This is a genomic window from Actinomycetospora sp. C-140 (genome assembly GCF_054796175.1).
In genome coordinates, this window is the sequence record NZ_JBTWNF010000005.1 from 109,675 (window position 1) to 166,997 (window position 57,323).

The window sequence follows — 57,323 nt, forward strand, 5'->3', positions numbered from 1 at the left end:
AGGCTGACACGCCCACCCCGGACCACGACGTCAGGCCGTCTGGAGGGCCGGGCGGTCGGGGTGGTCGGCGCGGACCACGAGGTCGGCGACGGCGACGGGGTCGACCTCGTCCTCGTAGCGGGCGTAGGCGGGCAGGGTCCAGGCCTCGTCGGCCGGGGTGCGCCGCTGCAGCACGGTGGCCGACAGGGCGAGGTGCACGGTCAGGTCGGCCGGCAGGCCCCGCCCGAGGAGCAGGGGGCCGTCGACCACCACGACACCGGACTCGGGCAGCGCGACCCGCTCCGCGCGCACGGCCCGGTCGACGTCGACGTCCCAGAAGCGGGGCAGCACCTGCCCGCTGCCGCCGGGCTCGACCGGTGCGAGGACCTCGCGCACGAGCGCGCCGGCGTCGAGCCAGTCGTCGTAGAACGCGTCCGGGTCGGTGCGCCCGCGTTCGAGGCGCACCGACGCCGGGCGCAGGTAGTCCCACGCGGAGACCCGCACGACGGGCCGCGAGCGCACCCGCAGCGGATCGACCAGCGCGTCGGCGAGCACGTCGGGACGCGCGGGCGGCGCGCCGTCGACGAGCACCCGGACGCGGCCCGGCGCGGCACGGTCGATCGCCGCGACGAGCTCGGCGGCGAGGGCCTCGGGGGTCAGCGGACGGATGGGCACCCGTCCCAGGGTGCCCTCAGGCCTGGGCGGCGTTGCGGATGGTGTCCTGGCCCGCGTGGTCCTCGGACGCCTCGTCGGCCTCGTCGGCCTCGGGCGGCCGCGGGTGCATGGTCAGCAGCGCGATGAACGAGACGACCGCACAGCCGATGATGTAGATCGAGATCCAGAAGCTGGACTTCGTCGCGCCGAGGATCGCCGCCGCGATGAGCGGCGCCGGGCCGCCCGCGGTGATCGAGGCCAGCTGGTAGCCGAGGCCGGCGCCGGTGTAGCGGATGCCGGTGCCGAAGCTCTCGGAGATCAGCGCCGCCTGCGGCCCGTACATCATGTCGTGGAAGATCAGGCCGAGGATCATGCCCAGCAGCACCAGCGGGGCCACCTTGGTGTCCAGCAGCGCGAAGTACGGGAACGCGTAGAGCCCGGTGAGCACGACGCCCACCCCGTAGACGAGCCGTCGGCCGATCCGGTCGGAGAGCCAGCCGAAGAACGGGACGCTGATGATCCCGATGCAGGCGGCGACGATGAGGTAGAGCAGCAGGTCGCTGCGCTCGAGCTTGAGCTGCTGGGTGCCGTAGACCAGCACGAACGACGTGAACAGGTAGAACGGCCCCTGCTCGGCGGTGCGCACGAACATCGCCTTGAGCACGTCGCGCCACTGGGTGCGCAGGGTGTCGGCCAGCGGCAGCTTGACGGTCTTGCCCGCGGTCTTGATCTGGGCGAACGCCGGCGACTCGAGCACCGAGAGCCGCACCCACAGGCCGATCCCGACGAGCACGATGCTCGCGATGAACGGCACCCGCCAGCCCCACTCGAGGAACTCGGGGCCGGAGAAGAAGTAGACGACCGCGGTGCCGAGCGCGAGCCCGATCGGCACGCCGGCCTGCGGCCACGACGCCATGAGGCCGCGCTGCTTGCGCGTCCCCCACTCCATCGACATGAGCACCGAGCCGCCCCACTCACCGCCGACGCCGATGCCCTGCAGCACGCGCAGCAGGGTCAGCAGGACCGGGGCGAGCACCCCGATCGAGGCGTAGGTGGGCAGGCAGCCGATCAGCACCGTCGCGCCACCCATGAGCAGCAACGTCGCCACCAGGCTGTACTTGCGCCCGATCCGGTCGCCGTAGTGGCCGAAGATCGCGGCGCCGATGGGGCGCGCCGCGAACCCGACGAACTGCGTCGAGAACGCGAGCAGGACGCCGCCGGTCTCCGAGTTGGCGAAGAACAGCGGACCGAACACCAGCGCGGCGGCGGTGTTGTACAGGAAGAAGTCGTACCACTCGATCGTGGTGCCGACGGTGCTCGCGACGACCGCGCGGCGCTTGAGCGCCCGACGGTCGGCTCCGGCCGGGAGTGTGCTCATGCCGGACCATGTTCGCGATCACACTCACGCAGGGCAATACCTCAGGTGCCCCGAGTGACTGGTCCGTTCAGGTCAGATCACCGAGAAGCGGTCCGTCAGTTGCTCTCCGTCATCACGCGAGATGACGCAACTGACCTGCCGTCCTCCGGACGTGCCACCGGCCGACCGCGGGTCGGCGAACGCGGCCCGGCTCGGGACGACGGCCATCATGTGGAGGTCCTCGCGGTCGACACCGCTGGCGTTGGGCACCAGCAGGTCGGAGTCCTGGTAGAGCGCGCAGTAGGCGCGCCCGAAGTCGGCCAGCGCGGCCTCGCCCGGGTAGGACACCGGGCGACCCTCGCCGACCGGGGAGGTCGCCGCGACCACCTCGACGTCGTGCGGGTTGCCGCACTGCGCGTCGGCGTCCGCACCGAACCCGGGGCCGGCCGCGAGCCGGCCGCGCGCGCACTGGCCCTCGAACAGGGTGAACTGCCCGAGGTCGCCGTCCGGCCCGTAGGTCAGGACGTCCGGCTCGGCGACGAACGGGCGCCAGCCGCCGAGCAACGCGCCGACGAGCAGCACCACCAGGACGGCCACCACCGCCCCGGCGACCAGCGCCCCCTGCTGCGACGCGACCCGGCGCGCCGCCTCCCGGACGCTCAGTTCTCCTGCTCCACGCGCAGCGCCTCCTCCTCGGCGGTCCCCGGCTCGCGGTCGATGGCGGCGACCTCGCCGATCGCGTCGTCGGCCGGCAGACCCGTGGGCTCGGCGTCGCCGTTCGCCGAGGACAGCCCGAGCTCGACCTCGCGGCCGGCCTCGGCGAGCTGCTCGTCCGCGGCGACCCCGTCGCCGCCCTGCGCGTCCAGGACCGCGCCGCCCCCGACGCCGTCCACGGCGTTGGCCGGGTCGTCGATCGACTCGTCGAGGTCGTCGATGGGCGTGGCGGCCACCGGCTGCGCGGGCGGCTCCTCCTCGCCGACGTCCGGCTCCTCCTGCGGGAGCCGCTCGTCGATCGTCGCGTCCTCGGTCTCCCACTCCTGCGTGCCGCCGAGGCGGACGTCGCGGCTGTAGCCCTCGGGGGCGTCCATGCCGTCCTCGAGCGGGTCGGCGTCCAGACGGTCCTCGTCCAGGATGACCGCCGGCTCGTCGCCCAGGTCCGTCGTGTCGTTCTCGACGGCGGCCTCGGTCGGGTCCACGAACTGCTCGCTCACGCGTCCTCGCTCCTCGTCACGGCAGCGGCGGACATCCTCCGCCGTCGGGGAGCGGTTCCCGTCACCGGGTCCCCTCAAGCGCGCACCGCGACCGCGTGACGGGCCCGCGCGACGAGCGGCGGTGATCGAAGTACCGATACGGACGCTGAGTGTCAGTGAAGGCACTTCGCTGACACACCTCAGCCGCGGATGCGCGTGGTGCCCTCGCCCCACTCCTTGGCGCGGAGCTCGAACTTCTGGATCTTCCCGGTCGACGTCTTGGGGAGCTCGTCGACGATCTCGACGTCGCGGGGCGCCTTGTAGCGGGCGATGGCGCCCTTGACGTGCTCGATGATCGCGTCGGGTTCCGCGGACTGCCCGGAGCGCAGGATGACGAAGGCCTTGGGGCGCTCGCCCCACGTCTCGTCGGGCACGCCGACCACGGCGGCCTCGAGGACCGCGGGGTGGGAGAGCACAGCCTGCTCGACCTCGACGGTGGAGATGTTCTCGCCGCCGGAGATGACGACGTCCTTGGCGCGGTCGCGCAGCTCGACGTAGCCGTCGGGGTGCATCACGCCGAGGTCGCCGGAGTGGTACCAGCCGCCGGCGAACGCCTTGGCCGTCGCGTCCGGGTCACGGAAGTAGCCGGACATGACGTTGTTGCCCTGCATGACGATCTCGCCCATCGTCGCGCCGTCGCGGGGCACGTCGACCAGCCGGACCGACGCCCAGTCGGTCACGTCCTCGCCGAGGGGTTCGACGACGCGCAACGGCTCGGTCTGCAGCATCCCGACGCCCTGGCGCGCCTGCAGCTTCGCCCGCTCGTGCTCCTCCAGCCCGCGCCAGTCCTCCTGCCACTGGCACACCGAGTACGGCCCGTAGGTCTCGGTGAGCCCGTAGACGTGCACGATCCGGAAGCCCATCTTCTCCATCTCGAGGATGGTCGTCGGGCTCGGCGGGGCGCCGGCGGTGGTGACGACGAGCGCGTAGTCCAGGGTGCGCGCCTCGGCCGCGTTCATGATCGTCGTGACGACGGTCGGGGCGCCGTTGAGGTGGGTGACCCGGTGCTCGCCGATCAGCTCCCAGATGCGGTCACCGCGCACCTCGCGCAGGCACACGTGCGTGCCGCCGATCGCCGTGACGGCCCACGGGGTGCACCAGCCGTTGCAGTGGAACATCGGCAGCGTCCACAGGTAGACGCTCGACGGGTCGTGGTACGAGTGCACGATCTCGCCGAAGGAGTTCAGGTACGCGCCGCGGTGGTGGTACTGCACGCCCTTCGGGCGCCCGGTGGTGCCCGACGTGTAGTTGATGCTGATCGTCGAGCGCTCGTCGTCCACCGCCCACGGCAGGTCCTCGCCCTCGTCGCCGCGCGCCAGCAGGTCGTCCCACGTCGCGCCGGCCACGGACGTCCCGGCGTCCGGGCCCTGCGGGTCGACGAGGGTGACGATCTCGCGCACCGTCTCCAGCGAGTCGGCGATCGGCTCGACCGTGCCGCGCAGCGCCGAGTCGACCACGAGCACGGTCGCCTGCGCGTGGTCGAGGATGTAGCGCACCTCCTCGCTCGACAGGCGGGTGTTGACCGCGACGAGCACCGCGCCCGCCAGCGGCACCCCGAAGTGCGCGACCAGCATCGGCGGCACGTTGGGCAGCAGGCACGCGACGCGGTCCCCGGGCCCGACACCGCTCGCCCGCAGCCCGCGCGCGAGGCGCTGGGCCGCTGCGGCGAACTGCGCGTAGGAGATCCGCTCGCCGCCGTGGACGATCGCCGTCTTGTCCGGGTAGACGTCCGCCGAGCGGCGCAGGAACGACAGCGGCGTCAGTTCGGTGATCCACGTCTGCGAGGAGTCCGCCATGCCCCGATCCTGGCAGCACTCACCCTGGTTCGGCACCGGATGCGCGCGCCCGGCCCGGGTGGTCGCGTGGTCGGGACGGGGACCTCAGTGCCCGCGGGCGGACACCGCGTAGTCCGGGGGCGCGTCGGAGCCCGGCGCGGTCGGGAGCCCGACCGCGGCCCATGCCCGGAAGCCGCCGACGACGTCGGTGGCGCGGTGCAGGCCGATCTCCTGCAGGGCGGCCGCGGCCAGGGAGGACGTGTAGCCCTCGGAACAGAGCACGATCCACCGCCGGTCGTGGTCGGTCGCCTCGGCGATGCGGGCCTCGCAGGTCGGGTCGAGGCGCCACTCCAGGTGGTTGCGCTCGATGACCAGCGCGCCGGGCACCGTGCCCTCGTCGAGGCGCTGCCAGCCCGGCCGGATGTCGACGAGCAGCGCGCCGTCGTCGACGGCCGCGGCGGCCTCGCTCGGGCCGAGCCGCGCCAGGCGCTCCCGGGCCCGGGCGAGCAGCGTGTCGACGGCGCTCATGCGGAGATCATCTCACTCCGGCGACTGTCCGGGCGCGACCAGCTCGGAGCGCACGCGGCGCAGCACCCCGCCCTCGACGCCGTAGTACGACATCGCCGACAGCGGCGGCGAGTACGCGTGGACGCTGACCGCGGTCCCGGCCGCGCGGTTGCTGACGTCGTGCACGTGCCCGAGGCCGAAGGCGACGCTGCGGCCCGGGTCGAGCACCCGGCGGCGCAGGCCGGGGCCGCGGGCGGGCACCTCCTCGGCGGGGCAGGTGCCGTCGTCCTCGCTGCCCGCACTCCAGCGCCACTCGGTCAGCGCGCCGCGCACGACGGTCAGCGCGCCGAGCGACCCGCCGTGGTCGTGCAGCTCGGCGGCCTGGTCGGTGGCCCAGGAGATGAGCCAGACGTCGAGGTGCTCGTCGGCGTGCAGGCGCCGGGACCAGCGGTGCACGGGGTCGACCTCGACGGTGTGGCCGCCGGCGTCGACCTCGGCGGCGACCTCGCGGGTGAGGGCGACGAGGTCGGCGAGGCTCGCGGGCGTCGGGCCGTCCTGCCAGCGGCGGCGGTCGGCGCGGTGGGACCGCGGGCGGGTGAAGGGGGACCGCGGCGCTGACTCGTGGGCGCGGTCGGGGGTGGCGCGGTCGTGGGTGAGGTGGTCGACCAGGGCGGTCACGGGGTTCGTCCTCCGGTGCGGGCGTCCGCGCACGCACGCCGCCGGCCTCGGGGCCGGTTCCTGCGGAGGGGGTGCGGTGCGCGGGCGAGGGGACGTCACGGCCGGGCGGCCGCGACGGTCGTCTCGTCAGGCCCGGCGACACCACTGGTCGAACACGTGCGCACGACGGCTCTCCCAGAGGGGGCCGAGGAAGAAGTGCCGCACGCCGACATCTCACCACGACCGCGCGGGGACGTCACGCCCGGGCCCGGCGACATGTCGATCACCACCTCCGGCGTGATCCGGCGGGCTGTCGGGGAGCCGTCCTAGATTGGAGTGGACGGGCCCCGGCTCACGGCGCCGTCACCCCCACCACCACACCCCGGAGGGCACCACGGAGCGCGATCAGCCCGACCGCACCGGCCGCACCGACCCGTCCCGCACCGACCCGTCCCGCACCGACCCCGCCCGTCGCTGGATGCGCCGCCTGGCGCGCGACTGCTGGCGCCACCGCGCGCTCACCGTCGCGGCGCTCACGGCCTCCGTGCTCGGCGTCAGCCTCGAGGCCGTCGGCCCGCTGCTCATCGGCACGGCGGTGGACCGTGCCGTCGCCGGGTCCACCGCGGGGCTCACCGGCCTCGTCGCCGCCATGGCCGCGATCGCGGTGGTCCGGTTCGGCGCCGCGTTCCTGCGCCGCTACCTCGGCGGGCGGCTCTCGCTCGGGGTCCAGCACGACCTGCGCCGGCGCGTGTTCGGCTCGGTCTCGCGCCTGGACGGGCCGAAGCAGGACGCGCTGCGCACCGGCCAGGTGGTCTCGCGCGCGAACTCCGACCTGCAGCAGGTCCAGGGCCTGCTCGGCATGGTGCCGCTGGTGGCGGGCACGCTCGGGCAGCTCGTGGTGTCGGTGGCGATCATGCTGTGGCTCTCGCCGCTGCTCACGGTCGTCGCGATGATCGTGCTCCCGGTCGGCGTCGTCTTCACCGGGCGGATGCGCCGGCGGCTGTTCCCCGCGACGTGGTCGGCCAGCCAGCGGGCCGCCGAGGTCGCCCAGCACGTCGAGGAGACCGTCACCGGCGTCCGGGTGGTCAAGGGCTTCGGGCAGGAGACCCGGGAGGTCTCCCGGCTGCGCGAGGCGGCGGGGCGGCTCTACGCGGAGCGCCTGCGCGCGGCGTGGCTCAACGCCCGCCTCACCCCGACGCTCTCGGCGCTGCCCACGCTCGGGCAGCTCGGGGTGTTCGCGCTCGGCGGGGCGATGGCGCTGAGCGGGCAGATCTCGCTCGGCACGTTCATCGCGTTCACCTCCTACATCGCCGCCCTCGTCGGCCCGGCGCGCCTCGTCGCCGGTCTCGTCGTCATGGGCCAGCTCGCCCGCGCCGGCGTCGAGCGCGTCTACGAGCTCATCGACTCCCAGCCCGAGATCGTCGACGCGCCCGGGGCCCGCGCCGTCCCCGAGGGCCCGCTGGGCGTCGAGCTCGACAACGTGCGCTTCGGCTACGCGCGCAGCGAGCCGGTGCTCGACGGGCTCTCGCTGACCATCGCGCCCGGCGAGACGGTCGCGCTCGTGGGCACGGCGGGGTCGGGCAAGTCGACCGTGGCGCTGCTCGCCCCGCGGTTCTACGACGTGCAGGGCGGCGCGCTGCGCCTCGGCCCGCCCGGCGAGGCGGTCGACGTGCGCGACGTGCGGCTGGAGTCGCTGCGGCACGCGGTCGGGGTCGTGTTCGAGGAGGCGTTCCTCTTCTCCGACACCGTCCGGGCCAACATCGCCTACGGCTGCCCCGACGCAGGAGAGGAGCAGATCCGCGCCGCCGCCGCCGCCGCGCAGGCCGACGGCTTCATCGCCGAGCTGCCCGACGGCTACGACACCCGCGTCGGCGAGCGCGGGCTGACGCTGTCCGGCGGCCAGCGCCAGCGCGTCGCCCTGGCCCGGGCCCTGCTCTACGACCCCCGGGTGCTCGTCCTCGACGACGCCACCTCCGCGGTCGACGCCACCACCGAGGCCGCGATCGGCGAGACGCTGCGCGCGGTCACGGCCGTGCGCACGACGCTGGTCATCGCCCACCGGCGCTCCACGCTGACGCTCGCGGACCGGATCGCCGTGCTCGACGGCGGCCGCGTCGTCGACGTCGGCACGCGCGCGGAGCTCGAGGACCGCTGCCGGCTGTTCAACGAGCTCCTCGCCGGGCCGAGCGAGCAGATCGACGAGCAGGGCCGGGTGCCCGAGCCGGACGACGAGGCGCGTCACGAGGACGGCATCACGACCGCGCTCTGGCCCGACGCCCCCGATCCGGACCGGCCCGCTCCCCCGCCCGCGCCCGTCACGGTCGCCCCGGGCTCGGCGGCGCTCGGCGGCGGGCTCGACGGCACGGCGCCCGCCGACATGCGCGAGGCGCTCGACCGGCTGCCGCCCGCGACCGAGGAGCCCGACCTCCACGGCGAGGACCCGACCGCCCCCGACCCGCGCTTCCGCCTCGCGGGCCTGCTGCGCCCCGTGCGCTGGGCGCTCGCGCTGGTGGTGCTGTTCGTCGCGCTCGACGCGGCCGCCACCGTCGCGTTCCCCTCGCTCGCGCGCCTGGCCGTCGACGGCGGCATCCAGGGCGGTTCGCTCGACGTCCTGTGGCTCGCCGTCGGGCTCGGCCTCGTCGTCGTGGCCGTCGACTGGCTGGTGGTCGCCGCGCAGACGGTGCTCACCGCGCGGGTCGGCGAGGGCCGGCTCTTCCTGCTGCGCACGCGCAGCTTCGCCCACCTCCAGCGCCTCGGGCTCGACTTCTACGAGCGCGAGCTGGGCGGCCGGATCATGACCCGGATGACCACGGACGTCGACGCGCTGTCGTCGTTCCTGCAGACCGGGCTCGCGCAGGCCGTGGTCGCGGTCCTGACGATCGTCGGCGTCGCCGTGGCGCTGCTGGTCACCGACCTCGAGCTGGCGCTGGTCTCGCTGGCCGTGATGCCCGTGCTCATCGTGGCGACGGTGATCTTCCGGCGGATGTCGTCGATCGCCTACGCGGAGGCCCGCGAGCGCGTCAGCGTCGTCAACGCCGACCTGCAGGAGAACGTCGCGGGGCTGCGGGTCGCGCAGGCCCACACCCACGAGGCGATCTCGGCCGCGACGTTCGCCGACAACAGCGACGCCTACCGCCGCGCCCGGCTCCGCGCCCAGCGCATGATCGCGACGTACTTCCCGTTCGCCGCGATGCTCTCCGACCTCGCGCAGGCCGCGGTGCTCGGCGTCGGCGCCGCGCGGGTCGCCACGGGCGGCCTGTCCCCCGGCGTCCTCGCCGCCTTCCTGCTCTACCTGGCGATGTTCTTCGGCCCGGTGCAGCAGCTCTCGCAGGTGTTCGACGGCTACCAGCAGGCGCGCATCGGGCTCACCCGCATCGGCGAGCTGCTGCGCACGCCGACGTCGGTGCCGGCCCCGGAGCACCCGGTGGTGCTCGGCGACCTGCGCGGCGAGGTCGAGCTGCGCGACGTCGGCTTCTCCTACGCGGGCGCCACCACCCCGGCGCTGTCGGACTTCTCCCTGAAGGTCCCGGCCGGGCGCACGGTCGCGCTGGTCGGCGCGACCGGCGCGGGCAAGTCGACGGTCGTCAAGCTCGTCGCCCGGTTCTACGACGCCACCGAGGGCAGCGTCCTGATCGACGGCGTGGACATCCGCGAGCACGACCTCCCCACGCTGCACCGGCGCCTCGGCGTCGTGCCGCAGGAGGCGCACCTGTTCGTGGGCGACGTCGCCTCGAACATCGCGTACGGCGCCCCCGACGCCACCCCGGCGCGGATCGAGCAGGCGGCGCGCGACGTCGGCGCGCTGGAGATGATCGCGTCCCTGCCGGCGGCGTTCCGCCAGCCGATCGGCGAGCGCGGCGGCGGCCTGTCCGCGGGGCAGCGCCAGCTCGTCGCCCTCGCCCGCGCCGAGCTCGTCGACCCGCGCCTGCTGCTGCTCGACGAGGCCACCGCCGCGCTCGACCCGTCCACGGAGAGCGCGGTCCTCGCGGCCGGGGAGAAGCTCGCCGCGCCCCGCACGACGTTCGTCGTCGCCCACCGCCTGGCCACCGCGGCGCGCGCCGACCACATCGTCGTCATCGACGGCGGGCGGATCCTCGAGGAAGGCAGCCACGGCGAGCTGATGGCGCGCGACGGGGCGTACGCGCGGCTCTGGCGCGCCGGCACGGGCACGGTCGACGACGCCGTGGGCGACGGCGGCCTCGCCGACCCGGATTCGGACTCCGACTCGGACTCCGACTCGGACGACGACCTCGCCCGCGCCGGCTGACTCGGACGTCGACCTCGCCCGCGCCGGCTGACCCGCGCCGGCTGACCCGCGCCGCCGAGCCGCCGACCGCGCCTCAGCACCGCCGACCGCGCGGTCCGGGCCGTCGGCACCGCGCGTTCCCGGCGCCACACCGCCGACCGCGCCAGGGCCCGCCCTCGTCGCCGCGCCGTCCCGGGTTACTGGCTGGTGTCGCTCGCCCGGCGAGCGATACCAGCCAGTAACCACCACGCCCGTCCGGTCCCGTGGCGGCGGCCGAGCGGCGGAGGCGGCGCCGCGGCGACGTCCACGTGACGCACCGCGCACCCCTGAATGCCGTAGGTCACAGCACTCCGGGCGGACCTGGGTCATGGACCGGTGCAGTACGCGACACGGCATCAACCCTGCGCCCTGTCAAGCGCTAATCTGGACACGCTTCCGACGCCACCGCGACGACTGATTGAGGCGATTTCGAGTCGTGTCGAGTAGTAGCCCGACCGCCCAGTTCGGACCCAACGAGTGGCTGGTCGACGAGATGTACCAGCGCTACCTCGCCGATCCCTCCTCCGTCGACACGGCGTGGCACGACTTCTTCGCCGACTACAGCCCGGACACCGCGGCGCCCGACGAGGCCGGTGCGCACGCGAGCGCCGGCAACGCCGTCAACGGCACCGCCGGGCTCTCGGCCGAGGCCGCGACGCCGCGCAGCCAGGGCACGTCCGCCGGCAACGGCGAGGCGCCGGCCGCGCGCGCCACCACCGACGCGCCCGCCGAGAAGGCCCCGGAGAAGCCCGCGCCGACCGGGTCGACGCCGAGCACCTCCACGAGCACGTCGGCCCCCGCCGGCACGCCCTCGTCGGCGGCGTCCGGGCAGCCCGGCGACAGCGCCGGCAAGCCCGCCGCGGGCACCACGAGCCCGGCGAAGTCCGCGCAGCCCGGGTCGGGCGCCGACAGCGCCGAGACCACGAAGCCGTTGCGCGGGGCGCAGAACGCGATCGCCAAGAACATGACGGCGTCGCTGCAGCTGCCGACGGCGACCAGCGTGCGCGCGGTGCCGGCCAAGCTCCTCGCCGACAACCGCATCGTGATCAACAACCACCTGCGGCGCACGCGCGGCGGGAAGGTGTCGTTCACCCACCTGCTCGGCTACGCGATGGTGCGCGCCCTCGCGGACTTCCCGAACATGAACCGGCACTTCGGGGAGGACGAGAAGGGCAAGCCGGCCGTCGTCGACCCCGGTCACGTCAACCTCGGCCTGGCGATGGACCTGCCGGGCAAGGACGGCTCGCGCTCGCTCGTGGTCGTGGCCCTCAAGGGCACCGAGAACATGAGCTTCGCGCAGTTCTGGGCCGCCTACGAGGACATGGTGCGCAAGGCCCGCACGGGCTCGCTGACCAGCGAGGACTTCGCCGGCGTCACGATCTCGCTGACCAACCCCGGCACGATCGGCACCAACCACTCGGTGCCGCGCCTGACCGTGGGCCAGGGCACGATCGTGGGCGTCGGGGCCATGGAGTACCCCGCGGAGTTCCAGGGGGCGAGCGAGGAGAAGCTCGCCGACATGGGCATCAGCAAGATCATCACGCTGACGTCCACCTACGACCACCGGATCATCCAGGGCGCCGAGTCCGGCGACTTCCTGCGCCGCATCCACCACCTGGTGCTCGGCGAGGACGGCTTCTACGACGACATCTTCGCGTCGCTGCGGATCCCCTACGAGCCGATCCGCTGGCGCCAGGACCTGCCGTCGTCGACGATCGACCGCACCGCCCGGATCATCGAGCTGATCGACGCGTACCGCACACGCGGCCACCTCATGGCCGACACCGACCCGCTGTCGCACCCCCAGCGCAAGCACCCCGACCTCGACATCGCGTCGCACGGGCTCACGCTGTGGGACCTCGACCGCGAGTTCCCGGTCGACGGGTTCGCCGGGTCCCAGTGCATGAAGCTGCGCGACGTCCTCGGCGTCCTGCGCGACTCGTACTGCCGCACGGTCGGCGTCGAGTACATGCACATCCTCGACCCGGACAAGCGCGACTGGCTCCAGGAGCGCATCGAGCGCCCGCACGAGAAGGTGCCGGTCGCCGAGCAGAAGTACATCCTGTCCAAGCTCAACGCGGCCGAGGCGTTCGAGGCGTTCCTGCAGACCAAGTACGTCGGGCAGAAGCGCTTCTCGCTCGAGGGCGCCGAGACCGTCATCCCGCTGCTCGACGCGGTGCTCGACACCGCGGCGGCGCACGAGATGGACGAGGTCGTCATCGGCATGCCCCACCGCGGGCGGCTGAACGTCCTCGCGAACATCGTCGGCAAGCCCGTCTCGCAGATCTTCCGCGAGTTCGAGGGCAACCTCGACCCGGGCCAGGCGCACGGCTCCGGCGACGTGAAGTACCACCTCGGCGCCGAGGGCAAGTTCTTCCGGATGTTCGGCGACGGCGAGACGACGGTGTCGCTGACCAGCAACCCGTCGCACCTCGAGGCCGTCAACCCGGTGCTGCAGGGCATCGTGCGCGCCAAGCAGGACATCCTCGACAAGGGCCCGGACGGCTTCACCGTCCTGCCGGTGACGATGCACGGCGACGCCGCGTTCGCGGGCCAGGGCGTGGTCGCCGAGACGCTGAACCTCGCGCTGCTGCGCGGCTACCGCACGGGCGGCACGGTGCACGTCGTCGTCAACAACCAGGTCGGCTTCACCACCGCCCCGGAGCACACACGCTCGTCGCAGTACTGCACCGACGTCGCGAAGATGATCGACGCGCCGGTCTTCCACGTGAACGGCGACGACCCCGAGGCCTGCGTCTGGGTCGCGCGGCTGGCGGTGGAGTTCCGCGAGCGCTGGAACTCCGACGTCGTGATCGACATGATCTGCTACCGCCGCCGGGGCCACAACGAGGGCGACGACCCCTCGATGACCCAGCCCGAGATGTACGACGTCATCGACGCCAAGCGCTCGGTGCGCAAGACCTACACCGAGTCGCTCATCGGGCGCGGCGACATCTCGCTCGAGGAGGCCGAGCACGCGCTGCGCGACTACGGCAGCCAGCTCGAGCACGTCTTCAACGAGGTCCGCGAGCTCGAGAAGGCCGATCCCGAGCCGAGCCCGTCGGTCGAGTACGAGCAGGCCCTGCCGAGCTCGCTGCAGACCGCGGTGCCGCTCGACGTCATCCAGCGCATCGCCCACGCCTACAGCGAGCTCCCCGAGGGCTTCGCGGTGCACCCGCGCGTCAAGCCGGTGCTCGAGCGCCGCGGCAAGGCCGCGGCGATCGAGACCGAGGAGGGCATCGACTGGGCGTACGCCGAGCTGCTGGCCTGGGGGTCGCTGCTCATCGACGGCAAGCTCGTGCGGCTGTCGGGCCAGGACTCCCGGCGCGGCACGTTCGTCCAGCGCCACTCGGTGATCATCGACCGGCACGACGGCACCGAGTACGTCCCGCTGCGCCACCTCACGGCCGACCAGGGCAAGTTCATGCCCTACGACTCGGCGCTCTCGGAGTTCGCCGCGGTGGGCTTCGAGTACGGCTACTCGGTGGCCAACCAGAACGCGCTGGTGATGTGGGAGGCGCAGTTCGGCGACTTCGTCAACGGCGCCCAGTCGATCATCGACGAGTTCATCTCGTCCGGTGAGGCGAAATGGGGTCAGACCTCGGACGTCGTGCTGATGCTGCCGCACGGCCACGAGGGCCAGGGGCCCGACCACACCTCGGGGCGCATCGAGCGCTTCCTGCAGCTGTGCGCCGAGGGGTCGATGACGGTGGCGCTGCCGTCGAGCCCGTCGAACTACTTCCACCTGCTGCGCCGGCACGCCACCGACGGCGTGCGCCGCCCGCTGGTCGTCTTCACCCCGAAGTCGATGCTGCGCAACAAGGCCGCGGTCAGCCCGGTGGAGGAGTTCACGACGGGCGGCTACCGGCCGATCCTCGACGACCCGACGTTCGCCGAGCACGGCAGCGACGGCGTCCGCCGCGTGCTGCTCTGCGCCGGGAAGATCTACTACGAGCTGGTCGCCGCGCGCGACAAGGCCGGGCGCACCCACGACACCGCGATCGTGCGGATGGAGCAGCTCTACCCGCTGGCCACCGACGAGCTCACGGCCGTCCTCGACCGGTACCCGAACGCCGGCGACGTCCGGTGGGTGCAGGAGGAGCCGGCCAACCAGGGCGCCTGGCCGTTCCTGGGTCTGTGGCTGCCGGAGCGGATGAACGGCCGGCTGCCGAACCTCCGGCGCATCTCCCGCCGCCGCATGGCCGCCCCGGCCGCCGGCGTCGCGAAGGTGCACGAGGTGGAGCAGAAGGCGCTCATCGCCGAGGCCCTGTCGGACTAGATGTACTTCACCGACCGCGGGATCGAGGAGCTCGAGGACCGGCGGGGCGAGGAGGAGGTCAGCCTGTCCTGGCTGGCCGACCGCCTCCGCGCCTTCGTCGACGCCCACCCCGAGCACGCGGGCGCCGCCGACCGGTTCGCGACGTTCCTCGCCCGCGACGACGCCGACGACGAGTAGGCCCGCCGGGGATCACGCCAGACCGAACTCGCGCATCTTGCGGTAGAGCGTGGTGCGCCCGATCCCGAGCGCGCGGGCGGCGTGGCTCCGGTTGCCGCCGGCGTCGCGCAGGGCCGCGACGACGGCGTCCCGTTCGGCGCGTTCCAGCAGCCCCGGCGTGCGGCCGCGCGCCCGGATCTCCGCGGGCAGGTCGTCGGGCTCCACCACGCCGCCGCGAGCGCGCCGCGCCAGGGCGACCACGGTGGTGTGCAGCTCGGCGACGTCGCCGGGCCAGGGCCAGGCCGCGAGCACGTCCCAGCTGCCCGGGGCCAGGCGGGTCGAGCGCTCGGGCTCGTCGAGCCCGGCCAGGATCGACCGCACGAGCGCCGGGAGGTGCGCACGGCTCCCCGCGAGCGACGGCAGCCGGACGACGGTCGCGAGCCGGCGGACCACGCCCAGGACCGCGTCGCTCGCCCGGTCGGCGTCCAGGGTGAGCGCGAGCGGCCCGCCGGCCTCGCCGACCGCCGTGAGCAGGCCGAGGTCGTCGTCGGCGACGGCGTGCACGCGCCGCACGACCACGCCGCGCCCGGCGACCGCCGCCGATTGGGCGCTCATCCACCAGTCCGGGTCGCGGGAGGGGTCGACGACGGCGGGGTCCCCGGCGCCGTCGGCACCCAGGACACCCCGCGCCGTGTGCGTCTTCCCGGCCCCCGCCGGACCGGCGACCGCGATCCGCTCGCCGTGGCGCAGCGTCGCGCGCAGCTCACGGTCGACGTCCGGGACGTGGTGCACCGGCGCCGGGGCCGGTGGCCCGGGGAGGGCGGCGGGGAGGGCTGCGGGTCCCGCCGGACGCTCCGGCAGCAGCCGCACGCTGAACGCGAGCCGCCCGCGGTCGCGGATGGGCTCGACGAGCGCGTCGCGCACCCCGTCGGGCAGCGGGACCGTCATCCGGCAAGGGCGTGCCGGAGCCCGCTCGACGAGGAACCGCCACAGCAGCGGGTGCAGGTCCGGGCCCGTGTGGACGAGGCCGCGGCGGTTGGCCAGCAGGGTGTCCTCGTCGACCACGAACGCCCCGTCCGCGGCGCCGTCGACCGTGAGGTAGGAGCGCACGAGGCGACGGCGCCGCTCGCCGGCCTCGTCGACGAGGCGCTGCTCGATCTGGCGCCCGATGTCGGAGGTCATCGCGGTCATGAGGGGATGCACGTCGCGCACCGCGCAGGCCAGCGAGAACCCGCCGAGCATCCGGCCGGTCCAGGGCTCGACGATCGGGGTGCCCGCGCACGTGAGGTCGTCGAGGCGCGGGTTGTAGTGCTCCGGGCCGCGCACGAGGACGGGGCGGCGTTCGACGAGCACCGTCCCGAGGCCGTTGGTGCCGACCGCGTGCTCGGAGAAGTCGGAGCCCTCGACCGCGCTCGCGCGGTCCATGGCCGTGCGCTGGCGGCGCTCCTCGGCGTGCCGGACCACGATCCGCCCGGTCTCGTCCGAGAGCACCATCGCCACCGGCACGTCGGCGAAGCTCTGACGCAGCCGCTCCAGGACCGGCGCGGCGGCGCGGGACAGCGCGTCGGCGGCCTCGTCCGGCTCGCGGTACGGGATGTGCGCCGGGTCGACGGGCACGCCCTCGCCCACGCACCGCCGCCAGCTCGTCTCGATCACCGACGGCACACCGGCCCGGCCCGGGGGCGCGACGAGGACGCCGTGGTCGAGCAGCGCCTCGCGGCTGCGCCGCGTGCGCACCATCGCGGCCGACGACATCGTCGGCCGGCCCTCGTCCCGATGCATCGCCCCGCCCGTCGGTCGGCCCCCCGAGGCACGGACCCGGTCCCACAGTGCCTCACGTCACAGCGCGGCGCCAGATCGTCGCGCCGAGTCGTGGACGGCGGGGCTGTTCCGGATCGGAACACCCGCACGTCCCGCACCCCGGGGAAGAGTTCGGCGTCGGATGCGAGTGCGAGGAGGCACGCCATGACGGAGACGAGCACACCGACCCCGACCGCCGGCTCCGGGTCGGCCGGGTCGGACACCCTGCGGACGCTCTACGCCGACTGGACCGAGATCATCACGTCGACGCCCGACCTGACGACGCGCCTGTTCCGCAGCGTCTTCGACGAGTGGCACCAGGCCACCCGCGAGCCCGAGGACGTGACCTACGCGGAGGAGACGATCGGCGGGGTCCCCGGCATCTGGACCTTCCCGGTGGGCGCGGACCGCACCCAGGTCCTGCTCTACACGCACGGGGGCGGCTTCGCGGTCGGATCCGCGTCGAGCCACCGCAAGCTCGCCGGCCACGTCGCGAAGGCCCTCGGCGTGACGGCGTTCGTGCTCGACTACCGGCGCGCCCCCGAGCACCCGCACCCGGCCCAGGTCGAGGACGGCGTCGCCGTCTTCCGCGCGCTCGTCGACCGCGGCGTCCGCCCCGAGGACATCACGACCATCGGCGACTCCGCGGGGGGCAACCTCGCCATCGCGATCCCGCTCGCGCTGCGCGAGCAGGGCGCCCCGCTGCCCGGGCGGGTGATCGCGTTCTCCCCCTGGCTGGACATGGAGAACACGGGCGAGAGCCTGGTGACGAACGCGGCCACCGACGCGCTGGTCACGGTGCCCCTGCTCGAGAGCATGATCGCGGGCGTCCTCGCCGAGGGCCGGATCCACCCGCGCACGCCGCTGGCCAACCCGCTGCACGCCGACCTCACCGGGCTCCCGCCGCTCTACCTCAACGCAGGCGACGCCGAGACCCTGCGCGACGACGCCGTGCGGTGCGCCGCGCGCGCCGAGGCGGCCGGTGTCGACGTGACGCTCTCGGTGGTCGACGACATGCAGCACGTCTTCCCGTTCATGGCCGGCGTCGCGTCCGAGGCCGACGACGAGATCGCCGCCATCGCCGCCTGGTACCGCCGCTGACCCCCGGAGGGATCCCGCCATGAGCACCACCGTCACCCCGGACCTCGACGCGATCGTCATCGGCGCCGGCTTCGGCGGCATCTACATGCTGCACACGCTGCGCGACCGGCTCGGCCTGCGCACCCGCGTCCTCGAGAAGGGCGGCGGCGTCGGCGGCACCTGGTACTTCAACCGGTACCCGGGCGCCAAGTCCGACACCGAGGGCTTCGTCTACCGCTACTCCTTCGACACCGACCTCCTGCAGGAGTGGGACTGGAGCACGCGCTACCTCGACCAGCCCGACGTCCTCGCCTACCTCGAGCACGTTGTCGAGCGCTTCGACCTCGGCCGCGACATCCAGCTCTCGACGGAGGTGACCGGCGCGGCGTTCGACGAGGAGGACGACCTCTGGCACGTGACGACCGCCGCCGGCGAGCGGCTCACCTGCCGCTACCTCGTGACGGCGCTCGGGCTGCTCGCGAAGAGCAACGTCCCCGACATCCCCGGTCTCGACGAGTTCGCCGGGCGCCTCGTGCACACCAACGCATGGCCCGACGACCTCGACATCCGCGGCCGACGGGTCGGCGTGATCGGCACCGGCTCGACCGGGACCCAGTTCATCGTGGCGGCCGCCCCGATGGCCGAGCACCTGACCGTGTTCCAGCGCTCGGCGCAGTACGTGGTCCCGTCGGGCAACGGTCCGGTCGGTCCCGACGAGGTCGCGCGGACCAAGGAGGACTTCGACGCCATCTGGGAGCAGGTGCGCGGCTCGGTCGTCGCGTTCGGGTTCGAGGAGAGCACCGTCCACGCGATGGACGTCTCGGCGCAGGAGCGCGAGCGGGTGTTCCAGGAGAACTGGGACAAGGGCAACGGCTTCCGGTTCATGTTCGGGACGTTCTGCGACATCGCCAGTGACCCCGACGCCAACGCCGCGGCCGCCGCGTTCATCCGCTCGAAGATCGCCGAGACCGTCGACGACCCGGAGACGGCCCGCAAGCTCACGCCGAACGACCTCTACGCCAAGCGCCCGCTGTGCAACGAGGGCTACTACGAGATCTTCAACCGCGACGACGTCACGCTGGTCTCGATCCAGGAGAACCCGATCGAACGGGTCACGCCGCGCGGCGTGCGCACCGCGGACGGGGTCGAGCACGAGCTCGACGTCCTCGTGCTCGCCACCGGGTTCGACGCCGTCGACGGCAACTACCGGGCGATGGACCTGCGCGGGCGCGGCGGGCGGCACATCGACGAGCACTGGACCGAGGGGCCGACCAGCTTCCTGGGCGTCTCGGTGGCCGACTTCCCGAACATGTTCATGATCCTCGGGCCGAACGGGCCGTTCACCAACCTGCCGCCGAGCATCGAGGCCCAGGTCGAGTGGATCGGCGACCTGGTCCGGCGCACCGAGGAGTCGGGGTCCGCGACGGTCGAGCCCACCCAGGACGCCGAGGACCGCTGGACGCAGACGTGCCGGGAGATCGCCGACATGACGCTGTTCCCGCAGGCGGAGTCGTGGATCTTCGGGGCGAACATCCCGGGCAAGAAGAACGCCGTGATGTTCTACATGGCCGGGCACGCCGCGTACCGGGAGCAGCTCGCCGGGGTCGCGGACGCCGACTACGAGGGGTTCGTGCTGACCCCACGCGACGAGGCGGCCGCGTCCTGACCGCTCCCGTCAGGGGACGTCGACCCGGTCCGACTCCTCGTAGCGCAGCACCGGGAGCAACGAGGGTTCGGGCGCCGCGGGGTCGGCGGTGCAGGCGTCCAGCGCCGCGTGCAGCGCGCCGGCGTCCAGGCCGACGCCGAGGAACACCAGGCGGGCCCCCGTGACGGCGACGGAGCGGGGTGCCGGCCGCACCCGGATCGCCGTCCCGACCGTCTGCACGACGAACGGGGCGGCGCCGGGGAACCGCACGACGCCCTTGCACCGGAACACGCCGGCCGGGCCCGCCTCGAGGAACGCGGCGAACCGCGCCGGGTCCAGCGGGGCGTCCCGGTCGACGGCGACGCTGTCCCACGCGGCGTGAGCGGGATCGTGGCCGGCGTCCTCGCGCAGGAGGGCGTCGAACGACAGCTGGCCCGCCCGGCGCGGGGCACGACGGGCCGGCGGGTCGACGAGCAGCGCCGGGTCGACGGCCCCGCGGACCACCGGGAGCACCGGGCCCGCGGCGACCGCCCGCAGCGCGTCGAGCAGCGGTGCGGGGTCGTCGACGCGGTCGACCTGGTTGACCACCACGAGGTCGGCGAGGCGGACCGCGTCGCCGGTCCGGCCGTCGGCGGCGTCCACCACCGCCACCAGCCCGCCGTACTCCGCGTGTCGCGCGGCGCCCGCGACGGCGTCGAGCAGGAGGCGCACCAGCTCGCGGGGCTCCGCGATCCCGCTGGCCTCCACCACCACGAGGTCGAGGTGCGCCGAGGGCGCCGTGAGCTCGGCGAGCAGGTCGGCGAGGCCGTTGGCGTCCGTGGTGCAGCACAGGCACCCGTTCGCCAGCGAGGTCACCGCGCTGGCCTGGCCGGCCACGAGCATCGCGTCGATCCCGATGGCCCCGAAGTCGTTGACGACGACCCCGATCCGGACCCCGTCGGCGTGGCGCAGCAGGTGGTTGACCAGCGTCGACTTGCCGGCACCGAGGTGACCGGCGACCAGCACCACGGGGACGCGACGGGGCACGCCGACACCCTGGCACAGCGTTGTGACACCGGGGTCGGGCGTGCCCCCGCGCGGCTACCGGATCCCGGCCGAGTTCAGCCAGTCGCGGGCGACCTGGGCCGGGTCCGGGCGGTCCGGGCCTGCGAGGCGGGCGTTGAGCGCGGTGAGCTGGGCCGTGTCGAGCTTCGCCGAGATCTGGTTCAGCGTCTCGGTGACGCGCGGGTCGCCCGCCTTGCCTCGGTTGATCAGCGGCACGACGTTCTGGGCCGCGAAGTTCGAGCGCGGGTCGGCGAGGACGACGAAGTCGTTCTCCGGGATCGACGCGTCGGTGGTGAACAGGTCGGCGGCCTGGACGGTGCCGTCCCGCAGGGCGGCGACGGTCAGCGGCCCGCCGGCATCGAGGGCGCGGAACTCGCGGAACGTGCAGCCGTAGAGGCGCTGGAGGCCGGGGATGCCGTAGGCGCGCTGCTGGAACTCCGGCGGGCCGCCGAACGCGATCGTCGGGCAGAGCCGGGTGAGGTCCTCGATCGAGGCGAGGTTGTTCTGCGTCGCGAACGCGCGGGTGACGACGACGGCGTCCTTGTCCTCCGCGGCACTCTGCGGGAGCAGCTGGAGCTGTGGCGGCAGCTTGGTGGTGAGCTGCTGGTAGACCTGGTCCGACGCGGTGGCCGTGGTCTGCGGGTCGAGGAACTGCAGCAGGTTGCCGGTGTAGTCGGGCACGAGGTCGATCTCGCCGCGCTCGACGGCCGGGTAGTAGGTCTCGCGGCTGCCGATGCCGAAGCGCCGCTCGACGGCGACGCCCTTCGCCTCCAGCGCGGTCGCGTAGATCTCCGCGATGAGGCGGTTCTCGGTGAAGTTCGCCGACCCGATGCGGACCGTGCCCGGCGCCGACGGCGCGGCGGGCTGGGTGGCGAGGGGATCGGAGCCCCCGCCGCACCCGGCGAGGAGGACGCCCACGGCGGCGATCGCCGCCAGGAGCAACGCACGCGAAGATCGGATCATCGGTCGGGCCTCTCTCAGGACGGGACGGGGCGGGAGGTCGGGGGGTCGGCGGGCGCGAACGGGCTCGTGATCCGGACACGGCCGGGGCCGGGCGTGACGAGGCGCCCGAGGCCCTGGAGGACGAGCTCGACGACGATCGACAGCACGGCCACCACGAGGGCGCCGCCGAGCACCTGCGGGTAGTCGCGCACCGAGAAGCCGTCGATGATGTAGCGCCCGAGCCCGCCGAGGCCGACGTAGGCGGCGATGGTCGCGGTGGCCACCACCTGCAGCGTCGCGAAGCGCACCCCGCCGAGCACGAGCGGCACGGCGGCGGGCACCTCGACCTGCAGCAGGATCTGGTGCTCACGCATCCCCATGCCGCGCGCGGCGTCGACCGCGCCGGCGTCGGCCCCGGCGACCCCGGAGTACGCGCCGGCGAGCATCGGCGGGACCGCGAGCAGGACGAGCGCGAGCGTCGGCGGCAGCAGGCCCAGCCCGAGCAGGAGGACGAACAGCACGAGCACGCCGATCTCGGGGACCGCGCGCAGGCCGTTGGCCACGCCGACGACGGCGAGCCCGCCGCGGCGGGTGTGCCCGATGAGCGCGCCCAGCGGCAGGGCGATCACGGCGGCGATGACGACGGCGAGCAGGGTGTAGCCGAGGTGCTCGAGCACGCGGGTCGGGATGCCGGTGCCGCCGCTCCACTGCGCGGGAGCGGTGAACCAGTCGAGGAGACGTCCGAGCACCGCCTACACCCCCGCCCGGGCCCGCGACCACGGCGTGAGGGCCCGCCCGAGCCCGAGCCACAGGGCGTCGAAGACGAACGCGAGCGCGATCGAGCCGACGATGCCGGTGACGACCATGGCCGTGTAGTCCTGCTGGAACCCGTCGGTCATCAGCGTGCCCAGGGACTGCACCCCGACGAGCGCGCCCACCGTGACCATGGAGAACGTCGTGACCGACGCGACCCGCACCCCGGCGGTGAGCACCGGCACCGCGAGCGGCAGCTGCACGCCGAGCAGCAGGCCCGTCGGGCGGTAGCCGACGGCGAGCGCCGCCGTGGTGACGGTGTCGGCCACGGAGTCGAGCGCCTCGGCGACGCTGCGCACGAGGAGCGCCACCGCGTAGATCGTCAGCGTGACCAGCACGTTGACGGGGCTGAGGATCGGCGTGGCCAGCAGCACCGGGATGAACACGATGAGCGCGAGCGACGGGATCGTGTAGAGCGCGCCGGACAGCGGCACGAGCACCCGGCGCGCGGCGCGCGAGCGGTGGGCCCACCAGCCCAGCGGCAGCGCGATCACCAGCCCGAGCAGCACCGGGACGACGGCCAGGAGCACGTGGTCGACGACCAGCTCGTCGAGCTCGTACCCGAACGCCCTCACCGCGCGCCCCGGTCGAGCAGCGCCAGCACGTCGTCGGTGTCGACCCCGCCCCGGTAGCGGCCCGCGCCGTCGACGGCGACGCCGCGGCCCGCGGGCGAGCTCAGCGCCGCGTCGAGCGCGCCGCGCAGCGTGCCCGCGCCGTCGGACGCGGCGTCGGCGCCGTCGGTGACGTACACCGAGCCGAGGTCGTGGCGCGCGCCGTCGGGGCCGAGCCACGCGGCCGGGCGCTCGGCGCCGTCGAGCAGCACCGTCCACTCCCCCGGCACCCCGGAGGAGCCGTTCTCGTCGGCACGCGTGGGCAGGTCGACCAGCCGCAGCGCCGTGGCCGGCACGAACCCGAGGCGGCGGTAGCCGCGGTCGCGACCCACGAAGCCGGACACGAAGTCGTCCACCGGGGCGGCGAGCAGCTCGTCGGGCGGTGCGAACTGGGCGAGGCGCCCGCCCACGCGCAGCACCGCGACGCGGTCGCCCAGGCGGATGGCCTCGTCGATGTCGTGGGTGACGAACAGGATGGTCTTGCCGAGGTCGGCCTGCAGGCGCAGCAGCTCGTCCTGCAGCTCGACGCGCACCACGGGGTCGACCGCCGAGAACGGCTCGTCCATGAGCAGCACGGGCGCGTCGCCGGCCAGCGCCCGGGCGACGCCGACGCGCTGCTGCTGGCCCCCCGAGAGCTGCGCGGGCCACCGCTGGGCCATGGCGCCGTCCAGCCCGACCCGCTCGAGGACCTCCGCGGCGCGCGCGCGGGCCTCGCGGCGCGGGAGGCCCTGCAGCACCGGCACCGTCGCCACGTTGTCGATCACACGGCGGTGCGGGAACAGGCCGGCCTGCTGGATGACGTAGCCGATGCCGCGGCGCAGCAGCGCCGGGTCGGCCTCGGCGACGTCCTGGCCCGCGAGGTGCACGGAGCCCGACGTCGGCTCCACCATGCGGTTGACGGTGCGCAGCGACGTCGTCTTGCCGCAGCCCGAGGGGCCCACCAGCACGGTGATCTCGCCCTCGCGGGCGGTCAGCGACAGCGACTCCAGGCCGACGGTGCCGTCGGCGAACCGCTTGCCCACGTCCCGGAACTCGATCACGTGGCGCCCCCGGATCCGCCGGTGGCACAGGCGTGGCCACCGAGTCGTCGCGAGAATCTAGCCGGACCCCCCGACAGCCGCGACCGATCACCGGCGAGCGTGTGGCGTTGCGGACACCCGGTGTCCGCGGTGGCCCACCGCTGACACGTCGGGGACCTCAGCCCGCGGCGCGGTCCTCGGGGGTCAGCGGGCCGCGGCGCAGGAGCTCGGTGAACTTCTCCGCCGGCATCGCGCGGGCGAACAGCCAGCCCTGGTAGGCGTGGACGCCGAGGTCGCGCAGGACCGCGAACTGGTCGGCGTCCTCGACCCCCTCGGCCACGCAGACCTGCCCGATCGCGGCGGTGAGGTCGACGACGGCGCGGGCGACGGCGCGGTCGGACTCGCCGGTCGCCACCCCGCGCACGAACCCGCGGTCGAGCTTGACGATCTGCGCGGGCAGGCCGGTGAGGCGCGAGAGCGACGAGTAGCCGGTGCCGAAGTCGTCGACCGCGAAGCGCACGCCGGCCGCGATCAGCTCGTTCATCTCCCGCAGCGTGGTCGCGGGCAGGTCGGCCAGGCAGGTCTCGACGAGCTCGAGGACCAGGCGGTCCCAGGGCAGCCCGGCGTCGGCGACGGCCTCGCGCACGGTGTCGAGGAAGTCCGGGTCGCCGGGCAGCAGGCCCGCGAGGTTCACCGCCACCGAGGGCACGGTCCCGTCGGGGCCCGACGCCGGCCACACCGCCGCCTCGCGCACCGCGGTGCGCAGGACCCAGCGGTCGAGGTCGCCCATCAGCTCGGCGGCCTCGGCGACCGGCAGGAACTTGTCCGGGAAGATCAGGCCCTGCTCGGGGTGCTGCCAGCGCACGAGCGCCTCGGCGGTCTGCACCCGGCCGTCGGGCCCGACGACGGGCTGGAAGTGCAGCACCAGCTCGTCGTTGACCATGGCCTCGCGCAGCTGGGTCTCCATCCGCAGCGCCTCGTCCGCGCCTTTCATGATCGCCTCGTCGGCGAGGGCGAACCGACCGCTGCCGCCGCTCTTGGCCTCGAAGAGCGCGGCGTCGGCGAAGCGCATGAGGTCGCCGGTGCCCGGGTGCGACGGGGCGGGCTCGAGGCCCGCGAGCTCGGTGGCGCGCTCCTGGCGCAGCACCTGGGCGACCGGGTCGCCGACCGGGTCGACGTCGAGGTGCGACGGGTCCGGGACGTCGCCGGCGGCCCCCACCCCGATCGTCGCGCCGACGGCCGCCCCGACCGTCGCCGAGATCCGCACGAGCTGGCCGTGCACCGGGATGGCGGTGCGCAGGATGCCGGCGACCGTCGCGGACAGCGCGTCCAGCCCGCCGTGCAGGTCGACGTCGGCGCACACGACGACGAACTCGTCGCCCGCGCTGCGCGACGCGGCACAGCCGGCCGGGAGGCGCTCGCGCAGCCGCGCGGCCAGCTCGACGAGCAGCTCGTCGCCCGCGTCGTGGCCGAGCGAGTCGTTGACCCGCTTGAAGTTGTCGAGGTCGCAGAACAGCACCCCGGTGCGCCGCGCCGTCGGGCCGGAGAGCAGCCGCGACACGGTGGTCGTCAGCGCGCGGCGGTTGGGCAGGCCGGTCAGCTCGTCGTGCATGGCCTGGTGGCGCAGGCTCGCCTCGACCCGGCGCGCGTCGGTGACGTCGGTGAACACCACGAGGTGGGTGACGCCGCCGTCGTCGTGCACCGACACCGAGACGTGCAGCTCGCACCACACCGCCGCCGCGTCCGCGCCGTCCGCGCCGCGCTCGCGGGTCCGCAGGGCCCGCGGCGAGCACGACCAGCTCACCGAGCCCGCCGACCCCGCCGGGCGCGCGAGCAGCGGCGTCGCGGGCCCGACGCCGGCGGCCGCCTCGGCGTCGAGGTCGAGCAGCTCGTCGGCGCGCCGGCGGCGCAGCGACTCGAGCCCGTGGCCGAGCAGCCGGCAGAGCGACTGGTTCGCGTCGACCAGCCGCTCGTCGTCGTCGAACATCGCGATCCCGACGGGGGCGACGGCGAGCAGGTCGGTGAAGCGCTGGGTGGAGGCGCGCAGCCGCTCCTCGGCCTGCCGGCGCGCGGTCACGTCGGCGGCGGTGCCGAGCACCGAGCCCCCGGGCCCGTGGGAGCGCAGCGCGGCGTGCAGCTGCAGGATGCGCCCGCTGCCGTCGCCGAGGCGCACCTCGTCGTCGAGCGGGACACCGTCGGTGACGAGGGCCTTCCACCCGCGCAGCAGGCTGCCGCGGTCGTCGGGGTGCAGCGCCGCCACGAGACCGTCGGCGCGCCGGGTGGCGTCCGCGTCGACCCCGAGCAGGTCGGCGAGCGCCGGCGAGAGCCAGGCGGAGCCGGTGGCGAGGTCGACCTCCCAGTGGCCCAGACCCGCGATCCGTTCGACGTCGGCGGCCGTGGGCGACGACGCCGAGGGGGACGACGACGCCGGGAGGGCAGCCGTCTCGGGGGCGTCCGGCACCAGGACCAGCACCGCCCCGCCGACCGCGTCCGGCCACGCGACGACCCGCACCGGCAGCGGCGCGGCGGCCACCCGGCGCAGCCGGGCCGCGAGGAGCCCGTCGGGTCCCGCGGCCGGGTCGACGGGCCCGAGGCCGACGAGCAGCTCGCCCAGGGGCCCGCCGAGCATGCTGCGGGGGTCGAGGCCGCCGGTCGGGTCGACCATCCGGGCCACGGGCTCGCGCACCTCGACGATGCGCCCGCGGCCGTCGTGGCGCAGCGAGGCGCCGGCCGGGAGCGGCGGGCCTCCCGGGGTGCCGGGCGCGGTGGGCGGCACGTCGGTGCCGGTGTCCCCCGTGGGCAGCGTCGCGCGCGCCTCGGACCGGCGGGACGCCGTCGTCTCCCGGACGACGGCGAGGCCCCGCGAGCCCGGCACCGGCACGGCACTGCTCACGTATCTCCCCCTCGCCCTCGGATCGACACGTTCCTCCGATCGGGAACGCGCTGTCCGTCTCTGTCTCAGGCAACGAAGAAGAACCGATGGGGGTCCGGGGGGATCACCCCGTGGGGGGACCCGGCGCGGCGACCGCGTCTCCGGACGCGGTCGCCTGCACGACACGGACGATGGACCTTGAGGTCACCGACCGGTCGACGCGCCGAAGCGGACGGAGGCCACGACGAACGGCGACCGGCCCAGAACCACTCGGCCGATGGGCCGCCCGGTCACCCACGTGCGGATCAACGCCCTACCGTCGGTGGGATCTCCGTGCCGCGAACGGTCCCCCAGCGACCATGAACGCTCCGCCACCGCCGAACGGAGGACTCCGCATCCACCGGGCGAGCGACACGGGCCGCGCACCCGGCCGTGGCTACCCGCCGGAACCCCTCGGGAGGAGTGCCGCACACCCGGTCGTGGGCAACCTGATCGTGTCTCAGTGACCGTGTCCCTCGGCGGCCACCTCGGCCACGTGGCGGCGGACCACGCCCTCCTCGGACGCCGCCCGCGCCACGGCCGCGGCCACCGCAGGCGCCACGCGGTCGTCGAGCGCGCTGGGGACGATGTGGTCGACGCCGAACTCCTCGTCCCCGGCGGCGATGTCGGCGATCGCCTCGGCGGCGGCCAGCTTCATCGCCTCGGTGATCCGCCGTGCGGCGGCGTCGAGGGCGCCCGCGAACACCCCGGGGAAGGCGAGCACGTTGTTGATCTGGTTCGGGTAGTCGCTGCGCCCGGTGGCGACGACCGCCGCGTGCTTGCGCGCGACCTCCGGGTCGATCTCCGGGTCGGGGTTGGAGAGCGCGAAGACGATCCCGCCCTCGGCCATCGAGGCGATGACCGACTCGGGGACGGTGGAGCCGGAGAGCCCGAGGAACACGTCGGCACCGGACGTCGCGGCCGCGAGGTCGCCGCGCACCCCGCGGGGGTTGGTCTGCTCGGCCAGGGACATCTTCTCGACGTTCATCCCCTCGCGGCCGGAGTGGATGACGCCGCGCGAGTCGAGGACGACGACGTCCGACGCGCCCGCCGAGAGCAGGATCTTCGCGCAGGCCACGCCGGAGGCGCCTGCGCCGCTGACGACGACCTTCAGCGAGGCGAGGTCGCGGCCGAGCACGCGGGCGGCGTTGCGGAGCGCGGCGAGCACGACGATCGCGGTGCCGTGCTGGTCGTCGTGCATCACCGGGCAGTCGAGCGCCTCGACGAGCCGGCGCTCGATCTCGAAGCAGCGCGGCGCGGCGATGTCCTCGAGGTTCACCGCACCGAAGCTCGGGCGCAGGTGCACGAGGGTCTCGACGATCTCGTCGACGTCGGTGGTCTCGAGCACCAGCGGGATCGAGTCGAGGTCGGCGAACGCCTTGAACAGCGCCGACTTGCCCTCCATCACCGGCAGCGAGGCACGCGGGCCGATGTCGCCGAGCCCGAGGACGGCGGTCCCGTCGGACACGACCGCGACGAGGCGGTGGGTCCACGTGTAGCGGGCGGTCAGCGCCTTGTCGTCGGCGATCGCCCGGCTGACCTTGGCCACGCCCGGCGTGTACGCGATCGCGAGGTCGCGGCGGCCGGCGAGCCCGACCGTCGGTGCGATCGAGAGCTTGCCCCCCTCGTGCGCGGTGAAGACTTCCTCCTCGGAGATGTCACGACCGTCGAGGGAGGGCTGGGTGGGATCGGGGACGTCGCTCACGGGGACTCCAAGCGGGTCGGGCAGGGGACGAGTGGGGTACCCGGGGCGGGACATCTCGACCGGCCTCCCGCGGTCGGCGGGGGCCGGAGGGCCGTCGGCGCGGATGGTGGGCGCGCGGCCCGGGTCGAGGGTCACCTGCGCCCGGTCTACCGGCGAATCCTCGCGCGCCACCCCGTCCCGTGTCTGCGGCAGGTGGGGTCGCGCCCGTCACCGCCCTGTCACCGGCACCGTCACCGAGGCCGGTCACACGTCCGGTCCCGTGTCCCCGAGGTCTAGGGTCGGCCGCCGTGCAGGTGCGGGAGCTGGGCGTGCCGGGCTCGTGGCTCTTCGACCCGCCGGTGTTCCCCGACGACCGGGGCTCCTTCGCGGCGCCCTTCCAGGCGGGGGTGTTCACCGCCGCGGTGGGACACCCGCTGCACGTCGCCCAGGTCAACGCGAGCGTGTCCCGCCGCGGGGCGCTGCGCGGCGTGCACTTCGCCGACGTCCCGCCCGGCCAGGCCAAGTACGTGCAGTGCAGCGCCGGGGCGTTCGTCGACGTCGTCGTCGACCTGCGCGTCGGGTCGCCGACGTTCGGGACGTGGGACGCGGTGCGCCTCGACGGCGACGCCCAGCAGGCGGTCTACGTCGCCGAGGGCCTCGGGCACGCCTTCCTCGCCCTCGCCGACGGCACCGTGGCCACCTACCTGTGCTCCCGGGAGTACGAGCCCGCCGCCGAGCACGGCATCGCGGCCCTCGACCCGGACCTCGACGTCCCCTGGACGCGCTGGTGCCCCCGCGAGGACCTGGTGCTCTCCGACAAGGACGCGACGGCGCCGACGCTCGCCCAGGCCCGCGCGGACGGGACGCTGCCCACCTGGGAGGCCTGCGTGGCCCGTCGCGAGGCGCTGGCGGGCGCCGCGGGCACGACGCCCTCAGCGGGCCCGTAGACGCCCCGGACGGGGCCACAGACGCCAGCGCACCGGGCCGACGACCTCCGCGGGCCCCAGCGTCCGCGAGTCCGTCGACGCCTCGGGGGCGTCGCCGACGGCGAACCAGCCCTCGTCGGTCTCCAGCGCCGCGCGCTTGACCGAGAGCTGCCCGGGCCGCGACGGCCACCGCACCAGGGCCGGCTCCCCCGGACGCACGACCGCCCCGACGCGGGCCACGACGACGTCGCCGTCCCGCAGCGTCGGCGCCATCGATCCGCCCCGGACGAGCACGCGGCGTGGGCGCTGCCGCCAGAGGGTGACCAGCAGCTCACGAGGGGTCCTCACCGTCGGCGCCTCACGTGTCGTGGGCCGGTGACAGGGGTACGTTCCCTGTCGTCGGAACGATCACCATTCCCCATGAGGAAGAGGGAGGCGAGATGGGACTGCTCTCCAGCGTCCTCCGTCCGCGTCTGGAGGCCACCGCACACTGCGACCTCCCCTGTGGCGTCTACGACCCGGCCCAGGCCCGGATCGAGGCCGAGTCGGTCAAGGCGATCCAGGAGAAGTACCAGGGCAACGAGGACCCGGCGTTCCGCGCCCGCGCGATCCAGATCAAGGAGGAGCGCGCCGACCTCGTCAAGCACCACCTGTGGGTGCTCTGGACCGACTACTTCAAGCCGCCGCACTTCGAGAAGTACCCGCAGCTCCACGAGCTGTTCAACAAGGCCACCAAGGCCGCGGGCGGCGGTGAGGGCGGCGCGAAGTCGTCCATGGACCCGAAGTCCGGTCAGCAGGTGCTCGACTACATCGCCGAGATCTCGGACATCTTCTGGGAGACCAAGAAGGGCTGAGCGCCCGCTCGGCCTCCTCGGCGAGACCCCGACGCGCCCGTCCCCGCCACGCGGGGGCGGGCGCGTCGTCGTGCGGGAGCCTGTGTTCCGGGTCCGGAGCGGGTAGGGAGGACGCCGTGAGCGCCACACCCCGCGGACGCATCTACGTCCTGCGTCACGGCGAGACCGAGTGGTCCCGCGACGGACGCCACACGAGCCGCACCGACCTCCCGCTGACGCCGACGGGCGAGGACGCGGCCCGGATCGCCGGCCGGCTGCTCGTCACCCTGCGCGGGGACGTGCCGCCCCCCGTCGTGTGGACGAGCCCCCGCCGCCGCGCGCGGGACACGGCGCGGCTGGCCGGCCTCGCGCCGGACGCCGTCCGGGACGACCTGGTCGAGTGGGACTACGGGGAGTACGAGGGCCGCACGACACCGGAGATCCGCGAGGACGTGCCGGGCTGGACCGTGTGGACCCATCCCTGCCCGGGCGGCGAGACCGGCGCGCAGCTCGCCGCCCGCCTCGACCGCGTGCTCGCCGACGCCGAGCGGGTCATCGCGGAGCGCGACCTCGTGGTCGTGGGCCACGGGCACGCCGGGCGGGTGCTCATCGCCCGCTACCTGTCCCTCGCGCCGTCGGCGGGAGTCGGGTTCGCGTTCGACCCCGCGTCGGTGACGGTGCTGGGCCACGAGCGCGGCGTCCCGCGCATCGACCTGCTCAACGCCCCCGGTGGCCTCGTGGAGCCGCCCCCGCCGCCGGCGGAACGGCACTAGGGCAGCGGCACCAGAGGACAGCTACCGACGGGCGCGGAAGCGGAACGACCGCTCGCCGGCGTCGGTGGTCGCGTCGCCGAAGCCGGCGCCGTGCAGGCGGTCGGGCATCGTCGCGGGGTCGACGACGACCATCGTGTCGCCGACGTGCAGGAGCCGGAACCGCAGGCTGCGGCGGCTGTCGGACCCGGCGAACGTGCCGCCCGGGCGCAGCACGCGGGCGGCCTCGGCGAACAGCCGGTCCTGGTGGTCGGGCGAGGGCACGTGGTGGAGCACCGTGAAGCAGACGACGGTGTCGAAGCTGGCGTCGGCGAACGGCAGGGCCGCGCCGTCAGCGGCCCGCACCTCGACCCGGTGCCCCATCGCGTCGCCGAGGTCCTTCGCGAGCCGCCGGTCCACCTCCGCCGCGGTCAGCGAGCCCGCGCGCTCGACGAGCCAGCGCGTGGTCACCCCGTAGCCGGGGCCGATCTCGAGGACGTCGCCGCCGAGGTCGACGTCCTCGAGGGCCCACGGCAGGACCTGCTGGTGCATCCGCTCGGCCCACCCGGCCGACCGGCAGAGCCTGCGGTGCAGGACGTTCATGGGCACGCCCGCCACCGTAGTTCAGGGGCGCACGCCGTCGCCGTCCTCGGCGTCCTCGGCGTCCTCCGCGCCCGCCCACACGCGCGCGGGCGCGCAGAGCAGTCCGTACAGCACCACCGCGGCGAGGACCATCACCGGCACGCCCCAGTCCGCGCGGTGGGAGGGCACCGCGGCGTAGAACCCGCAGCCGAGCACGAACAGCTGGGCGACCAGCGACGGACCGCGGGCGCCGCGCGTCCCGGTGACGAGGGCGACGCCCGCGGCGCCCACCGCGAGGCCCAGGAGGGCCACGAAGCCCCACACCGAGAACGTCACGCCGTCGACGGCGAGCAGCACCGCGACGACGACGCCGACGACGCCCTCGGCGATCACGCCGAGGGCCGCGAGGCGCACGGGACGGGGCATCACCACGACACCCAGCGTAGGCACGGCGGAGAGATCGGCGACATCCCGACCCCGCACCCCCCGGACGGAGGGGGCGTGCCGTCTACGGTGAGCGCCGTGCGTGCGCTGCTCGTGGCCAATCCCTCGGCCACCACGACGACGGCGGCCGGTCAGGACGTCATCGCGCACGCGCTCGCGAGCGAGATCAAGCTCGACGTCGTCGCGACCCGCTACCGCGGCCACGCCGCCGAGCTCGCCGCCCGCGCGCGGTCCGAGGCCGTCGACCTCGTCGTGGTCCTCGGCGGCGACGGCACGGTCAACGAGGCCCTCAACGGGCTGCTCGCCGACGGGCCCGGAGAGCACGTCCCGGCGCTCGGGGTGGTGCCCGGCGGGTCGGCCAACGTGTTCGCCCGCGCCCTCGGCGTCCCGCGCGAGCCGCTCGAGGCCACCCACACGCTGCTGGGCGCGCTGCACGAGGGCCGCTCGCGCACGGTCGGCCTCGGCCGCGCCGACGAGCGGTGGTTCAGCTTCAACGCGGGCCTGGGCTGGGACGCCGACGTCATCGCCTCGATGGAGCGCGCCCGGGGCCGCGGTCACGACGCCACCCCGGCCCGCTACGTGGCCACGTCGATCCGCCGCTGGTCGCGCGCCCGGGTCGACCCGCCGGACCTCACCGTCGAGCTCGCCGGCGAGGAGCCGGTCGACGGCGTCCGGCTCGCCATCGTCTCGAACACCGACCCGTGGACCTACCTCGGCTCGCGGCCGGTGCGCACCAACCCCGGCTGCTCGTTCGACGGCGGCCTCGGTGTCTTCGCCCTGCGCTCGCTGGGCCTGCCGACGGTCCTGCGCCTGGTGCACCAGGTGCTGCGCCGCGACGGCGCCGCCGGGCTGAAGACCGTCGTGCGGCGCGACGACGTCCCCGCTCTGCGGATCACCAGCAACGAACCGGTGAACCTCCAGGTGGACGGCGACCACCTCGGGCAGCGCAGCGACGTCGAGTTCGTGTCGGTCCCGGAGGCGCTGCGGGTGGTCGTGTAAGACGTCCCCGGACGGCCCGCTACGAACCTCGGTGTGAAATCGACGTGAACTCGGTGGGCGGGACGGGCATCTGAATCGAGCCCAGGTGCCGACCGCTCGTCGTGGCCCCTCGGACGGGTGGACGGTTCGTCGTGCGTGAATCGTCGCTCGTCGCAGCCGGGCGGTCATGACGGTGCGCGCCATTCCACTCACCGACCGAGTTCGCCCGTCGAGCCGCTTGGCACTCGATCTCGTCGGTCGTGTCCTGCAGATTGAGTCGCATCCCCCGCGAATACCGGGAAGGACGCACGGGCCCTCGGGCCGGTGTTCCGGACCGGACGGGTCCGTTGTTCTCGAAATGGAGAACAACGGGCGGGAGTCGGGGGACAGCGACACCACCACGCGGTGCGGGTCGCCGTCCCCGGTCTCCGAGCCAGGTCGCGGGCCCCGACGGTGGGGCCCGGGACACGTCGAGAAGACGACGACCACGACCGGTGCGCGCCCCGAAGCGCACCCTCCGAGGAGATCAGAACGATGGACTGGCGGAACGAAGCTGCTTGCCGCGACGAGGACCCGGAACTGTTCTTCCCCGTCGGCACGAGCGGCCCCGCGCTCTCCCAGATCGCTCGCGCGAAAAGCGTCTGCCGGCGCTGCCCGGCGATGACCGAGTGCCTGAAGTGGGCCCTCGAGTCGGGCCAGGACGCGGGCGTCTGGGGCGGTGCGAGCGAGGACGAGCGCCGCGCGCTCAAGCGCCACGGCATCCGGCCCGAGGTGCACACCGCGCTCTGACGGCCCCGACCCGGCGCCGCGCTCCCACGCTCCCCCAGGCGCCGACCAGGTCCGCAGCACCACGCCGGACGCTCGCTCCCCACGCGTCCGTCCCGGTGAGCGCGGATCGACCACGCGAGACCCGAGGGCCCCGGTCCCGTCCCCCGAAGACGGTGCCGGGGCCTTCGTGCGTCCGGCGCCGGTGCGGCCCCCTGCGGGCGTCCCAGGGCCGCGGATGGTCCGCTCAGCGTCCCCGGTGCTGCAACGGCACCCGCAGGACGGCGCGGGTGCCCTCCGACTCCGCCGGGCGCATGCTCAGGCTGCCGTCCAGCTCCGAGTCGACGAGCGTCCGCACGATCTGGAGACCGAGGCCCGTGGCCCGCTCCAGCGAGAACGTCTCGGGCAGCCCGCGGCCGTCGTCGCGGACCTCCACCTCGAGCACCGCGGCGGTGCGCTTCGCGGCGATCACCACCGAGCCCGACGCGCGCTCGGCGAACCCGTGCTCGAGGGCGTTCGCGACGAGCTCGGTGAGCACCATGACCAGCGGTGTCGCCATCACCGCCGGCAGCACGCCGACCTCGCCCTGACGGCTCATGGCGACGCGGGCCCCGGGCCGCGCGAGGTCGTTCATCATCGGCAGCACGCGGTCGAGGACCTCGTCGATGTCCACCTTCTCGTCCACCGACGCCGCCAGCGCCTCGTGCACCAGGGCGATCGACGAGACGCGGCGCACCGACTCCGTGAGCGCCTCCTGGGCCTCGTTGTGGGGCGTGCGGCGCGCCTGCAGGCGCAGGAGCGCCGCCACGGTCTGCAGGTTGTTCTTCACGCGGTGGTGGATCTCGCGGATCGTGGCGTCCTTGCTCAGCAGCGCCCGGTCGCGGCGGCGGACGTCGGTGACGTCCCGGACGAGCACCAGCGCGCCGGACGGCAGCCCGCGCGGGTGCAGCGGCAGCGCCCGCAGCACGGCCGTCGCGCCGTGGCCCTCCAGCTCGGCGCGCTGGGACGGCGTCCCGGCCAGCGCCCCGCGCACGTGCTCGGCGGCCTCGGTGCCCTCGAAGGCGTCGTCGGCGACGTCGCGCACGACCGTCGCGAGGTCGACGCCCACCAGCTCGTCGCTCCACCCCAGGCGGTGGAAGGCTGAGGCGGCGTTCGGGCTCGCGTAGAGCACGCGGCCGGTCGAGCTGATGCGCACGAGCCCGTCGCCCACCCGGGGCGACGAGCGGCCCTCGTCGCGGCCGGCGGCGGTGGGGAACGTCCCGTCCGCGACCATCTGGCACAGGTCGGAGGCCACCGCGAGGTACGAGATCTCCAGCGTGCTCGGCACCCGGGGGGCGGCCAGGTTCGTGTCGCGGCCGAGGACCGCGATCACGTCGCCCGAGCCCGAGTCCTCCCGGCTCGTGGGCGCCCGCACCGGCACGACCTCGCGGCGCACCGACCGGCCCCGGTGCCAGCGGGGCTGGTCCTCGCGCCGCAGGGTCGAGTCGTGCAGGGCCCGGTCGAGCTGGGCGTGCTGGCTCGCCGAGGCCACGGTGCCGACCATGTCCTCGGGGTGGGCGGTCGCCGTCGTCGTCGGGCGGCTCTGCGCGACGCACAGGAACTTCCCGGCCAGGTCGCCGCCCGTGACGGGGATCCAGAGCAGGAAGTCGGCGAACGAGAGGTCGGCCAGCAGCTGCCACTCGGCGACCACCCGCTGCAGGTGCGCCACCGCCGACCCGGAGAGCGTCGTGTGGGTGGCCAGGAGGTTCGACAACGTCGAGGTCGGCCGGCCGCGGTTCCCCACGGACCTCATCCAACCACTGTGACCGTCGCGCGCCCCCGACGTGCGACGATGGACGCATGTCGAAGCGCGCGCGCCAGAAGCGGGACCGCAAGAAGAAGAGCAGCAACCACGGCAAGCGCCCCCACGCCTGAACGCGCCTCAGCGCCTGCCCCGGACACACGACGGGCCCGTCCGCACATTGCGGACGGGCCCGTCGTCGGTTCGCCGGTGCTGCCGGAGCGCTCAGCGGCGCCAGGACTCCACGCGGGTCTGGTTGACCTCGACGACCGTGCCGGCGGGGCCGCGCTCGACGGTGACCTGCGCCTGCTCGAGCACCGTCGCGCGGATCTGCTCCCGGAGGCGCTCGTGCAGCTCGGCCGGGGCGTGCTCGCCGCGGCAGCTGCGGCCCAGCAGCGTCTTGACCTTCTCCTCGAGCCCGTAGCGGGCCAGACAAGGGCCGCACTCGTCGAGGTGGCGGCGCAGCTGGGCGTCGCGCTCGGGCTGGCACTCGTGGTCGAGCAGCAGCCACACCTCCGCGAGGACCTCCGAGCAGTCGGTCTCGTGGGGCTCTCCGCAGCTCATCGCGCGGCCCCCTCTCCGGTCGTCACGCGGGTGTCCCCGTCGCGGAGGAACCCGCGGTCGCGGGCGGTGTCGGTGAGCGCCTCCCGCAGCTGGCGGCGACCACGGTGCAGTCGCGACATCACGGTGCCGATCGGCGTGCCCATGATGTCGGCGATCTCCTTGTAGGCGAAGCCCTCGACGTCGGCGAGGTACACCGCCATCCGGAAGTCGTCCGGCAGGCTCGACAGCGCGTCGCGGATGTCGTTGTCCGGCAGGTTCTCCAGCGCCTCGGCCTCGGCCGACGGCAGGCCCGACGAGCTGTGCTCCCCGGCCTGGGCGAGCTGCCAGTCGGTGATCTCCTCGGTGGGCGACTGCTGGGGCTGCCGCTGCCGCTTGCGGTAGGTGTTGATGTAGGAGTTGGTGAGGATGCGGTACATCCACGCCTTGAGGTTCGTGCCGGGCGTGAACGAGGCGAACGACGAGTACGCCTTGAGCACCGTCTCCTGCACCAGGTCCTCGGCGTCGGCCGGGTTGCGCGTCATGCGCAGGGCCGCCGCGTACAGCTGGTCGACCAGCGGCATCGCGTCACGCTCGAAGCGCGCGGCACGCTCCTCGGGCGTCTCGGTCGCCAGGTCCACCGCCCCGTCCGCCGGCGCCGACCGCACCTCCTGGCGCTCTTCGGGCTCGCCGGCCCGATCGCTCGCCGCGCTCGCACCGTCGGCCACGAGGCTCCCTCCACGCCGCTCGCGCACCGCGAGCGCGACATCGTCGGATCCCGCGGAGACTACCCGGCCGCGCGGGGAGCCACCCCGCATCGCCGACGACGTCACCCGCGTCCCGGTCGCCGGGACGAGCGACGCCAGGTCCACCCCGGCCTCGATCCCGACGTCCCTGACGGGCTCCGTCACCATTGTTGGCATCGCACCTCTCCTCGTCCTGCCGCGCGAGGACCATGGTGATCGCGCGGCGTATCCACGGAACGCGACAGGAGGGTCGGGGATTCCCGCTTGCCGGCCGCGACGAGGTTTGGTGGGCTCCCGGCCCGTGGCCGGTCGCGCGACCCCGGCGACGGCCGCGCTGGACGCGGCCGGCGTCGTCTACAGCACCCACCCGTACACGGCCCCGGGGAAGACCGCCTACGGCACCGAGGCCGCCGACGCCCTCGGCCTCGACCCGCACCGGGTGCTGAAGACGCTGGTCGCGGAGGTGGACGGCGCACCGGTGCTGGCGATGGTGCCGGTGGCCGGGACGCTCGACCTCAAGGCGCTGGCCGCCGCTCGCGGCGGGAAGCGCGCCGTCATGGCCGACGCCACCCGCGCCCAGCGGCTCACCGGCTACGTCGTCGGCGGCATCGCCCCGCTGGGCACCCGCCAGGCGCTGGACGTCGTGATCGACCTCTCGGTCGCCGAGCACGCGACGGTCTACTGCTCGGCCGGCCGCCGGGGGCTGCAACTGGAGCTCGCCCCCGACGACCTCGCCACGGTCACCGGGGGCGAGCTGGCCGAGATCAGCTCGCAGCCCTGAAGAACGTCCGCAGGTCGGCGACGACCGCGTCCGGCTCCTCCAGCACCGCGAAGTGGCCGCCGCGGTCGTGGCGGCTCCAGTGCACGACGTTCGTGTTGTCGCGCTCGGCGAACACCCGGATCGTCTGGAAGTCGTCGGCGAACACCTGCACACCGGTCCGTGCGGCGCTGACCCGCGGCTCGACCCCGGAGTGCGCCTCCTCGAAGTGGTAGCGCACGGCGCCCGAGGCGGTGTTGGTCAGCCAGTACAACGACACCTGGGTGAGGATCTGGTCGGCGGTGACGAGGCTCGTGCCGTTGCCGAAGGAGGCGAAGAGCTCGTCGTACGCGAGCTGGGCGACCGGGGAGTCCGCGAGCCCGACGGCCACGGTCTGCGGGCGCGAGCCGTTCATCTGGTTGTAGCCGCCGACCTTCTGGAACCACTGCATGTGCTCCAGGCCGGCGTGGTCCGACGGCTCGAGGCGCTCGAACTCCGCCGGGTCGCCCGAGGGGAAGCTGAACAGCTGCAGGACGTGCAGGCCGAGGAAGCCGGGCGGGTCGAGCAGCCCGAGCTCGCGGGCGACGAGCGCGCCCCCGTCGCTGCCGTGCGCGCCGTAGCGCTCGTAGCCGAGCCGGCGCATCAGCGTGTCGTAGGTGCGGGCGACCCGCGCCATCGTCCAGCCGCGGTCGGCCACGGGCGTCGAGAAGCCGAAGCCGGGCATCGACGGGGCAACGACGGAGAACGCGTCCTCGGCGCGCCCGCCGTGCGCCACCGGGTCGGTGAGCGGCCCGATGACGTCGAGGAACTCGGCGAACGAGCCGGGGTAGGTGTGCAGCAGGAGCAGGGGCGTCGCGCCGGCCTCGGCGGAGGGCACGTGCACGAAGTGGATCGTCTGGCCGTCGATCTCGGTGCGGAAGTTCGGCACGGCGTTCATCCGCGCCTCCTGGGCACGCCAGTCGAACGTCGTGCGCCACTGCTCGACCATCGCGGCGAGGTAGTGGTTCGGCGTGCCGTAGTCCCAGTCGTCGCCCGGCGCGGGTCGCGGGAGGCGGGTGCGGTCGAGGCGGTCGGCGAGGTCGTCGAGCTCGGCCTGCGGGACGGCGATGGTGAAGGGGGTGATCTCGGTGCTGCTCATGAGGAGAACGGTAGGAACCAACCAGGTACGGATCGTTCCTCGTTTCCGGCAGGATGCCGTCCCGTGCGCGACACCGCCGCCCGGCTGCTGACCCTGCTGTCCCTGCTGCAGTCGCGCCCCGACTGGCCGGGCCCGGAGCTCGCCGCGCGGCTCGGCGTCACCGACCGGACCGTCCGCCACGACGTCGCGCGTCTCCGCGGGCTCGGCTACCCCGTCGACGCCGAGACCGGGCGGGCCGGGCACTACCGGCTCGGCGTCGGCGCCTCCCTGCCCCCGCTGCTGCTCGACGACGAGGAGGCCGTGGCCGTCGCGATCGGCCTGCGCGCCGCCACGGGCCTCGCCGGTGTGGCGGAGACCAGCGCCCGCGCCCTGACCAAGCTGGAGCGCATCCTCCCGGCGCGGCTGCGCCGCACCGTGTCCGCCCTCGCCGAGGCCACGACCCGGGGTCCCGAGAACACCGCCACCGACGCGCCGGACCCGGAGGTCGACCCGGCCCTGCTCACCGCCCTGGCCGGCGCCATCCGCGACCGCACGGCGATCCGGGTGGTGCTCGATCCGGACGCCCCGGCCCGCGTGCTCGAGCCCTATCGCCTCGTGAGCTGGCAGCGCCGGTGGTACGTGGTGGTCCGCGACGGTCCCGCGTGGCGGGTGCTGCGGGTCGACGGGCTCACCCTGCGCACACCGGGCGGCGGGCGGTTCACGCCGGTCGAGCCGCCCGAGGACCTCACCGACCTCGTGCTGCGCGAGGTCGCGGCCGCCGGCTGGTCGGTGCACGCGCGGGTGGTCGTCGACGCCCCGGCCGCGGACGTGCTCGCGCAGATCAACCCGGCGGTCGGGGTCGTGGAGCCCCGAGACGCCCACCGCTGTGTCCTGGTCACCGGCGCCGACAGCCACGCGACCGTGGCCGCGTACGTCGGGATGCTCCCGTTCGACTTCCACCTCGACGGCCCGCCGGAGCTGGTCGAGCACGTCCGGGCGCTCGGGGAGCGCTACCGGCGGGCCGTGGGCGCCTGACTACGGCATCTCCACGACGAACCGGAACCGCACGTCCCCGCGCCCGAGCCGGTCCAGCGCGTCACCGAGACGGTCGGGCGTCACGACCTCCACGTCGGCGACGATCCCGTGCTCGGCGGCGACGTCGAGCATCTCGCGGGTGGCGGGCACGCCGCCGCTGCCCGTCCCGACGATCTTCTTCTCGCCGACGACCAGGCTCATCGGGTCGACGTCGAGGCGGGCCGGCGGGATGCCCGCCAGCACGTAGGCCCCGTCGACCGCGAGCGCGTCCAGGTAGGGCGCGAGGTCGAGCGGGTGGCCGGTCGTGTCGAGGAGCAGGTCGAAGCGCCGCCTCTGGCGGGCCAGCGCCTCGGGGTCGCGGGTGACGACGACGTCGTCGGCCCCCAGGGCCTTCGCCGCGTCGGCCTTGCCCTCGCTGGTGGTCAGGGCGACCGTCTCGGCGCCCAGCGCGTGGGCGAACTTGATCGCGAGGTGCCCGAGGCCGCCGACCCCGACCACGCCCACCGTCGTCCCCGGGCCCGCGCCGAGGCGGCGCAGCGGGGACCAGGTGGTGATCCCGGCGCAGAGCAGCGGCGCCGCGCCGGCGGGGTCGAGCCCGGCCGGCAGGGCGTGGACGAAGTGCCGGTCGACGACGATCTCGGTGGAGAACCCGCCCTGGGTGACGCCGCCGGAGACCCGGTCCTCGCCGCCGTAGGTCAGCGTCGGGAACGCCTCGCAGTCGTTCTCCCGCCCGGCGCGGCAGGCGGTGCACGTGCGACACGAGTCGATGATGTTCCCGACGGCGACCCGGTCGCCCGCGGCGAGATCGTCGACGTCGCCGCCCACGGCCGCGACGACCCCGGTCATCTCGTGGCCCGCGACCAGCGGGAAGGCGGCGGGGTCGCCGCTCGCGAGGGCGTGCCGGTCGGTCGCGCACACCCCGCAGTGCGTGATGCGGACGACGACGTCCTGCGGCCGCGGGTCGCGCCGCTCGACGGTCCACGGCTGCGGGGCGGCGCCCGGCGTCGCGGCGGCCCATCCGGTCACCTGGTGCACGATCGGACCTCCTCGGTCAGAACCAACTGGTTGGTTACCTCCGACCGTAACATGTAACCGACCAGTTGGTTATGATGAGGCGGTGCCCAAGGACGGTGCGGCGACCCGGCGCCGCCTGCTCGACGCCGCGACCGCGGAGTTCTCGCGGTTCGGGATCGCGGGGGCGCGCGTCGACCGCATCGCCGACGCCGCGGAGGCCAACAAGGCGCAGATCTACGCGTGGTTCACGTCGAAGGACGGGCTGTTCGACGCCGTGTTCGCCGAGCACCTGTCGCTGATCGTCGACCTCGTGCCGTTCGACGCGACCGACCTGGCCGGCTACGCGGTGCGGCTCTACGACGCCTACCTCGAGCGGCCCTCGGTGATCCTCCTCGCGACCTGGGCGCGGCTGGAGCGGGTGCCCACGGGCGACCTGCTCACGACGGCCGCGCAGGACGTCGCCGCGAAGCTCGACGCGGTCCGCGCCGCCCAGGCCGACGGGTTGGTCGACCCCGAGCTCGCGCCGCGCGACGTCTACTCGATGGTGATCTCGCTGTCGATGAGCTGGTCGCCGGCGGCGACGGTGATCGCCGCGTCGACGGCCGACCCGGACGACGAGCACGCGCGGCGCCGGGCCGCCCTGCACGCCGTCGCGACCCGGGCCTTCCGTCCGGGCCGCTGATCGTCAGCCGGGCCCCGCCGACAGGCTCCGGAGCTCCGGGACGAGCGTCTCCAGCCACGACCCGACGGCGTCACGGATCGGGCCTCTCGCCCTCAGCGAGTGGTCGCCCCGCACGGTGACCACCTCGCGGTGCTTCCCCGGGGACGGGATGCCGAAGCGGTCGTTCTCCCCCGACACCGCGAGCACCGGGATGCCGGCGTCGTCGACGGCGTCGATCTCCGGGCCGCGGTCGGGGCGCGTGCCGTCCTTGCGGGCGGGCGCGAGCAGCGGGAACGCGAGCGTCAGCACCCCGATCGGCGCCGGGTCGGCGGCGACCGCGCCGCGGCACGCGACCCGCGCGCCCGAGGACCGCCCGCCGTGGATCTGCGGGGTGTCCGGGAAGCGCTCGGTGAGGGCGGCGAGCACCCGGGCCCAGGCCTCGTCGAGCTGGGCGGCGGGCGCCGGCGCCTTGCGGCCGGCGACCCGGTAGGGCTGCAGGACGCGGGCCACCGCGAAGCGTCCGGCCGCCGCCGCGGCGGCGAGCAGGTCGGGCGCCTCGATCCCCCCGCCGGCGCCGTGGCCGAGCACGAGGAGCCCGAGGCAGCGTCCGGGCGTCCGCAGCGCCACGCGGGCGGGTCCGTGCGGCGTCGGGACCTCGAGCTCCTCGGCCGTCACTGGGTGGCGGGGACGTCGAGGTCCAGCCCCTGCTGCTCGGGCTCGTCGTGGCTCTCCTCGATCAGCTCGGGCCCGTGGTTCTTCACGTTGTTGACCTTGGTGGACACCTGGCGGAGCTCGAACGCCGTGAGCAGCTCGGTCGGCGGGGGCTCGAGGAGGTCGGTCGGGTCGTCGTTGTCCGGGTCGAGCCACGCCCGCCACCGCTCGGCGGGCAGCACCAGCGGCATGCGGTGGTGGATCGCCGTGAGCGGCCCCGCGGCGTCGACGGTGACGACCGTGGTGCTGATCAGCGGCGACGTGCCCTTCGGGGCGTCCTTCGGCCGCCAGGTCTCCCACAGACCCGCGAAGGCGAGCGACGTCCCGCCGGGCAGCGTGATGAAGTACGGCACCTTGCGCCCGCCGGGCCCGTCGCGCTGCCACTCGAACCAGCCGTCGGCCGGGAGCAGGCAGCGGCGGCCCTTCACCGCGCGGCGGAAGGCGGGCTTGCTGGTCAGCGAGTCGGACCGCGCGTTGATCATGCGGTTGCCGACCTTCGGGTCGTCGGCCCAGCCCGGCACGAGGCCCCAGCGCATGGCCCGCAGGCTGCGCTCGAGGCGCTGCGGGTCGGCCTTGCCGTCGCCGTCGCGCGGATGCCGGTCGACCACGCCGATCACGGTCTCGGTGGGCGCGACGTTGTACTCGGGCCCGGGCCACGCGCCGTCGGTGGCGTCGACGGCGTCGAACTCCTCGGCGAGGGTGGCCGGGTCCTTGGCCTGGCTGTAGCGGCCGCACATGCCGCCATCATCCCACCGGGCACCGACACAGCCCGGGCCGAGCGCGAGAAGATGGCCCCATGAGCGATCAGCCCTGGGCGGCACCGACGGCCGACGGGCCCGTGCGGGGCACGGTGTCGGTGCCCGGCTCCAAGTCGGTGACGAACCGCGCGCTGGTCCTCGCCGCGCTGGGCGCCGACGGCGTGACCCGCCACGTCCGCGGCGCGGCCCGCTCGCGGGACACGACGCTGATGGCCGGCGCCCTGGCGTCCCTCGGCGCGACGGTGACGACGGCCGACGGACGGGCCGGCACGCTCGACCTGGCGATCACCGCCCCGGCGACCTTCCACGGCGGGCACGTCGACTGCGGGCTCGCGGGCACCGTGATGCGCTTCGTCCCGCCGCTCGCCGCGCTGGCCGACGGCGAGGTCGTCCTCGACGGCGACCCGCGGGCCCGCGAGCGCCCCATGGGCGGGATCGTCGCCGGCCTGCGCGGGCTGGGCGTCGAGGTCACCGGCGAGGCGCTGCCGCTGACCGTCGCCGGCGGGCCGCACCCACGCGGCGGCGACGTGAGCGTCGACGCGTCCGCGTCCAGCCAGTTCGTCAGCGGCCTGCTCCTCTCGGGCGCCCGCTACGCCGCGGGCGTCACCGTCACCCACGCCGGCGAGCGCGGGGTCCCGTCCCTGCCGCACGTGGCGATGACCGTGGCGATGCTGCGGACGGCCGGCGTGACCGTCGCGGAGGAGCCGTCCCGGTGGCGCGTCGCGCCGGGCCCCGTCACGGCGCCGACCGTGCTCGACGTCGAGCCCGACCTGTCGGGGGCGGCGGTCTACCTGGCCGCGGCGCTCGCGACCGGCGGGACGGTGACGGTCGCGGGCTGGCCGGACACCGACCTCCAGCCCGGCTCCGCGGTGCGGCGCGTGCTGGAGGCCTTCGGCGCGCGGGTGACCCTCGACGCGGACGGGCTCACGGTCGACGGGCCCGGACGGCTCGACGGCGTGGACGTCGACCTCGGCGAGATCAGCGAGCTCACCCCGACCGTCGCCGCCCTCGCCGCCGTCGCGGCGCGGGACGGTGCGACGTCGCGGCTGCGCGGCGTCGCCCACATCCGTGGTCACGAGACCGACCGCCTGGCCGCCCTGGCCGCCGAGCTCGGCACCGTCGGGGCGCGCGTCACCGAGACCGCGGACGGGCTGGAGATCGCGCCGGCGCCCCTCACCGCGCCCACCCGGCCCTGGGGCGCGTACGCCGACCACCGGATGGCGACGGCCGGCGCGATCGTCGGTCTCGTCGTGCCCGGCGTCGCGATCGACGACGTCGCGGCCACCACCAAGACCCTCCCCGACTTCGCGACCGACTGGCCCGCCCTCGTGCGCGCCGGGGTCGGGGTCTAGAGGAGCCGGCGGGGTGCCGAGCGGAGCGCGCGGCGGCCGCGGGGAGACCTCGCGGCTCGACGAGTCCGACGTCCGCGTCCGCCCGGGCAAGGGGACGCGCCCGCGCAGCAAGCGCCGCCCCGAGCACGCCGACGCCACCACGGCGATGGTCGTCGGCGTCGACCGCGGCCGGTGGACCTGCGCGCCCGACGACGACCCCGCGCGCCGGATCGTCGCCATGCGGGCGCGGGAGATGGGGCGCACGCCGGTCGTCGTCGGCGACCGGGTGGGGCTGGTCGGCGACGTCTCCGGCGGCGAGGACGCCCTCGCGCGGATCGTGCGGGTCGACGAGCGGACGAGCGTCCTGCGCCGCACCGCCGACGACACCGATCCCTACGAGCGGGTGGTCGTCGCCAACGCCTCCCACCTCGTGATCGTCACCGCGGTCGCCGACCCGACCCCGCGCACCGGGTTCGTCGACCGGGCGCTCGTGGCCGCCTACGCCGGCGGCCTCGAACCCGTGCTGTGCCTGACGAAGACCGACCTCGCCGACCCGGCCGAGTTCGCCGCGAACTACGCCGACCTCGACCTGCCCCTCGTCGTGACCCGCGCCGACGAGGACCCGACGGGGCTGCGCGAGGTCGTCGAGGGGCGGGTCACGGCGCTCGTCGGGCACTCCGGGGTCGGGAAGTCGACGCTGGTCAACGTGCTCGTGCCGGACGCCGACCGGGCCGTCGGCGAGGTGTCGGGGATCGGCAAGGGCCGGCACACCTCGACGTCGGCGGTGGCGCTGGCCCTGCCGGACCACACGGGCTGGGTCGTGGACACCCCGGGCATCCGCTCGTTCGGGCTCGCGCACATCGCGGCCGACGACGTCGTCGCCGCGTTCGGCGACCTCGCCGCGGCGATCGAGGACTGCCCGCGCGGCTGCACCCACCTCGGGCCCCCGGCCGACCCGGAGTGCGCGCTGGACGCCGAGGTGGCGGCCGGCCGCCTGCCGATCGGCCGGCTGGAGGCACTGCGACGGGTCCTGACGGCCCTGCGGACTCCGTCCTGGGAGACCTGACGTCGGTTCGACGTAAGGTGCGCCGTTCCTGTCCGACGGCGCGAGGTGGTGGGTTCGACGAGCAGTTCCGACCTGGAGGCCGGTCCGGCGGAGAGCAGGTCGGAGCGGCCGCGCGTCCCGGACGACCCGACCGACGAGGGCCGGGGCGGGGAGCAGGACGGCGGCGAGGGCGGGTCCACCCTCACGGTGGTCCTGGCGCTCGGGGCGAACGCGATGGTCGGCGTGCTCAAGCTCCTCGCGGGCCTGCTCACCGGGTCGTCGGCGATGCTGGCCGAGGCCGCGCACTCCGCGGCGGACTGCACGACCGAGGGCTTCCTGTTCACCGCCCTGCGCCGCTCGGCGAAGAAGCCCGACCGCCGGCACCCGTTCGGCTACGGCAAGGAGCGGTTCTTCTGGTCGATGCTCGCGGCGGTCTCGGTGTTCGTCACCGGAGCCGCGTACTCGATCTACGAGGGCGTCCACACGATCGTCGAGCAGGCGCCCGACCCGGCCGAGGAGCAGTACGCCTGGGTCGCCTACGCGGTGCTCGGGCTGTCAGCCGTGATCGAGGGCGTCTCGTGGCAGCAGGCCGTCCGTCAGGTGTGGCGCGAGAAGCGGGAGCTGGGCCTGTCGCTCCGTCAGTACCTGCGCCTGTCCGACGACCCCACGTCGCTGAGCGTCCTGTTCGAGGACACCGCCGCGCTGATCGGCCTGCTCCTCGCCGCGGCCGGCGTCGTCCTGCACCAGCTCACCGGCTCGTCGCTGTGGGACGGCATCGCCTCGGTGCTGATCGGCCTCCTGCTGGCGGGGGTCGCCTACGTGCTCGGGCGCACCAACAAGCACCTCCTGGTCGGCCGCTCCGCCGAGCCACGGGTCATGCGCGCGGTGTTCGACCACCTCGCCGACGCGCCGGAGGTCGTCGCCGTCGTCGACCTGAAGTCGATGCTCACCGGCGCCGACAGCGTCCTCGTGTGCGCCCGCGTCGACGTCGTCGACACGCTCGGCGCCGACGACGTCGAGCGGGTCTGTGTCCGGCTCGACGAGGAGCTGCGGGAGCGGTTCAACGACGTCGACGACGTGTTCGTCGAGCCGGTGCCCCGCGGGGACCCGGCACTGCGGCGCGCCGTGCTGGAGCGCTACGGCGACCTGCTCTCCGAGTGGCAGCGCGAGCACGACGCCGCCCGCCTCGCCACGCCTGATCACACCTCCGACGTGATGTGAGCGGGCGCGTTCTGGGGTAGGACCGGGGCGTGGCGAACGGGTCCCGCGACGGGGACGGTTCCGGCGGTGGCGAGTCCACGCTCACGGTGCTGCTCGCGCTGGCCTCGAACGTGCTGGTCGGCGTCCTCAAACTGATCGCCGGCCTGCTCACCGGCTCGTCGGCGATGCTCGCCGAGGCGGCGCACTCGGTGGCGGACACGACCACCGAGGTCTTCCTCGTCACGGCCCTGCGCCGGTCGGGCCGCCGACCGGACCGCACGCACCCGTTCGGGTACGGCAAGGAGCGGTTCTTCTGGGCGATGATCGCGGCGGTCTCGGTGTTCGTCACCGGCGCCGCGTACTCGATCCTCGAGGGGATCGAGACGATCGTCGAGCAGGCGCCCGACCCGGCGGAGGAGCAGTACGCGTGGGTCGCGTACGCCGTGCTGGCGCTGTCGTTCGTCATCGAGGGCACGTCGTGGCAGCAGGCAGTGCGCCAGGTGTGGCGGGAGAAGCGGGAGCTGCGGCTCTCGCTCTACCGCTACCTGCGGCTCTCCGACGACCCGACGGTCAAGAGCGTCCTGTTCGAGGACTCCGCCGCGCTGATCGGCCTGGTGTTCGCCGCGCTCGGCGTCGGCCTGCACCAGCTGACCGGCTCGTCGGTGTGGGACGGCATCGCCTCGGTGATGATCGGCGTGCTGCTCGTCTTCGTCGCCTACGCCCTCGGCCGCACCAACAAGAACCTGTTGATCGGCCGGTCCGCCGAGCCCCGCGTCATGCACGCGGTGTTCGACCACCTCGCCGACGCCCCGGAGATCGAGGCCGTCGTCGACCTGCAGTCCATGCTCACCGGCACCGACAGCGTCCTGCTCTGCGCGCGGGTCGACTTCGTCGACGCCCTGTCGGCCGCCGATCTCGAGCGTGCCTGCGTGCGGCTCGACGACGAGCTGCGCGAGCGCTTCACCGACCTCGACCAGATCTTCATCGAGCCCGTGCCGCGGACCGATCCGGACATGCGCGCGGCCGTGCTCGAGCGCTACGGCACCCTGCTGACCACCTGGCAGCGCGAGCACGACGCCCGTCAGTCCTCGGTCCACTCCAGGAGGTCGCCGGGCTGACACCCGAGCACCCGGCACATGGCCTCGAGGGTGCTGAAGCGCACCGCCTTCGCCCGCCCGTTCTTGAGCACGGCGACGTTGGCGGGCGTGAGCCCGACGCGCTCGGCGAACTCCCCCACGCTCATCTTGTGCCGCGCGAGCTGCACGTCGATGCGCACGACGATCGGCATCAGATGACCGCGTCCATGTCGGTGCGCAGGGTGGTGGCCGCCCGCAGCAGGGCACGCATGACGATCATCAGCAGCCCCACCACCGCGACCACCAGGACCGGCGCGGACAGCAACAGCGTGACCGGGCCGCCCTCGTCGGCGACGGACGCCACCCACACCGCGACGCCCACGAGCACGACCCACGCCGCCGCGATCGCCCCGACGATGACGTCGACCCAGACCAGGGACGACGGCGTGAAGATCCGGTCCGCCCGCACGCGGGAGAGCAGCGCCCAGGTCGCGACGATCACCACCTCGGCGCAGAGCAGCCAGAACGCCGCGAGCGCGGTCATCGGCCACCGCAGGGGCGCGAACTGCGGCGACTCCTGCGCCATCGCCGCGAACTGGCCCGGGAACGACAGCGTCTGGAAGACGAGCAGGACGGCGAACAGCACGACCAGGCAGACCCGCAGCGGCAGCACCACGCGTTCGACCCTCAGCATGTATCGAGGATCGCGCGTTTCCTATCGACAATCAATAGCTGATGACCCGGTCGGCACGATGGGCGGTGGCGGCGATCATCCGGGCGTTGGCGGCGTCGCTGCCGTCGGCCCGGGCGACGGCCTCGGCGTGGCTGCGGCCGTGACGCTCGTGGCGCGCGACGAGCCGTGCGCGGCGCTCGTCCTCGTCCGGGGCGAGGAACCACACCTCGTCGAGCAGCGCCCGCACGCCGTCCCACGGAGGGTCGTCCATCAGCAGGTAGTTGCCCTCGGTGACCAGGACGAGCGCATCCGGCGGAACCTCGAGCGCGCCCGCGACCGGCTCCTCGATCTCGCGGCGGAACTCCGGGGCCCACACGGCCGCCGCGCGGGACCGGGCGCGTTCGAGGAAGGCGACGTAGCCCGCGGCGTCGAACGTGTCCGGGGCGCCCTTGCGCTCACGGCGCCCGAGCCGGTCGAGCACGGAGTTCGCGAGGTGCCAGCCGTCCATCCCGACGACGGCCACCTCCGGCCCGGCGAGCGCCGCGACGAGCGTGGACTTGCCCGCCCCGGGCCCGCCGACGACGCCCAGGAGCCGCCGGCGCCCGTCGGCGCGGGCGGCGGCGAGGAGGTGCGCGATGTCGGGGTCGGTCATGTGCGCACTATCGCCCACGAGCGGGTACGCCCGGTCGGTGGAGCTCCCCCTGCCCGGTCCGGGCCCTGACGCCGCGGTCGCGTTCGTGCGGGAGCACCTCGCCGACCTCGCCTGCGACACCCCGGCCGCGTCCCCGTCCTTCCGCGGCGGGCAGACCGCTGCCGACGCCGCGCTCGCCGCGCTCGACATCACCCGGTACGCGGGGCGGCGCAACGAGGTGTGGCCGGTCGAGCGCCGTGGGGCGTCGCGGATGTCGCCCTACATCCGCCACAACCTCGTGGACCTGCCCACGCTCTGGACGCACGTCGCGGACGCGCCGTCGAACGACCGCCGCAAGTACCGCGACGAGCTGGCCTGGCAGGAGTTCACCCGCCACCTCTACGCCCGCTTCGGCCGCGACGGGCACCCGGCCCTGCGCGAGGAGCTGCGGGCGACGCCGCCACAGCCGGCGGAGCCGTGGGACGAGCCGTGGCCGCGGGACATGCGCTGCATGGACGCGACGGTGGACGAGCTGCACACCGACGGGTGGCTGGTGAACCAGACGCGGATGTGGCTGGCGAGCCAGTGGACCGTCCGGGCCGGGGCGCGGTGGCGCGACGGCGAGGAGGAGTTCTTCACCCACCTCCTCGACGGCTCCCGCGCCGCCAACCGCCTCAATTGGCAGTGGACGACCGGCGCCGGCTCGGGCAAGGCGTACGGCTTCTCGCGCTGGCAGGTCCAGAAGCGGGCGCCCCAGCTCTGCCGCGAGTGCGCGCTGCGCGACGCCTGCCCGGTGCAGGGCTGGCCGCCCGACCAGCGCACCACCCGCGTCACGGTCTCCGACCTGCTGCGCGGGGACCCCGACCCGGACGTGACCGCGGGACCGACCTCGCCAATGGTCGGCTCCGGGGAGGACGGCTCGGGCGGGGACGGCTCGGGCGGGGACGGCTCGGGCGGGGACGGCTCGGGCGGGGACGGCTCGGGCGGGGACGGCTCGGGCGGGGACGGCTCGGGCGGGGTCGACGCCGTGTGGCTGACCGCGGAGTCGCTGGGCGACGCGGACCCCGCCCTGGCGGCGCACCCGGACGCGCCCGCGGTCTTCTGCTTCGACGAGCCGCTGCTGCGCCGCCTGATGCTCTCCGGCAAGCGCCTGGTCTTCCTCACCGAGACCCTCGCCGATCTCGGGACCCGCCGCCCCGTGGAGATCCGCCGCGGGCGCGTCGCCGACGAGCTCGCCGGGCGCCGCCTCGCGGTGACGTTCGCGCCGGTGCCGGGGTTCCGGCGTCTCCGCGAGGAGCTCGCGCCCGCGGTCGTCCACCCGTGGCCCTGGCTCTTCCGGCCGCGCTCCGGGCGGATGCAGTCGTGGACGGCGTGGCGCAAGGGCATGCCCGCCCAGCCCGACGGGCCGGTGCCGGTCGCGAGCTGACCCCTCTTCGGTGTCGGGGGGACGTGCGAGGCTGCTGGCGGGTCCGGAGGGGGTCGCCATGGTGCGGGAGCAGCAGCCGTGGCTCGACGTGCCGTTCGCGGAGAAGGACGACGCCAAGGCCGCCGGGGCGCGGTGGGACTGGCGGGCCCGACGCTGGTACGCGCCGCGGCCGGGCGTGCCCGAGCTCGCGCGCTGGCTCCCGGCGTCCCGGACGCCGGCCGACGGTGTGCCGGCTGCCGGCGCTGCGGACGGTCCGGTGGCTGGTGCTGCGCGGCCCGCGACCGAGCCAGGCGGGTCCGCCACCGAGCCAGCGGGGTCCGCCGCCGAGCCAGCCGAGCCAGCCGAGCCAGCCGAGACCGCCGAGACCGCCGAGACCGCCGAGCCCCCTACCGGGACCAGCGAGTCCGACGAGTCCTCAGCTCCGGTGATCAGGCCAGAGGCCGCCCGCACCGCCCGTCCCGCCGCCTTCCAGGCCGGCGCCGGCCACCCCAGGACCGCCCCGGCGCAGGCCCGGCTGGCCGAGGCTCTGCGCCGACTCACGGAACCCGGCCGGTGGGAGCGGCTCACCCGGCGCCGCCCGCCGTGGCGCGTCCTGCACGGGGTCCCGGCGAGCCCGCGGCGCGATCTCGACCACGTGCTGGTCGGGCCGCCGGGGGTGGTCACCGTCGAGGTCCTGCACCTGGCCGGCGCGGTGTCCGTCGAGGACGACCGGCTGACCGTCGACGGCGAGGTCGTCGACGTCGTGCCGCGCGCACGGGCGGAGGCCGAACGGGTCGGTCGGCTGCTCGCCGTTGCACGGGACGGCGGCGGGGTCCCACCCGTCACCGCGGCACTCGCGGTGGTCGCCGCGTCCGTGGCCGTCGCGCCGGGCCGGGAGCGGCCGCAGGGCGTGCTGGTCGCGACGCCGGCGAACCTGCCCCGCCGGATCACCGGGCTGCCCACCGAGCTCGCCGACGACGAGATCGACGAGCTCTACGCCGTCGCCCGCCGACTCGGCACGTGGACGCGGGACCTCTGACCGGCGCCTTTCCGTCCTGGGCGGCCATGGTGCGGTGCCGCGGGCCTTCTTACATTGGGCGTGGCGACAGGAGGTCCGCGCCATGCGCGACGGGAGCAGGAGCGATGCCGGGCACGTCGACGTCCTGATCGTCGGAGCCGGTGTGTCCGGGATCGGGGCCGCGCACCACCTCCGCGAGCGCTTCCCCGACCGCACGTTCGCCGTGCTCGACGCCCAGGAGCATCACGGCGGCACCTGGTGGACCCAGCGCTTCCCGGGCGTGCGCTCCGACAGCGACCTCTACACCTACGCCTACCGGTTCAAGCCCTGGCATGGCCCGTCGATCGCGTCCGGCGACAAGATCCTCCGCTACCTGGACGAGGTCGTCGCCGAGGACGGCCTCGGCCCGCACCTCCGCCCCCGGCACCGCGTGACCGCGGCGTCCTGGTCGAGCGCGGACCGGACCTGGTCCGTCGACGTCACCCGCGACGACACGGGCGAGGACCTGCGCTTCACGACCGACTTCCTCTGGATGTGCGCGGGCTACTACCGCCACGGCGACCCCTACCGACCCGAGTGGCCGGGCACCGAGCGCTTCGCCGGTCGGATCGTCCACTCGATGACCTGGCCCGACGACCTCGACCTCACCGGGCGGCGGGTGGTGGTCATCGGCTCGGGGTCGACCGCCGCGACACTCATCCCGGCGATCGCCGAGCAGGCCGCGCACGTGACGATGCTGCAGCGCTCGCCGTCGTACTACATCGCGAAGCCGACGGTCACCGAGCTCGGGACGACGCTCGAGGCCCTCGACGTCCCCCGCGCGTGGACCTCGGAGATCCTGCGCCGCCAGTTCGTCGGCCAGACCCAGTGGCTGGCGCGCACGGCGCTGGAGGACCCGCAGCTCGTGCACGACTACCTGCTCGAGAACGTGCGGCCCGTGCTCCCGGAGAACTTCGACGTCGAGCAGCACCTCACGCCGCGCTACCGGCCGTGGCAGCAGCGGGTCTGCATCGTCCCGGACGGCGACTTCTTCACCGCCCTGCGCGAGAAGAAGGCCTCGATCGTCACCGACACCGTCGAGACCTTCACCGAGCACGGGATCCGGCTGCGCTCCGGCGAGGAGCTGCCGGCCGACGTCGTCGTGAGCGCCACCGGCTTCAACCTCGTGGTGTTCGGCGACGTCGCCCTGAGCGTGGACGGCGAGCCGGTCGACGTCGCCGACCGCGTCACCTGGCGCGGGCTGATGCTCTCCGGGGTGCCGAACATGGCCTACGTGTTCGGCTACCTGCGGCACAGCTGGACGCTGCGGGTCGATCTGGTCGCCGACGTCGTCTGTCGCCTGCTCGCCCACCTGCGCGAGCGCGGTGCGACGACGGTGACCCCGACCCTGCGCGCCCAGGACGCCGACATGGCGCTGCTGCCGTGGTCGGACCCGGCGAACTTCAACCCCGGCTACATCACGCGCTCCCTGCACCTGCTCTACCGCCAGGGCGACCGCCCACCGTGGAACCACATGCTCGAGCACGACGAGGAACAGCACGTCCTGCCCGACGTCGATCTGGAGGACGGATCGCTGCGGTACGCGTGAGGCGCGGGGTCGCCCTGGGCTCGGGCGTGCCGGGTGGATCCGTGTCGGTGACCCGGTCCCGTGGACGTGCAGGACTCCGCGGCCCGCTGAGGCCGGTCACCTCCGCGTCGCGCCCGAGCCGGGCCGGCGCTGTCGTCGCTGTCGTCGTTGTGCTCGCCGTCGCCGCCGTGGTCGCCGTGGTCGCCGTCGCCGGTTCCCTCACCCCGGCGGCGTCTGACGCTCCGTCCCGGAGAACGTGAGTCCGCCGCCCGTGACCACGGCGTGGATCCGGGCCGCGACGGCGGCCGCTCCGGACTCGCTCTCGGGGTCCGTGGCGGGGTCGTGCCTGAGACCAGGTGGCGTGGATCGAGCGCGGAGCGGGCGAACTCGCCGTGCATGTGACGGGTCGCGTCGACGTCGGCGAACGGGTGTCCGGTGCGGCCGAGCACCCGCCGGACGCAGGTGTCGACGTCGGGCAGCAGCACCGCGTAGCGGAGCGCCGCCAGCCCGCTGGCCGCCAGGAACTCGTCGAGGAACCAGGGGCCGACGATGCCGTCGAACACCACCGTGTAGCCGCCGAGGACGAACCGACCGGCGGCCGCGGCGGCCGCCTCGATCGTGACCGTGTTCTGCTGGTGGGCCTCGCGTGTCCAGGGCGCGCGGTAACCCTGGTCGAGGAAGGCGAAGACCGCGTCGCCCGCCACCAGCGCGCTGAGCGGGTACCGGGCCGAGAGCAGCCGCGCGACCGTCGACTTGCCGGCCCCCGGCGGCCCGGTGACCACGATGAGCTCGGGCACCTCACCAGCGTCGCAGGGCCGGTCGAGCCGACTTCCCGGCCGGGAGCGAGTGTCAGAAGGGTGGCGGGTCCGGGTCGTCCGGCGGCGGCCGGCCCGGTGGACGTTCCTGGGGCGTGGCGGCACCGGGCGACGTCCCGGGACCCGGCGGTGGGGCTCCGCTTGGCGGTGGGGCTGTGCCCTGCGATGTGGCACTGCCCGACGGCTTTCGGTGACGCCGGGGTTCGGTGGCCCAGACCGGGCCGTCGGTCGCGTACTCGTCCGGCTCCGTGCTCGAGCGCACGGCCGGCGGGGCGCAGTCGGGAAGATCGTCCAAGACCGGCCGGGGTGGTCGTTCGTACGTGTGGCCGGTCGGGCTGAGCCAGAGGAACCAGCCCGGGCGCGGCTGGGTCAGCGTCCAGCCCTGATCCTTGAGATCGTGGTCATGGCCGCAGGCGGGGCCGAGGTTCCTGTCGACCGTGAGCCCGCGATCCATGACCGCGAGGGTGTGGTCGATCTCCGCCTCGAGAGCCGAGGTCCCACAGGTGGGGAACACGCACGACCGATCGCGCGACGTGACCCATCGCCGCAGCGCGGCGGACGGGAAGCGGGCGAGCGCCTCCCGCGCCCGTGCCCGCCGGCGCACCGCCTCTTGCGACCACCGGAGGGCGTCCAGCGGCCCCGCGAACGGATCGGGCCGCATGTCACGACGAGCCGCCGGCTCTCTCCGCCCCTGTCCCTCGGCCTCCCGGGCGGCGCGTTCCTCGGCCTCACGGGCGGCGTCGTCCTCGGCGCGGGCGGCGCGCCACTGGGCGAGCTGGTGCTTCAGGTCGACGAGCAGTCGCGCCCACTCCGGGTGATCGGCGGGATGGAGGGAGTCGAGGAAGGCCTCGGTGGCGTGGAGCTCGACCACGGGTCGCGGAGCGCCCGGGACGGCGGGCTCCTGCGGCGTCGTGCTCGTGGACGAGGGACGGCGGCGGGTCACCAGCGCGGCGACGAGCACACCCTCGTCGTCGCTCACCGCGACCCGCCACTCGGCGTCGCCGTACGCCGCGGCGAGCTCGCGGGCCACCCCTGCGGTGATCACACCCCACCCCGGCATGCGCGCGGGCCGCTCGTCGAGCTCGAGCAGCGTGCCCAGCCCCACCCGGAGCTCGAACCGCGACTGCCGCGTTGGCCGCCGCCGGCCCGCCGTACCGGGATCACCGGTCTCGCCGGAACCCGTCCGGACCGCCCCAGCCGGCTCATCGTCACCGGGCTCGTCACCGGCCGCGTCGCCACCGACCGCGTCGTCACCGACCGCGTCGTCACCGGCCGCGGCCTCACCTGCTGCGTCGTCTCCGGCCGCCCCGTCACCGGTCGCCCCGTCACCGGCCGAGGGGTCACCGGCCGAGGGGTCACCGGCCGCCCCATCGCCAGCCGTGTCGTCCGCGCCCGTGCTCTCGGCGGGCGGTTCCTCCGGGGACGCGTCGGCGGGGTCGGGCGTGCGGCGAGGCTGGGGGTCGTCGTCCTCGGCCATCGCGACGACGGCCGCCACGAGCTCGGCGTCGGTCGCGCCCTCGTTGTCGGGGTGGAACGCGGCGAGGATGACGTCGGCGCGGATGGTGTCGATCAGTCCCGTCCGGCCCGCCGCCTGGGCCCGGGCGGCGAGAGCGTTGAGTCGCCGGGCGGAACGGACACCGCCCTCGAACGGCAGGTCGAGCGCGGAGAGGTTGACGGTGCCGGCGTCCGTGCAGCGGGCCACGACCCGGCGCTGGCGACGGTGCGCCCGGTAGAGCTTCTCCGCCCACTCCGCGTCGAGGTGCTTGGCCAGCGCCTGGATGCGGTCGATCAGGCGGGATGGCGTCAGCCCGCCGGCCTCGCCGACCAGGCGGTCGATCACCGCGGCGGCGTGCTCCGCGGAGAGGGCCGCGGTCCAGCGCACCAGGATCGCCACCCGTTGCTCGTCGATCTCCCCGGACTCCCAGGCCGCGCCCAGCTCCGGGTGACGGGCGGCGGCGTCGGCGAGATCGAGGATCCGGGACACCGCGGTGCGCGAGGCCGTGAGTACGAGCCGCAGCTCGTCGCCCTCCTGGTCGGCCCGCTCGGCGCGGCCGCCGGGCTCCGACGGGTCGGCGAGCGCGGCCTCGCGGGCGCAGACGTGGAACCGGGCCTGCTGGTGGGCCAGCTGGCGGCGCTGCGCGGCCAGCAGGCGCATCGTGTCGTACGGGCTGACGCGCTCGGGGTCGAGCCGCTCGAGGACGGCGCCCAGCGCGGCGCCGGCGGGGGTCTCCTCGAGCCCCGCCGGCACCTCCTGGAACGTCGTGTCGAACACGTGTTCGACTCTAGCGCCGACCCCCGACAGCCCGACGGCGTTCCTGAGAACCCCCTCAGATCTGCTGCGCCCACGCCGCGACGAGCAGCCCGGAGCCCAGGACCACCGGCACCGTCACCGGCACGACCCAGGCACGGCGGCGACCGCCGAGCAGGTGCTCGGTGAGACGGATGTGCAGGGCGCCCAGCGCCCACCAGACCAGCGCGAGCACCACCAGCGTCCCGACCCACACCCACGCGTGCGCGGCCCACGCGCCCACGAGGTTCGGGCCGCCCCAGGCGTCGTCGTACGGCCCCGCGACGACGAGCCCGTAGAACGGACCGCGCGCGGTGGCCAGCAGTGCCATCCAGACCAGCCACCAGAAGAGCCCGCCCAGGACCGTGCCCAGCACACCGTGGACCAGGACCCGCGCCCCGGAGGTGCGATCGTCGAGAGCCGACGTGACGCCCCCGCACGCGAGGTGGCGGCGGGCGGTGTCGACCCCGCCCGGCGGACCGCTCACCGCGACCCCGACCAGCTCGCCGGCCGCGGCCGGGAGCAACCCGAGGCCGTACGCCAGGCGACGCCCGGCGTCCCGCGGGCACCGGACACGGGCCCGCACGTCACCCCGACGTTCATCCCGGACACGGTCACCCCGGGCACGGTCACCCCGGTCCCGGCCACGAAAGGCACGCTCACCACCGCCCCGCTCACCAACCCCACGGGTGGGCTCGCCGTCGGCGTCACCGGTCGTCCGCGGGCCCGGGGCGCGCGGAAGGTCGGCGGCCGGCGGGACGGAGATCGGCGCGTGGCTCATGTCCGACGACGCTAGGGACACCGTCCGACATCCGAATCGGTCCGCGGGACCGGATCCGTCTCCCCCTCAGGTATGAGACCCGACTACAGGAGCTCCAGCACGAACGGCAGTTCCTGCACGCCGTACCAGGCGAGCTCGTGGTCCTCGGCCTCGCCGAGCGTGAACTCGGCGTCGGGGTCGCCGAGGTCGGCCGCGTCCACCACGGCCGCGGCCGCCCGCACCGCGTCGCCCGCCTCCTCCAGGTCGAGGTGGACCGCGGCCAGGCGCGACATCGGCACCGGGCCGCCGACCCGCACGACGGCGTCGTCGAGGTCGGGACGCAGCGTCACGTCGTCGACGTCCGCGCTGACGACCGCGCGGCGCGGCGGGGCCCCGGGATCGTCGGCCAGCTCGGTCGCGAGCAGGCGCAACGAGGCCCGGGCCGCCTCGGACATCGCCACGTACTCGAGCTCCTCGTCGTCGCCCGCGACGTACGCCTCGCGCAATCGCGGAGTGAGCGCGAACGCGGTGCCCGACAGGGGCTGCAGCTGCTCGGTGTCGAGCAGCCTGCGCAGACCGGCCACGGTGGCCGGGACGTAGATCCTCACCGCTCTCCCGTTCTCTCCCGCCGCCAGCGGGCCGCCGTCGTCCGCAGGGCGACCTCGGCGACC

General features: G+C 74.7%; 54 protein-coding genes (1 of these 54 running past the window's edge). 21 read left to right on the plus strand and 33 right to left on the minus strand.

Translation table 11 applies throughout. The annotated features are described in order from the left end of the window. Nucleotides 1-30 precede the first annotated feature (30 nt). The 7 genes from ACR9E3_RS10470 to ACR9E3_RS10500 all read right to left on the minus strand — a co-directional run bounded on the left by ACR9E3_RS10470 (nt 31) and on the right by ACR9E3_RS10500 (nt 6,200). Nucleotides 31-654: a nucleoside/nucleotide kinase family protein gene (locus ACR9E3_RS10470; RefSeq protein WP_460380176.1), complete on the minus strand. Its 624-nt coding sequence runs from the start codon at nt 652-654 to the stop codon at nt 31-33. A gap of 16 nt (nt 655-670) precedes the next feature. Beyond that, nucleotides 671-2,011, minus strand: a complete 1,341-nt coding sequence (locus ACR9E3_RS10475; RefSeq protein WP_460380177.1) for an MFS transporter — start codon at nt 2,009-2,011, stop codon at nt 671-673. A gap of 72 nt (nt 2,012-2,083) precedes the next feature. Beyond that, entirely contained in the window at nt 2,084-2,590 is a 507-nt protein-coding gene (locus ACR9E3_RS10480) for a hypothetical protein (protein ID WP_460380178.1), read from the minus strand. 59 nt (nt 2,591-2,649) lie between these two features. Beyond that, nucleotides 2,650-3,201, minus strand: coding sequence for a hypothetical protein (locus ACR9E3_RS10485; RefSeq protein ID WP_460380179.1), 552 nt, complete (start codon nt 3,199-3,201; stop codon nt 2,650-2,652). Between the two features lie 179 nt (nt 3,202-3,380). Continuing rightward, nucleotides 3,381-5,036 carry an acyl--CoA ligase family protein gene (locus tag ACR9E3_RS10490; protein ID WP_460380180.1) on the minus strand — a complete coding sequence of 552 codons (1,656 nt, stop codon included), beginning with the start codon at nt 5,034-5,036 and terminating at the stop codon, nt 3,381-3,383. An 84-nt stretch (nt 5,037-5,120) separates the two neighbouring features. Continuing rightward, nucleotides 5,121-5,543 carry a rhodanese-like domain-containing protein gene (locus tag ACR9E3_RS10495; protein WP_460380181.1) on the minus strand — a complete coding sequence of 141 codons (423 nt, stop codon included), beginning with the start codon at nt 5,541-5,543 and terminating at the stop codon, nt 5,121-5,123. Nucleotides 5,544-5,555: 12 nt separating this feature from the next. Beyond that, a complete protein-coding gene (locus ACR9E3_RS10500; protein WP_460380182.1) occupies nt 5,556-6,200 on the minus strand; it encodes a cysteine dioxygenase in 645 nt (214 codons plus the stop codon). A gap of 457 nt (nt 6,201-6,657) precedes the next feature. On the opposite strand from ACR9E3_RS10500, the gene ACR9E3_RS10505 reads away from it, so the two are divergent. From ACR9E3_RS10505 to ACR9E3_RS10515, 3 genes are all read left to right on the plus strand, one after another. After that, nucleotides 6,658-10,446 (plus strand): ABC transporter ATP-binding protein, encoded by a 3,789-nt coding sequence (locus tag ACR9E3_RS10505; protein ID WP_460380402.1) that lies wholly within the window; start codon nt 6,658-6,660, stop codon nt 10,444-10,446. 454 nt (nt 10,447-10,900) lie between these two features. After that, nucleotides 10,901-14,743, plus strand: a complete 3,843-nt coding sequence (locus tag ACR9E3_RS10510; RefSeq protein WP_460380183.1) for a multifunctional oxoglutarate decarboxylase/oxoglutarate dehydrogenase thiamine pyrophosphate-binding subunit/dihydrolipoyllysine-residue succinyltransferase subunit — start codon at nt 10,901-10,903, stop codon at nt 14,741-14,743. After that, nucleotides 14,744-14,920, plus strand: a complete 177-nt coding sequence (locus tag ACR9E3_RS10515; RefSeq protein WP_460380184.1) for a DUF6104 family protein — start codon at nt 14,744-14,746, stop codon at nt 14,918-14,920. It begins immediately after the preceding gene. Between the two features lie 12 nt (nt 14,921-14,932). Here the strand turns inward: ACR9E3_RS10515 and ACR9E3_RS10520 are convergent, their stop codons facing one another. After that, nucleotides 14,933-16,681, minus strand: a complete 1,749-nt coding sequence (locus tag ACR9E3_RS10520) for a sigma-54-dependent Fis family transcriptional regulator (protein WP_460380185.1) — start codon at nt 16,679-16,681, stop codon at nt 14,933-14,935. A gap of 183 nt (nt 16,682-16,864) precedes the next feature. On the opposite strand from ACR9E3_RS10520, the gene ACR9E3_RS10525 reads away from it, so the two are divergent. Next, on the plus strand, nt 16,865-17,800 hold the full coding sequence (locus tag ACR9E3_RS10525) for an alpha/beta hydrolase (RefSeq protein WP_460380186.1): 936 nt from the start codon (nt 16,865-16,867) through the stop codon (nt 17,798-17,800). A gap of 19 nt (nt 17,801-17,819) precedes the next feature. After that, complete coding sequence (locus ACR9E3_RS10530; protein WP_460380187.1) at nt 17,820-19,445, plus strand: flavin-containing monooxygenase; 1,626 nt, start codon at nt 17,820-17,822, stop codon at nt 19,443-19,445. Nucleotides 19,446-19,454: 9 nt separating this feature from the next. Here the strand turns inward: ACR9E3_RS10530 and ACR9E3_RS10535 are convergent, their stop codons facing one another. The 7 genes from ACR9E3_RS10535 to ACR9E3_RS10565 form a co-directional block, all read right to left on the minus strand. Continuing rightward, nucleotides 19,455-20,450 carry a CobW family GTP-binding protein gene (locus ACR9E3_RS10535; protein ID WP_460380188.1) on the minus strand — a complete coding sequence of 332 codons (996 nt, stop codon included), beginning with the start codon at nt 20,448-20,450 and terminating at the stop codon, nt 19,455-19,457. Between the two features lie 54 nt (nt 20,451-20,504). After that, the gene (locus ACR9E3_RS10540) at nt 20,505-21,410 is read right to left on the minus strand and encodes an ABC transporter substrate-binding protein (protein WP_460380189.1); all 906 of its coding nucleotides are present in this window, start codon (nt 21,408-21,410) and stop codon (nt 20,505-20,507) included. Nucleotides 21,411-21,445: 35 nt separating this feature from the next. Next, complete coding sequence (locus ACR9E3_RS10545; protein ID WP_460380190.1) at nt 21,446-22,159, minus strand: ABC transporter permease; 714 nt, start codon at nt 22,157-22,159, stop codon at nt 21,446-21,448. Between the two features lie 3 nt (nt 22,160-22,162). After that, nucleotides 22,163-22,798, minus strand: a complete 636-nt coding sequence (locus ACR9E3_RS10550) for an ABC transporter permease (RefSeq protein WP_460380191.1) — start codon at nt 22,796-22,798, stop codon at nt 22,163-22,165. Next, on the minus strand, nt 22,795-23,874 hold the full coding sequence (locus tag ACR9E3_RS10555; RefSeq protein ID WP_460380192.1) for an ABC transporter ATP-binding protein: 1,080 nt from the start codon (nt 23,872-23,874) through the stop codon (nt 22,795-22,797). The genes ACR9E3_RS10550 and ACR9E3_RS10555 overlap by 4 nt, the downstream gene beginning before the upstream one ends. Before the next feature lie 157 nt (nt 23,875-24,031). Further along, complete coding sequence (locus ACR9E3_RS10560) at nt 24,032-26,746, minus strand: putative bifunctional diguanylate cyclase/phosphodiesterase (RefSeq protein ID WP_460380193.1); 2,715 nt, start codon at nt 26,744-26,746, stop codon at nt 24,032-24,034. Nucleotides 26,747-27,224: 478 nt separating this feature from the next. Beyond that, nucleotides 27,225-28,469, minus strand: a complete 1,245-nt coding sequence (locus tag ACR9E3_RS10565) for an NAD(P)-dependent malic enzyme (RefSeq protein WP_460380194.1) — start codon at nt 28,467-28,469, stop codon at nt 27,225-27,227. A 287-nt stretch (nt 28,470-28,756) separates the two neighbouring features. Here ACR9E3_RS10565 and ACR9E3_RS10570 point away from each other — a divergent pair, with 287 nt between their 5' ends. Continuing rightward, nucleotides 28,757-29,395, plus strand: a complete 639-nt coding sequence (locus ACR9E3_RS10570; protein WP_460380195.1) for a dTDP-4-dehydrorhamnose 3,5-epimerase family protein — start codon at nt 28,757-28,759, stop codon at nt 29,393-29,395. Here ACR9E3_RS10570 and ACR9E3_RS10575 read toward each other — a convergent pair. Then, on the minus strand, nt 29,381-29,722 hold the full coding sequence (locus tag ACR9E3_RS10575) for a S24/S26 family peptidase (RefSeq protein WP_460380196.1): 342 nt from the start codon (nt 29,720-29,722) through the stop codon (nt 29,381-29,383). The two genes, ACR9E3_RS10570 and ACR9E3_RS10575, sit on opposite strands and share 15 nt — an antisense overlap. A 92-nt stretch (nt 29,723-29,814) precedes the next feature. On the opposite strand from ACR9E3_RS10575, the gene sodN reads away from it, so the two are divergent. Next, the gene (gene sodN, locus ACR9E3_RS10580) at nt 29,815-30,228 is read left to right on the plus strand and encodes a superoxide dismutase, Ni (RefSeq protein ID WP_285657661.1); all 414 of its coding nucleotides are present in this window, start codon (nt 29,815-29,817) and stop codon (nt 30,226-30,228) included. Between the two features lie 116 nt (nt 30,229-30,344). Further along, nucleotides 30,345-30,980 carry a histidine phosphatase family protein gene (locus tag ACR9E3_RS10585; RefSeq protein ID WP_460380197.1) on the plus strand — a complete coding sequence of 212 codons (636 nt, stop codon included), beginning with the start codon at nt 30,345-30,347 and terminating at the stop codon, nt 30,978-30,980. Nucleotides 30,981-31,001: 21 nt separating this feature from the next. On the opposite strand, the gene ACR9E3_RS10590 is transcribed toward ACR9E3_RS10585, so the two are convergent. Then, nucleotides 31,002-31,559: a class I SAM-dependent methyltransferase gene (locus tag ACR9E3_RS10590; protein ID WP_460380403.1), complete on the minus strand. Its 558-nt coding sequence runs from the start codon at nt 31,557-31,559 to the stop codon at nt 31,002-31,004. Between the two features lie 21 nt (nt 31,560-31,580). After that, a complete protein-coding gene (locus ACR9E3_RS10595) occupies nt 31,581-31,970 on the minus strand; it encodes a hypothetical protein (RefSeq protein WP_460380198.1) in 390 nt (129 codons plus the stop codon). Between the two features lie 90 nt (nt 31,971-32,060). Here ACR9E3_RS10595 and ACR9E3_RS10600 point away from each other — a divergent pair, with 90 nt between their 5' ends. Continuing rightward, the gene (locus tag ACR9E3_RS10600; RefSeq protein WP_460380199.1) at nt 32,061-32,981 is read left to right on the plus strand and encodes a diacylglycerol/lipid kinase family protein; all 921 of its coding nucleotides are present in this window, start codon (nt 32,061-32,063) and stop codon (nt 32,979-32,981) included. A 513-nt stretch (nt 32,982-33,494) separates the two neighbouring features. Further along, nucleotides 33,495-33,749, plus strand: a complete 255-nt coding sequence (locus ACR9E3_RS10605; protein ID WP_460380200.1) for a WhiB family transcriptional regulator — start codon at nt 33,495-33,497, stop codon at nt 33,747-33,749. A gap of 223 nt (nt 33,750-33,972) precedes the next feature. Here the strand turns inward: ACR9E3_RS10605 and ACR9E3_RS10610 are convergent, their stop codons facing one another. After that, nucleotides 33,973-35,517 (minus strand): sensor histidine kinase, encoded by a 1,545-nt coding sequence (locus tag ACR9E3_RS10610; RefSeq protein WP_460380201.1) that lies wholly within the window; start codon nt 35,515-35,517, stop codon nt 33,973-33,975. Between the two features lie 47 nt (nt 35,518-35,564). Here ACR9E3_RS10610 and ACR9E3_RS10615 point away from each other — a divergent pair, with 47 nt between their 5' ends. Then, nucleotides 35,565-35,639 (plus strand): 50S ribosomal protein bL37, encoded by a 75-nt coding sequence (locus ACR9E3_RS10615; protein WP_378022413.1) that lies wholly within the window; start codon nt 35,565-35,567, stop codon nt 35,637-35,639. Nucleotides 35,640-35,730: 91 nt separating this feature from the next. Here the strand turns inward: ACR9E3_RS10615 and rsrA are convergent, their stop codons facing one another. Together rsrA and ACR9E3_RS10625 are read right to left on the minus strand one after the other, a co-directional pair. Then, nucleotides 35,731-36,069: a mycothiol system anti-sigma-R factor gene (gene rsrA / locus ACR9E3_RS10620; RefSeq protein ID WP_285657653.1), complete on the minus strand. Its 339-nt coding sequence runs from the start codon at nt 36,067-36,069 to the stop codon at nt 35,731-35,733. Continuing rightward, entirely contained in the window at nt 36,066-36,713 is a 648-nt protein-coding gene (locus ACR9E3_RS10625) for a sigma-70 family RNA polymerase sigma factor (protein ID WP_460380405.1), read from the minus strand. The genes rsrA and ACR9E3_RS10625 overlap by 4 nt, the downstream gene beginning before the upstream one ends. Before the next feature lie 379 nt (nt 36,714-37,092). Here ACR9E3_RS10625 and ybaK point away from each other — a divergent pair, with 379 nt between their 5' ends. Continuing rightward, nucleotides 37,093-37,572: a Cys-tRNA(Pro) deacylase gene (gene ybaK / locus ACR9E3_RS10630; RefSeq protein ID WP_460380407.1), complete on the plus strand. Its 480-nt coding sequence runs from the start codon at nt 37,093-37,095 to the stop codon at nt 37,570-37,572. Here the strand turns inward: ybaK and ACR9E3_RS10635 are convergent. Continuing rightward, nucleotides 37,556-38,686 (minus strand): epoxide hydrolase family protein, encoded by a 1,131-nt coding sequence (locus ACR9E3_RS10635; protein ID WP_460380202.1) that lies wholly within the window; start codon nt 38,684-38,686, stop codon nt 37,556-37,558. The genes ybaK and ACR9E3_RS10635 overlap by 17 nt on opposite strands. 63 nt (nt 38,687-38,749) lie before the next feature. Between ACR9E3_RS10635 and ACR9E3_RS10640 the strand changes: the two genes are divergently transcribed. Beyond that, nucleotides 38,750-39,700: a helix-turn-helix transcriptional regulator gene (locus ACR9E3_RS10640; protein WP_460380203.1), complete on the plus strand. Its 951-nt coding sequence runs from the start codon at nt 38,750-38,752 to the stop codon at nt 39,698-39,700. Here the strand turns inward: ACR9E3_RS10640 and ACR9E3_RS10645 are convergent, their stop codons facing one another. Then, a complete protein-coding gene (locus ACR9E3_RS10645) occupies nt 39,701-40,735 on the minus strand; it encodes an NAD(P)-dependent alcohol dehydrogenase (protein ID WP_460380204.1) in 1,035 nt (344 codons plus the stop codon). Nucleotides 40,736-40,817: 82 nt separating this feature from the next. Here ACR9E3_RS10645 and ACR9E3_RS10650 point away from each other — a divergent pair, with 82 nt between their 5' ends. After that, entirely contained in the window at nt 40,818-41,396 is a 579-nt protein-coding gene (locus ACR9E3_RS10650; RefSeq protein WP_460380205.1) for a TetR family transcriptional regulator, read from the plus strand. A 3-nt stretch (nt 41,397-41,399) separates the two neighbouring features. Here the strand turns inward: ACR9E3_RS10650 and ACR9E3_RS10655 are convergent, their stop codons facing one another. Both ACR9E3_RS10655 and ACR9E3_RS10660 read right to left on the minus strand, forming a co-directional pair. After that, the gene (locus ACR9E3_RS10655) at nt 41,400-42,050 is read right to left on the minus strand and encodes an alpha/beta hydrolase family protein (protein ID WP_460380206.1); all 651 of its coding nucleotides are present in this window, start codon (nt 42,048-42,050) and stop codon (nt 41,400-41,402) included. Next, nucleotides 42,047-42,823 carry an SOS response-associated peptidase gene (locus tag ACR9E3_RS10660; RefSeq protein ID WP_460380207.1) on the minus strand — a complete coding sequence of 259 codons (777 nt, stop codon included), beginning with the start codon at nt 42,821-42,823 and terminating at the stop codon, nt 42,047-42,049. Before ACR9E3_RS10660 ends, ACR9E3_RS10655 begins: the two co-directional genes overlap by 4 nt. 59 nt (nt 42,824-42,882) lie before the next feature. On the opposite strand from ACR9E3_RS10660, the gene aroA reads away from it, so the two are divergent. From aroA to ACR9E3_RS10680, 4 genes are all read left to right on the plus strand, one after another. Continuing rightward, on the plus strand, nt 42,883-44,196 hold the full coding sequence (gene aroA, locus ACR9E3_RS10665; protein WP_460380208.1) for a 3-phosphoshikimate 1-carboxyvinyltransferase: 1,314 nt from the start codon (nt 42,883-42,885) through the stop codon (nt 44,194-44,196). 13 nt (nt 44,197-44,209) lie between these two features. Then, nucleotides 44,210-45,241, plus strand: coding sequence for a ribosome small subunit-dependent GTPase A (gene rsgA, locus ACR9E3_RS10670; RefSeq protein ID WP_460380209.1), 1,032 nt, complete (start codon nt 44,210-44,212; stop codon nt 45,239-45,241). 186 nt (nt 45,242-45,427) lie between these two features. After that, nucleotides 45,428-46,441: a cation diffusion facilitator family transporter gene (locus ACR9E3_RS10675; RefSeq protein WP_460380408.1), complete on the plus strand. Its 1,014-nt coding sequence runs from the start codon at nt 45,428-45,430 to the stop codon at nt 46,439-46,441. Between the two features lie 29 nt (nt 46,442-46,470). Then, nucleotides 46,471-47,538: a cation diffusion facilitator family transporter gene (locus ACR9E3_RS10680; RefSeq protein ID WP_460380210.1), complete on the plus strand. Its 1,068-nt coding sequence runs from the start codon at nt 46,471-46,473 to the stop codon at nt 47,536-47,538. Here the strand turns inward: ACR9E3_RS10680 and ACR9E3_RS10685 are convergent. From ACR9E3_RS10685 to ACR9E3_RS10695, 3 genes are read right to left on the minus strand one after another with little or no spacing between them, the layout of a single operon-like run. Continuing rightward, complete coding sequence (locus ACR9E3_RS10685) at nt 47,502-47,708, minus strand: helix-turn-helix domain-containing protein (RefSeq protein WP_460380211.1); 207 nt, start codon at nt 47,706-47,708, stop codon at nt 47,502-47,504. The two genes, ACR9E3_RS10680 and ACR9E3_RS10685, sit on opposite strands and share 37 nt — an antisense overlap. Further along, nucleotides 47,708-48,190, minus strand: a complete 483-nt coding sequence (locus ACR9E3_RS10690; RefSeq protein WP_460380212.1) for a DUF2975 domain-containing protein — start codon at nt 48,188-48,190, stop codon at nt 47,708-47,710. Before ACR9E3_RS10690 ends, ACR9E3_RS10685 begins: the two co-directional genes overlap by 1 nt. 31 nt (nt 48,191-48,221) lie before the next feature. After that, the gene (locus ACR9E3_RS10695) at nt 48,222-48,821 is read right to left on the minus strand and encodes a nucleoside/nucleotide kinase family protein (RefSeq protein ID WP_460380213.1); all 600 of its coding nucleotides are present in this window, start codon (nt 48,819-48,821) and stop codon (nt 48,222-48,224) included. Nucleotides 48,822-48,858: 37 nt separating this feature from the next. Here ACR9E3_RS10695 and ACR9E3_RS10700 point away from each other — a divergent pair, with 37 nt between their 5' ends. The 3 genes from ACR9E3_RS10700 (at nt 48,859) to ACR9E3_RS10710 (ending at nt 52,811) form a co-directional block, all read left to right on the plus strand. Then, complete coding sequence (locus ACR9E3_RS10700; RefSeq protein WP_460380214.1) at nt 48,859-50,226, plus strand: FAD-binding domain-containing protein; 1,368 nt, start codon at nt 48,859-48,861, stop codon at nt 50,224-50,226. Between the two features lie 58 nt (nt 50,227-50,284). After that, nucleotides 50,285-51,244, plus strand: coding sequence for a DUF5710 domain-containing protein (locus ACR9E3_RS10705; protein ID WP_460380215.1), 960 nt, complete (start codon nt 50,285-50,287; stop codon nt 51,242-51,244). Nucleotides 51,245-51,326: 82 nt separating this feature from the next. After that, nucleotides 51,327-52,811: a flavin-containing monooxygenase gene (locus tag ACR9E3_RS10710; RefSeq protein ID WP_460380216.1), complete on the plus strand. Its 1,485-nt coding sequence runs from the start codon at nt 51,327-51,329 to the stop codon at nt 52,809-52,811. Here the strand turns inward: ACR9E3_RS10710 and ACR9E3_RS10715 are convergent. From ACR9E3_RS10715 to ACR9E3_RS10735, 5 genes are all read right to left on the minus strand, one after another. Further along, nucleotides 52,703-53,587, minus strand: a complete 885-nt coding sequence (locus ACR9E3_RS10715; protein WP_460380217.1) for an AAA family ATPase — start codon at nt 53,585-53,587, stop codon at nt 52,703-52,705. The genes ACR9E3_RS10710 and ACR9E3_RS10715 overlap by 109 nt on opposite strands. Nucleotides 53,588-53,639: 52 nt before the next feature. Then, nucleotides 53,640-55,877, minus strand: a complete 2,238-nt coding sequence (locus tag ACR9E3_RS10720; RefSeq protein ID WP_460380218.1) for an HNH endonuclease signature motif containing protein — start codon at nt 55,875-55,877, stop codon at nt 53,640-53,642. Between the two features lie 55 nt (nt 55,878-55,932). After that, complete coding sequence (locus ACR9E3_RS10725; protein WP_460380219.1) at nt 55,933-56,478, minus strand: hypothetical protein; 546 nt, start codon at nt 56,476-56,478, stop codon at nt 55,933-55,935. A 278-nt stretch (nt 56,479-56,756) separates the two neighbouring features. Next, entirely contained in the window at nt 56,757-57,260 is a 504-nt protein-coding gene (locus ACR9E3_RS10730) for a DUF6912 family protein (protein WP_460380220.1), read from the minus strand. Further along, nucleotides 57,257-57,323 carry the end of a patatin-like phospholipase family protein gene (locus ACR9E3_RS10735; protein ID WP_460380221.1) on the minus strand. Its footprint extends 890 nt past the window's final position, so the window shows 67 of its 957 coding nt (coding positions 891-957); its start codon lies beyond the right edge, outside the window; its stop codon occupies nt 57,257-57,259. Before ACR9E3_RS10735 ends, ACR9E3_RS10730 begins: the two co-directional genes overlap by 4 nt.

Excerpts from the sequence above, each read along its gene's own strand:
- ACR9E3_RS10475 (WP_460380177.1), bottom strand. The coding sequence starts at position 2,011 with ATGAGCACACTCCCGGCCGGAGCCGACCGTCGGGCGCTCAAGCGCCGC.
- ACR9E3_RS10490 (WP_460380180.1), bottom strand. The coding sequence starts at position 5,036 with ATGGCGGACTCCTCGCAGACGTGGATCACCGAACTGACGCCGCTGTCG.
- ACR9E3_RS10495 (WP_460380181.1), bottom strand. The coding sequence starts at position 5,543 with ATGAGCGCCGTCGACACGCTGCTCGCCCGGGCCCGGGAGCGCCTGGCG.
- ACR9E3_RS10505 (WP_460380402.1), top strand. The coding sequence starts at position 6,658 with ATGCGCCGCCTGGCGCGCGACTGCTGGCGCCACCGCGCGCTCACCGTC.
- ACR9E3_RS10515 (WP_460380184.1), top strand. The coding sequence starts at position 14,744 with ATGTACTTCACCGACCGCGGGATCGAGGAGCTCGAGGACCGGCGGGGC.
- ACR9E3_RS10520 (WP_460380185.1), bottom strand. The coding sequence starts at position 16,681 with ATGCATCGGGACGAGGGCCGGCCGACGATGTCGTCGGCCGCGATGGTG.
- ACR9E3_RS10525 (WP_460380186.1), top strand. The coding sequence starts at position 16,865 with ATGACGGAGACGAGCACACCGACCCCGACCGCCGGCTCCGGGTCGGCC.
- ACR9E3_RS10530 (WP_460380187.1), top strand. The coding sequence starts at position 17,820 with ATGAGCACCACCGTCACCCCGGACCTCGACGCGATCGTCATCGGCGCC.
- sodN (WP_285657661.1), top strand. The coding sequence starts at position 29,815 with ATGGGACTGCTCTCCAGCGTCCTCCGTCCGCGTCTGGAGGCCACCGCA.
- ACR9E3_RS10590 (WP_460380403.1), bottom strand. The coding sequence starts at position 31,559 with ATGAACGTCCTGCACCGCAGGCTCTGCCGGTCGGCCGGGTGGGCCGAG.
- ACR9E3_RS10605 (WP_460380200.1), top strand. The coding sequence starts at position 33,495 with ATGGACTGGCGGAACGAAGCTGCTTGCCGCGACGAGGACCCGGAACTG.
- ACR9E3_RS10610 (WP_460380201.1), bottom strand. The coding sequence starts at position 35,517 with ATGAGGTCCGTGGGGAACCGCGGCCGGCCGACCTCGACGTTGTCGAAC.
- rsrA (WP_285657653.1), bottom strand. The coding sequence starts at position 36,069 with ATGAGCTGCGGAGAGCCCCACGAGACCGACTGCTCGGAGGTCCTCGCG.
- ACR9E3_RS10635 (WP_460380202.1), bottom strand. The coding sequence starts at position 38,686 with ATGAGCAGCACCGAGATCACCCCCTTCACCATCGCCGTCCCGCAGGCC.
- ACR9E3_RS10660 (WP_460380207.1), bottom strand. The coding sequence starts at position 42,823 with ATGTGCGGCCGCTACAGCCAGGCCAAGGACCCGGCCACCCTCGCCGAG.
- aroA (WP_460380208.1), top strand. The coding sequence starts at position 42,883 with ATGAGCGATCAGCCCTGGGCGGCACCGACGGCCGACGGGCCCGTGCGG.
- ACR9E3_RS10685 (WP_460380211.1), bottom strand. The coding sequence starts at position 47,708 with ATGCCGATCGTCGTGCGCATCGACGTGCAGCTCGCGCGGCACAAGATG.
- ACR9E3_RS10690 (WP_460380212.1), bottom strand. The coding sequence starts at position 48,190 with ATGCTGAGGGTCGAACGCGTGGTGCTGCCGCTGCGGGTCTGCCTGGTC.
- ACR9E3_RS10695 (WP_460380213.1), bottom strand. The coding sequence starts at position 48,821 with ATGACCGACCCCGACATCGCGCACCTCCTCGCCGCCGCCCGCGCCGAC.
- ACR9E3_RS10705 (WP_460380215.1), top strand. The coding sequence starts at position 50,285 with ATGGTGCGGGAGCAGCAGCCGTGGCTCGACGTGCCGTTCGCGGAGAAG.
- ACR9E3_RS10710 (WP_460380216.1), top strand. The coding sequence starts at position 51,327 with ATGCGCGACGGGAGCAGGAGCGATGCCGGGCACGTCGACGTCCTGATC.